The sequence below is a fragment of the Veillonella sp. ZSJB6 genome (assembly GCF_051549505.1).
Classification (GTDB): domain Bacteria; phylum Bacillota; class Negativicutes; order Veillonellales; family Veillonellaceae; genus Veillonella.
Genome location: NZ_JBPUGE010000004.1, coordinates 115,344 through 173,014, shown reverse-complemented (window position 1 = coordinate 173,014; position 57,671 = coordinate 115,344). Strand labels below are relative to the sequence as shown.

General features: G+C 37.6%; 53 protein-coding genes and 1 pseudogene (2 of these 54 cut by a window edge). 3 read left to right on the top strand and 51 right to left on the bottom strand.

The window, feature by feature from the left end; all coding sequences use genetic code 11:
- The 16 genes from ACSV5T_RS06870 to ACSV5T_RS06795 all read right to left on the bottom strand — a co-directional run.
- Positions 1-748: the 5' portion of an aminopeptidase gene (locus tag ACSV5T_RS06870; RefSeq protein ID WP_438320617.1), read on the bottom strand. 644 nt of this gene lie to the left of the window's left edge; the window shows 748 of its 1,392 coding nt (coding positions 1-748); its start codon is at positions 746-748; the stop codon falls past the left edge of the window.
- Positions 749-818: 70 nt separating this feature from the next.
- On the bottom strand, positions 819-1,802 hold the full coding sequence (locus ACSV5T_RS06865) for an exonuclease domain-containing protein (RefSeq protein WP_438320615.1): 984 nt from the start codon (positions 1,800-1,802) through the stop codon (positions 819-821).
- 4 nt (positions 1,803-1,806) lie between these two features.
- On the bottom strand, positions 1,807-2,847 hold the full coding sequence (locus ACSV5T_RS06860) for a glycosyltransferase family 9 protein (RefSeq protein WP_438320614.1): 1,041 nt from the start codon (positions 2,845-2,847) through the stop codon (positions 1,807-1,809).
- Complete coding sequence (locus ACSV5T_RS06855) at positions 2,847-3,866, bottom strand: glycosyltransferase family 9 protein (RefSeq protein ID WP_438320612.1); 1,020 nt, start codon at positions 3,864-3,866, stop codon at positions 2,847-2,849. The genes ACSV5T_RS06860 and ACSV5T_RS06855 overlap by 1 nt, the downstream gene beginning before the upstream one ends.
- 96 nt (positions 3,867-3,962) lie before the next feature.
- Positions 3,963-4,457: a D-glycero-alpha-D-manno-heptose-1,7-bisphosphate 7-phosphatase gene (locus tag ACSV5T_RS06850; RefSeq protein ID WP_295825036.1), complete on the bottom strand. Its 495-nt coding sequence runs from the start codon at positions 4,455-4,457 to the stop codon at positions 3,963-3,965.
- Positions 4,457-5,422, bottom strand: a complete 966-nt coding sequence (rfaD, locus tag ACSV5T_RS06845) for an ADP-glyceromanno-heptose 6-epimerase (RefSeq protein ID WP_295825039.1) — start codon at positions 5,420-5,422, stop codon at positions 4,457-4,459. The genes ACSV5T_RS06850 and rfaD overlap by 1 nt, the downstream gene beginning before the upstream one ends.
- On the bottom strand, positions 5,419-6,897 hold the full coding sequence (gene rfaE1 / locus ACSV5T_RS06840) for a D-glycero-beta-D-manno-heptose-7-phosphate kinase (RefSeq protein WP_438320611.1): 1,479 nt from the start codon (positions 6,895-6,897) through the stop codon (positions 5,419-5,421). The genes rfaD and rfaE1 overlap by 4 nt, the downstream gene beginning before the upstream one ends.
- 96 nt (positions 6,898-6,993) lie before the next feature.
- The gene (gene gmhA / locus ACSV5T_RS06835) at positions 6,994-7,563 is read right to left on the bottom strand and encodes a D-sedoheptulose 7-phosphate isomerase (protein WP_060924703.1); all 570 of its coding nucleotides are present in this window, start codon (positions 7,561-7,563) and stop codon (positions 6,994-6,996) included.
- Entirely contained in the window at positions 7,563-8,489 is a 927-nt protein-coding gene (locus ACSV5T_RS06830) for a dipeptidase (protein WP_438320609.1), read from the bottom strand. The genes gmhA and ACSV5T_RS06830 overlap by 1 nt, the downstream gene beginning before the upstream one ends.
- Before the next feature lie 25 nt (positions 8,490-8,514).
- Complete coding sequence (gene nrdR, locus ACSV5T_RS06825) at positions 8,515-8,991, bottom strand: transcriptional regulator NrdR (protein ID WP_105081086.1); 477 nt, start codon at positions 8,989-8,991, stop codon at positions 8,515-8,517.
- 198 nt (positions 8,992-9,189) lie between these two features.
- Positions 9,190-12,636, bottom strand: a complete 3,447-nt coding sequence (locus ACSV5T_RS06820; RefSeq protein ID WP_156719731.1) for a pyruvate carboxylase — start codon at positions 12,634-12,636, stop codon at positions 9,190-9,192.
- 285 nt (positions 12,637-12,921) lie between these two features.
- A complete protein-coding gene (locus tag ACSV5T_RS06815; RefSeq protein ID WP_438320608.1) occupies positions 12,922-14,268 on the bottom strand; it encodes a M18 family aminopeptidase in 1,347 nt (448 codons plus the stop codon).
- Positions 14,269-14,500: 232 nt separating this feature from the next.
- Positions 14,501-15,901, bottom strand: a complete 1,401-nt coding sequence (locus ACSV5T_RS06810) for an anion permease (protein WP_105094253.1) — start codon at positions 15,899-15,901, stop codon at positions 14,501-14,503.
- A gap of 247 nt (positions 15,902-16,148) precedes the next feature.
- Complete coding sequence (locus ACSV5T_RS06805) at positions 16,149-16,982, bottom strand: Mrp/NBP35 family ATP-binding protein (RefSeq protein WP_156719728.1); 834 nt, start codon at positions 16,980-16,982, stop codon at positions 16,149-16,151.
- 123 nt (positions 16,983-17,105) lie between these two features.
- On the bottom strand, positions 17,106-18,299 hold the full coding sequence (locus tag ACSV5T_RS06800; protein WP_438320606.1) for a PLP-dependent aminotransferase family protein: 1,194 nt from the start codon (positions 18,297-18,299) through the stop codon (positions 17,106-17,108).
- 56 nt (positions 18,300-18,355) lie between these two features.
- Positions 18,356-19,093 (bottom strand): TVP38/TMEM64 family protein, encoded by a 738-nt coding sequence (locus tag ACSV5T_RS06795; protein WP_005386912.1) that lies wholly within the window; start codon positions 19,091-19,093, stop codon positions 18,356-18,358.
- Positions 19,094-19,269: 176 nt separating this feature from the next.
- Between ACSV5T_RS06795 and ACSV5T_RS06790 the strand changes: the two genes are divergently transcribed.
- Positions 19,270-19,662, top strand: a complete 393-nt coding sequence (locus tag ACSV5T_RS06790) for a thioesterase family protein (protein ID WP_438320605.1) — start codon at positions 19,270-19,272, stop codon at positions 19,660-19,662.
- Between the two features lie 152 nt (positions 19,663-19,814).
- Here the strand turns inward: ACSV5T_RS06790 and ACSV5T_RS06785 are convergent, their stop codons facing one another.
- Complete coding sequence (locus ACSV5T_RS06785; protein WP_438320604.1) at positions 19,815-20,837, bottom strand: branched-chain amino acid aminotransferase; 1,023 nt, start codon at positions 20,835-20,837, stop codon at positions 19,815-19,817.
- Positions 20,838-21,012: 175 nt separating this feature from the next.
- Here ACSV5T_RS06785 and ACSV5T_RS06780 point away from each other — a divergent pair, with 175 nt between their 5' ends.
- The gene (locus ACSV5T_RS06780; RefSeq protein ID WP_438320602.1) at positions 21,013-21,675 is read left to right on the top strand and encodes a fumarylacetoacetate hydrolase family protein; all 663 of its coding nucleotides are present in this window, start codon (positions 21,013-21,015) and stop codon (positions 21,673-21,675) included.
- 206 nt (positions 21,676-21,881) lie between these two features.
- Here the strand turns inward: ACSV5T_RS06780 and ACSV5T_RS06775 are convergent, their stop codons facing one another.
- The 22 genes and pseudogenes from ACSV5T_RS06775 to ACSV5T_RS06670 all read right to left on the bottom strand — a co-directional run bounded on the left by ACSV5T_RS06775 (position 21,882) and on the right by ACSV5T_RS06670 (position 38,928).
- The gene (locus tag ACSV5T_RS06775) at positions 21,882-22,379 is read right to left on the bottom strand and encodes a methylated-DNA--[protein]-cysteine S-methyltransferase (protein WP_438320600.1); all 498 of its coding nucleotides are present in this window, start codon (positions 22,377-22,379) and stop codon (positions 21,882-21,884) included.
- 17 nt (positions 22,380-22,396) lie between these two features.
- Positions 22,397-23,248: an SIR2 family NAD-dependent protein deacylase gene (locus ACSV5T_RS06770; RefSeq protein ID WP_438320599.1), complete on the bottom strand. Its 852-nt coding sequence runs from the start codon at positions 23,246-23,248 to the stop codon at positions 22,397-22,399.
- Positions 23,220-24,002, bottom strand: a complete 783-nt coding sequence (locus ACSV5T_RS06765) for a protein-ADP-ribose hydrolase (RefSeq protein WP_438320598.1) — start codon at positions 24,000-24,002, stop codon at positions 23,220-23,222. Before ACSV5T_RS06765 ends, ACSV5T_RS06770 begins: the two co-directional genes overlap by 29 nt.
- 133 nt (positions 24,003-24,135) lie before the next feature.
- Positions 24,136-24,903 carry an antibiotic biosynthesis monooxygenase gene (locus ACSV5T_RS06760; RefSeq protein ID WP_438320597.1) on the bottom strand — a complete coding sequence of 256 codons (768 nt, stop codon included), beginning with the start codon at positions 24,901-24,903 and terminating at the stop codon, positions 24,136-24,138.
- Between the two features lie 21 nt (positions 24,904-24,924).
- A complete protein-coding gene (locus ACSV5T_RS06755; RefSeq protein ID WP_129822932.1) occupies positions 24,925-25,410 on the bottom strand; it encodes a prolyl-tRNA synthetase associated domain-containing protein in 486 nt (161 codons plus the stop codon).
- A gap of 87 nt (positions 25,411-25,497) precedes the next feature.
- Entirely contained in the window at positions 25,498-26,520 is a 1,023-nt protein-coding gene (locus tag ACSV5T_RS06750; protein WP_438320595.1) for a DMP19 family protein, read from the bottom strand.
- A gap of 126 nt (positions 26,521-26,646) precedes the next feature.
- Positions 26,647-27,225, bottom strand: coding sequence for a hypothetical protein (locus tag ACSV5T_RS06745; RefSeq protein WP_438320594.1), 579 nt, complete (start codon positions 27,223-27,225; stop codon positions 26,647-26,649).
- 208 nt (positions 27,226-27,433) lie between these two features.
- Positions 27,434-28,948, bottom strand: coding sequence for an SMI1/KNR4 family protein (locus ACSV5T_RS06740; protein WP_438320593.1), 1,515 nt, complete (start codon positions 28,946-28,948; stop codon positions 27,434-27,436).
- 43 nt (positions 28,949-28,991) lie between these two features.
- Positions 28,992-29,450 carry a glycosyl transferase family 4 gene (locus tag ACSV5T_RS06735; RefSeq protein WP_438320592.1) on the bottom strand — a complete coding sequence of 153 codons (459 nt, stop codon included), beginning with the start codon at positions 29,448-29,450 and terminating at the stop codon, positions 28,992-28,994.
- 47 nt (positions 29,451-29,497) lie between these two features.
- A complete protein-coding gene (locus ACSV5T_RS06730; RefSeq protein WP_438320591.1) occupies positions 29,498-29,857 on the bottom strand; it encodes a hypothetical protein in 360 nt (119 codons plus the stop codon).
- Positions 29,850-30,269 (bottom strand): bacteriocin, encoded by a 420-nt coding sequence (locus ACSV5T_RS06725; RefSeq protein ID WP_105097872.1) that lies wholly within the window; start codon positions 30,267-30,269, stop codon positions 29,850-29,852. Before ACSV5T_RS06725 ends, ACSV5T_RS06730 begins: the two co-directional genes overlap by 8 nt.
- A gap of 28 nt (positions 30,270-30,297) precedes the next feature.
- Positions 30,298-31,359, bottom strand: coding sequence for an ankyrin repeat domain-containing protein (locus ACSV5T_RS06720; protein ID WP_438320590.1), 1,062 nt, complete (start codon positions 31,357-31,359; stop codon positions 30,298-30,300).
- Positions 31,360-31,496: 137 nt separating this feature from the next.
- Positions 31,497-31,976 (bottom strand): pyridoxamine 5'-phosphate oxidase family protein, encoded by a 480-nt coding sequence (locus ACSV5T_RS06715; protein ID WP_438320589.1) that lies wholly within the window; start codon positions 31,974-31,976, stop codon positions 31,497-31,499.
- A gap of 15 nt (positions 31,977-31,991) precedes the next feature.
- A complete protein-coding gene (locus ACSV5T_RS06710) occupies positions 31,992-32,630 on the bottom strand; it encodes a hypothetical protein (RefSeq protein WP_438320588.1) in 639 nt (212 codons plus the stop codon).
- Between the two features lie 163 nt (positions 32,631-32,793).
- Entirely contained in the window at positions 32,794-33,099 is a 306-nt protein-coding gene (locus ACSV5T_RS06705; protein WP_438320586.1) for a hypothetical protein, read from the bottom strand.
- A gap of 80 nt (positions 33,100-33,179) precedes the next feature.
- Positions 33,180-33,467 carry a hypothetical protein gene (locus tag ACSV5T_RS06700; protein WP_295794006.1) on the bottom strand — a complete coding sequence of 96 codons (288 nt, stop codon included), beginning with the start codon at positions 33,465-33,467 and terminating at the stop codon, positions 33,180-33,182.
- Between the two features lie 179 nt (positions 33,468-33,646).
- A complete protein-coding gene (locus ACSV5T_RS06695; RefSeq protein ID WP_295794007.1) occupies positions 33,647-33,997 on the bottom strand; it encodes a hypothetical protein in 351 nt (116 codons plus the stop codon).
- 347 nt (positions 33,998-34,344) lie between these two features.
- Positions 34,345-34,815 (bottom strand): SMI1/KNR4 family protein, encoded by a 471-nt coding sequence (locus ACSV5T_RS06690; protein ID WP_438320584.1) that lies wholly within the window; start codon positions 34,813-34,815, stop codon positions 34,345-34,347.
- A gap of 125 nt (positions 34,816-34,940) precedes the next feature.
- Positions 34,941-35,489: a methyltransferase domain-containing protein gene (locus ACSV5T_RS06685; protein ID WP_438320582.1), complete on the bottom strand. Its 549-nt coding sequence runs from the start codon at positions 35,487-35,489 to the stop codon at positions 34,941-34,943.
- A 488-nt stretch (positions 35,490-35,977) separates the two neighbouring features.
- Positions 35,978-37,456, bottom strand: a pseudogene (rlmD, locus tag ACSV5T_RS06680) (23S rRNA (uracil(1939)-C(5))-methyltransferase RlmD); the annotation flags it as partial.
- On the bottom strand, positions 37,456-38,124 hold the full coding sequence (locus tag ACSV5T_RS06675; protein ID WP_438320581.1) for a TerC family protein: 669 nt from the start codon (positions 38,122-38,124) through the stop codon (positions 37,456-37,458). The pseudogene rlmD and the gene ACSV5T_RS06675, both read right to left, overlap by 1 nt.
- A 144-nt stretch (positions 38,125-38,268) precedes the next feature.
- Positions 38,269-38,928 (bottom strand): TerC family protein, encoded by a 660-nt coding sequence (locus ACSV5T_RS06670; RefSeq protein ID WP_295824607.1) that lies wholly within the window; start codon positions 38,926-38,928, stop codon positions 38,269-38,271.
- A 278-nt stretch (positions 38,929-39,206) separates the two neighbouring features.
- Here ACSV5T_RS06670 and ACSV5T_RS06665 point away from each other — a divergent pair, with 278 nt between their 5' ends.
- Entirely contained in the window at positions 39,207-40,544 is a 1,338-nt protein-coding gene (locus ACSV5T_RS06665) for an MATE family efflux transporter (protein WP_438320580.1), read from the top strand.
- A 54-nt stretch (positions 40,545-40,598) separates the two neighbouring features.
- Here ACSV5T_RS06665 and uvrC read toward each other — a convergent pair whose 3' ends face one another.
- The 12 genes from uvrC to fabG all read right to left on the bottom strand — a co-directional run.
- Positions 40,599-42,425 carry an excinuclease ABC subunit UvrC gene (gene uvrC, locus ACSV5T_RS06660; protein ID WP_438320579.1) on the bottom strand — a complete coding sequence of 609 codons (1,827 nt, stop codon included), beginning with the start codon at positions 42,423-42,425 and terminating at the stop codon, positions 40,599-40,601.
- 149 nt (positions 42,426-42,574) lie between these two features.
- Positions 42,575-45,427, bottom strand: coding sequence for an excinuclease ABC subunit UvrA (gene uvrA / locus ACSV5T_RS06655; RefSeq protein WP_438320578.1), 2,853 nt, complete (start codon positions 45,425-45,427; stop codon positions 42,575-42,577).
- 147 nt (positions 45,428-45,574) lie between these two features.
- Positions 45,575-47,749, bottom strand: coding sequence for an excinuclease ABC subunit UvrB (gene uvrB / locus ACSV5T_RS06650; protein ID WP_438320577.1), 2,175 nt, complete (start codon positions 47,747-47,749; stop codon positions 45,575-45,577).
- A complete protein-coding gene (locus ACSV5T_RS06645) occupies positions 47,749-48,132 on the bottom strand; it encodes a hypothetical protein (protein WP_105085452.1) in 384 nt (127 codons plus the stop codon). The genes uvrB and ACSV5T_RS06645 overlap by 1 nt, the downstream gene beginning before the upstream one ends.
- Positions 48,122-49,057: a signal recognition particle-docking protein FtsY gene (ftsY, locus tag ACSV5T_RS06640; RefSeq protein ID WP_024066706.1), complete on the bottom strand. Its 936-nt coding sequence runs from the start codon at positions 49,055-49,057 to the stop codon at positions 48,122-48,124. The genes ACSV5T_RS06645 and ftsY overlap by 11 nt, the downstream gene beginning before the upstream one ends.
- The gene (gene smc / locus ACSV5T_RS06635; protein ID WP_438320575.1) at positions 49,057-52,611 is read right to left on the bottom strand and encodes a chromosome segregation protein SMC; all 3,555 of its coding nucleotides are present in this window, start codon (positions 52,609-52,611) and stop codon (positions 49,057-49,059) included. Before smc ends, ftsY begins: the two co-directional genes overlap by 1 nt.
- 45 nt (positions 52,612-52,656) lie before the next feature.
- Positions 52,657-53,799, bottom strand: coding sequence for an elongator complex protein 3 (locus tag ACSV5T_RS06630; protein ID WP_438320574.1), 1,143 nt, complete (start codon positions 53,797-53,799; stop codon positions 52,657-52,659).
- A gap of 196 nt (positions 53,800-53,995) precedes the next feature.
- Positions 53,996-54,733, bottom strand: coding sequence for a ribonuclease III (rnc, locus tag ACSV5T_RS06625; RefSeq protein WP_438320572.1), 738 nt, complete (start codon positions 54,731-54,733; stop codon positions 53,996-53,998).
- Entirely contained in the window at positions 54,733-55,977 is a 1,245-nt protein-coding gene (fabF, locus tag ACSV5T_RS06620; protein ID WP_295805447.1) for a beta-ketoacyl-ACP synthase II, read from the bottom strand. The genes rnc and fabF overlap by 1 nt, the downstream gene beginning before the upstream one ends.
- 36 nt (positions 55,978-56,013) lie before the next feature.
- Entirely contained in the window at positions 56,014-56,970 is a 957-nt protein-coding gene (locus ACSV5T_RS06615) for an NAD(P)H-dependent flavin oxidoreductase (RefSeq protein WP_005386972.1), read from the bottom strand.
- Between the two features lie 77 nt (positions 56,971-57,047).
- Positions 57,048-57,278 carry an acyl carrier protein gene (locus tag ACSV5T_RS06610; RefSeq protein WP_004693441.1) on the bottom strand — a complete coding sequence of 77 codons (231 nt, stop codon included), beginning with the start codon at positions 57,276-57,278 and terminating at the stop codon, positions 57,048-57,050.
- A 51-nt stretch (positions 57,279-57,329) separates the two neighbouring features.
- On the bottom strand, positions 57,330-57,671 hold the end of the coding sequence (gene fabG, locus ACSV5T_RS06605) for a 3-oxoacyl-[acyl-carrier-protein] reductase (protein ID WP_005386974.1). Its footprint extends 402 nt past the window's final position; only the last 342 of its 744 coding nucleotides appear in the window; its start codon lies beyond the right edge, outside the window; it ends in the stop codon at positions 57,330-57,332.

Sequence of the window (57,671 nt, the reverse complement as noted above, 5' to 3'; positions counted from 1 at the left end):
AACGGTCAAAGCCCATATCACGAGCCTTGCCTGCTGGTACGATCTCGAGTTCTGCAGATAATAAATCACGTTCTACAAAGCCATATTCTTTTTCAAGAAGGTTATTAATAAATTTAGTAACCCCTTCTTTTTCTTCATCTTTTACAGGACGGCTACCAATAAGTAAATCGAGGGCCTCCCCTTCAATTACCTTCGCTGCATTCTTTTGCATTTGTTCTTGTCCCAAATGAGGTAACAAATCTGTAATGCAGAATACAGGATCATTTTCCTTATCGCCAATATTAATGTTGATACGTGTACCATCTGTTTTAACTACTACGCCATGAATAGCGAGAGGCATGGCAACCCAATGGTATTTCTTAATGCCCCCATAATAATGGGTATCCCAAAATACTAAATTACTATCTTCATATTGTGGGTTTTGCTTTACATCGATACGTGGAGAGTCAATATGAGCACCTAAAATATTCATACCAAATTCAATATCATCGGTACCAATGTTAAACAAAGCAATGGATTTATCCATATGTGTGTAATAAATCTTGTCACCTGCTTTAATTGGTGTATTGGATTTAATAATATCTTTTAAGTTTACATATCCTTTAGCTTCTGCAAATTCAACAGCTTGTACAACGCATTCACGTTCTGTTTTACCATTATCTAAAAATTGACGATATGTATCACTTAAGGCATATACCTTTTCCATTGTGGCATCATTATAATTATGCCAAGCATATTTACGTTCCATAATCTATCCTTTCTATAAGCTCACAGTTTAACCGTTACGGCTCTATCATTGTGAACCTGTATTAACATCATTATTTTTGGCGGTCCTTTTCAAGTTCCGCCTTGCGAAATTCTAAATATTTTCGCTCTTTTTCTCGATTGATTTCAGACTTCTGAGTATATAGAGAACGAATTTCGTCCGTACAATGGGTTAATACCTTTGTAACGTAGAATTTTGTACTACCGGACTTAATCGTATATTTTCCAACTTTAAGTTGCACTGCAAAATCGCCGTGTTTCGGACAAACGCCGATGGCGAGATGCTTGTCCCCTTGTAATCGTTCAGGCCTAGTCATTTCTAACCGTGTCTGACAATATGGACAAAACGATAATCGAACCCGTCTATCATGAACGATACGTTTCTTCTCAGGGAAGTTTTCATACATAAAAAATGTCAAAATCGGTGGATATAAGAAAGGATTACTGCTTTCCTTTCGAATTTGATCATAATGTAAAATACCTTGTGGTATATCTAATTTTTGACATATATGTGCCGTAAACACAGCATCATGTAACGCATTATGAGCTGATAAATGCTCGGTAGATATATTAAGATCCTCCATGGCATGCGCTACAGAATACTGTTGACTTGTACCATATCGTTGATAGGAGTAAATCATCTGTGCATCAACCCATTGATCATAAGATAGAGCTTTCATCCTATGAAGCATCAGGTTTTCACGCAATATGAGAATGTCATCAGAACCCCAAGATAACAGCATATACTCATCACCACACCAGTTTTGAAAGTACTGCATAGCAGTCTTAAATGGTACACCATGATCGAGCTCTCGAGATGTAATACCAGTTAATTCACGGACATGTTTATGCATCCGTGGCAGGTATTGTGGTTTGATGAACATTGTAAAATGATCTACAATGTCCATCTTTTCATTCAGTTTTACCGCTCCGATTTGAATGATTTCCCCTGTTAACGGCATTTTTGTGCGCTTCATAAAGCTAATATCATTGCTATAGGGCTGATTCCACTCTAAATCAAATACAATATAGTTCATATGTTTATTTCGATTCTGAAAGCAACGTTTCCGCTGCTTTAATGACCTGTTCTTCAAAAATTACGGACAAACCTTTGTAATTTCCTTCTTTAATAATCTTCTTCATGCTTTTACCAACCTCATAGGAGTCCATCGTTTCAAGAACGATAGCATGAGCTTGGTACGGACCATAAAAGAATGGGTTTGATGGACCGTAAAGCGCCACAATTGGCACCTTTTGGCTGATGGCCACATGCATAGGACCAGAGTCATTTGTAATCAATAGATTACAGCGGCTCATTGCCGCCGCCAACGGTCCTAACTGGAATTTTCCGGTAGCCACAATCGGTTTCGTTTCCATTTGTTCTACTACAGGTTGCACCATTTCGAGATCCATAGGGCCGCCAAAGAATACTGTTTTATACCCTAAATGACCGAAATAATCAGCTACATGGGCAAATCGTTCAGCAGGCCAGCGTTTCTCAGGAACAGCACTACCAATATTAAAACCGATGAGCGTATCACTATCTGTTAAACCATGACTAGCATAGAACTCCTGAGCCTCACGGCGCCATGCCTCACAAGTTTCAATATGTAAACCAGAGTTAGAAATATCCGTTACACCTAATTGTTCTAGTACATTGATGTACATATCTGCAGCGTGGCGAGTTTTACGGTCTAGACGGGTATACTTTGTCATAAACGGTCTAAATAAAAAATGACTCATACCAGTCGTAATGGGCGCATGAATCTTCCAGGCTAAATAGGAAGTACGTTCATTAGGATGTAAATTGATAACGATATCAGGTTTACCCTTTGCATTAATCTCTCGAGCTATCTCATTGAGCCCAGAAATACTATTATGACGCCCCTTTTTATCTACAACGATAAGTTCATCAATATTTGGATTATATTGCATCACTTGTTGCAGTTTTTCATCTATTACATATGTAATATGACTATGTGGAGCCGCTTTACGTAGCACCTCTAAGAATGGAGTCGTTAAAATAACATCACCTAAGTGCATAAGAAAGGTGACCACAATGCGTTTATAATCGAGTTCCATTACAGTTCCTTTCCAAGTACTTGTTCATATACTGACCATACTGCATCTACTGGAATTTGAGCCATACAATCCGGATCATCTACGAGCGGCTGCTCAGGCGTAGCCTTTGATGTGGGTGAAATAATCAGATGTACATGACTGCCTCCGTATGGACCAGTTCGTTTCGGAGATGTGGTTCCAAATAGTGCAATCAAAGGGCGCTTAAGAGCATTTGCAATATGCAAAGGCCCCGTATCAGCACTGATAAAAATTTCACAATGTCGAATCAATTCAATCAATTCTGGCATAGATGTAGATCCTACTAAATTGACAAGATTCTTATTTTTTACATAGTTTTCTATGAAAGCTCCTTTTTCTGCATCATCAGGAGCCCCGGCAATAATAACTTTTTTACCAGACTCACATAAACGGATACATAGCTCTCCAAAGTTAAGGAGAGGCCATTCCTTAATAATCCAGCGAGCACCAGGTACAACAACTATATAATCTTCGTCAACGCCATGACAGGCTAACTTCTCTTTTACGGACTTCTCAGCATCTACGTAGGCAGGCATAGGAAATTCTATACTATCTACGTCACCACCGAGGGCTCGAACAGTATCTAAATAGCGTTCAATGACATGGTCGTATTTATGCTCACCTACTAGTGCTTTATTGACTAAATTACTACCTTCCCGAAGCTCCCAATAACCATATTTATCAGGAGCCCCAGATAGTAAAGATACAATGGCGCTCTTCGCAATACATTGTAAGTCCAATGTCATATCAAAGTGACGACTATGTAACTCCTTACGTAATTGCCATAGATAGGCAGGTTTTTTAAGTTGTTTCTTGTCGATAATGATGACATCATCCACCCATGGTGTACCAGGCAGAAGGCTAGCAAATTGCTCATGAATAGCCCAGGTAATATGCGCATTAGGCCAATTTTTACGCACTGCATACAAGGTAGGTAATGCATGAATCACATCACCTAAGGAACTCATCTTAATGATGAGTATGTTCTTGTAGTCTTTCATATAGCCTCCCAAGATACAACACCACAACTAAACAACCTTATATCACCTTAAACTAGACTCAAGTTAAAGGTAAAACAATGTAATGGTAATAATTAACTAAATAATAGTCTTAATAAAATCCAATAGATTTGTACCAGTGAATAAATAACCTCTTACGCCAGCTGCTTCTGCTGCATCAACGTCGCGCTGACTATCGCCAATAAGGAAACTACTTTTAGGGTCTACATCATAATCCTTAATAGCTTGATTAATCATGCCAGGCTTTGGCTTTCTACATTCACAATCGACAGCATAAAAAGGCACAGAGCCTTCTTTATGGTGAGGGCAATAATAAAAATGTAAAATTGGTGCCCCACTGCGATCTAATTCATGAGCCATGTGATCATGTAAAATTTGAACATCAGATTCCTTATAATAACCTCTAGCGACACCACTTTGATTGGTCACTACAATGAGATCATAACCCTTACTATACGCATAAGCCAGAGCTTCTTTAGCACCATCTACCCACTCTAAATCACTGATTTTATATAGATAGCTAACATCTTTATTGATAACACCATCGCGATCTAAAAATAATACCTTGCGCATTAACGTAAATACCCTTCGTTATTATCGAGTAATTCACAATATTCCTTAACAGCATCTTCCATTTTATGGAACCCTTTATCATAACCAGCAGCCAATAATTTAGTAGTATCAGCCTCTGTAAAGCTTTGGTATTTACCTTTTAATACCTCTGGGAATGGAATGTATTCAATTTTACCTTTGCCGTTGTAGTCAATAACAGCTTGCATAAATTGGTTAAAGCTATGCGCATTACCTGTACCGCAGTTGAAAGTACCAGAAATTTCAGGATGTTCCCAGAAATAGAAGTTTACATTAACTACGTCTTTAACATAGATAAAGTCACGTGTTTGACCACCATCTTCATAGCCATCTGTACCTTCAAATAGATTGATAATACCAGTTTCTTTATTTTTATAGAACATTTGGCGAACTAAGGAAGCCATTTTATCTTTATGAGCCTCATTAGGACCATATACGTTAAAGTAACGTAAGCCTACTACTTGAGCTGTATATTCACCTTCATATTTACGTACATAGCGATCGAATAACAATTTGGAGTACGCATATGGGTTAAGTGCTTCTTCAGCTTCTGGTTTTTCTACGAAACCATTTTTACCATTACCATAAGTAGATGCAGAGGATGCATAGATGAATGGAATACGACGGTCTTGGCAATAGTGGAATAGATTTTTAGAACCTTCATAGTTATTCTTCATCATATATTTGCCATTATATTCCATTGTGTCCGCACAAGCACCTTCATGGAATACAACTTCGATAGGACCTACATCGAATGTACCATCAGCAATAGCACAATCAAAATCATCACAATCGATATAATCCAAGAATTCTAAATTTTGAATATTTCGGATTTTACGACCATCTGTAAGATCATCAACAATAAGAATATCTGTACGACCGCGGTCATTTAACGCTTTCACAATATTACTGCCGATGAAACCAGCACCGCCTGTTACGATAATCATAATTTACCCTCCTTAGCCATAGTAGCTATTTTCCCTACAATATCGGATGTAGAGTAACCTTCTTTAAATGAAAGCACCTCTACATGATCTACGGACTCACGTCCAATAATATCTTCTATCTTATAATCGCCGCCCTTAACTAGCGTATTAGGACGCAAATAAGCTAATAGTTCAGCTGGTGTATCCTCTTCGAATAAAACCACACCATCGATACAACGCAACGCACTTAATAATGCTGCGCGATCTTCTTCACTTACGATGGGACGTGTTTCGCCCTTTAGACGTCTAACAGAAGCATCGGAATTCAAACCAATAATTAGATGATCACCTAACTGAGCCGCCTCTTGTAAGTACGTAATATGTCCACGATGAAGAATGTCAAAGCAACCATTTGTAAACACAACAGTTTCACCCTTGTTTTGCCATTGTGTAATAAGCTGCTTCATCTCTTCCTTTGTGTATAAAGGCTTCGATTGAACACTATGCTTATATGAATGCCATAAATCCAATAGTTCAGAACGATGAATTGGATATGTACCAACCTTGGATACGACAATGCCTGCTGCACCATTTGCAATATGTAATGCTAAACGCATAGATAGGCCACTGGCAAGGCATGTCATCATCATGGATACAACCGTATCACCTGCACCACTTACATCGAATACCTCTTGTTGTGTGGCAGGATTATGCCATGTACGGCCATCCTTTGCAATAACAGTGATCCCTTTTGCGGAACGAGTAGCCACAATGTACTCTAAATCAACATTAGCCAGTACTGACTTAGCTGCTTCAACAATAGTGGTATCATCATTTTCTAATTTACGACCTACACATTCACCGAGTTCTTTTACATTCGGTGTAATACAAGTTGCACCATTATATTTAGACCAGTCTGAACCTTTAGGATCAACAATGGTTTGTACGCCATACGCCTTAGCTAAACTAAAGATTTTTTTAAGCAATGTTGGTGTACAAACGCCTTTGCCATAGTCAGATACAACAATACCATCGATACCAGCCTTACAAAGATTTTCTAGCCAAGCAGACAGTCGTTTCTCTTCCTCACTTGTTAAATCTGTAATCGTTTCAAAATCAAGACGCATCATCTGTTGTCGATCGCCTAGAATACGCATTTTAGTAATGGTAGAACGATTATCACTCGTTAATAAACCTGTTGTATCAATCTTATCAGCCTTTAGCAATTGTTGTAATAAACGACCATGGTCATCATTACCAGCAATAGCACCAAGATATACTGTACAATCTAAATTTGATAAGTTTGACGCAACATTACCGGCACCACCAAGCACTTCTTTCATCTTTGCCACGCGGTTTACAGGAACCGGTGCTTCCGGAGAAATACGACTTACATCACCAAAAACATAACGATCTACCATCACATCACCTATAACGGCAATCTTTAGATTGGGTAGTTGTTTTGTCAAAAATTGATTAATGGTAGCATTTATCATAATCCACCTATTCCTTACCACAATATACATGTATAACGAGTTATCTAAAAAACAGGGTTTCAAACATGTATCTATTTATAAATATGACCGTAACGGTTAATAATCTTCTTCAATGATTTCGCACATTATATGACCTGCTAGAATGTGCATTTCTTGAATACGAGCTGTCACATTGCTTGGAATAGCTAATGTAATATCACATAATTCAGCTAGTTTTCCACCGCCTTCACCTGTGAAAGCTATGGTGTGCATGCCGATAGAACGGGCCATTTCTGCAGCTTTTACAACATTCTTGGAGTTCCCAGATGTAGAAATCCCAATGAGAACGTCACCTGTACGGCCTAAGCCCTCTACTTGACGTGCAAAAACAGATTCAAAATCATAGTCATTTGCAATAGCTGTTAATGCAGATGTATCAGTAGTCAATGCAATACCCGCTAGAGAGCGTCGTTCCTTTTTAAAGCGACAAATTAATTCTGCTGCTAAATGTTGAGAGTCCGCAGCAGAGCCACCATTACCACAGAACAAAATTTTATTGCCATTTTCTAAAGCCGCCTTACAGCGATAGGCAATCTCTTGAATGGTATCCATATGCTCCATTGTCTTACCAAAGACTTCCAAATGCTCCGTAAAACGATCTGCAATGATTGGATTTAAATCAGTCATTATAAAATCTCCTTTAACAGTCTATCTGCATTTTTCCAGAATAATTTTTCACATTGTTCCTCAGATAAACCAGCTTCTTTAAATGCATCGTATAATCGATACATTTCAGAAGTGTCTTTAATTTCTGTATCCGGCTTAATACCATCAAAATCGGTTCCTAATGCCACAACATCTTCCCCGCCCTTATTGATGAGATATAAGCCGTGTTTTACGATATCTTCAATCCGACTTATGGGTGATGTACCTAAAAAAGATTGAGCAAAATTAAGGCCTATAACGCCACCCTTATTGGCAATCAGCTTAATTAGATTATCCGGTAAGTTTCTTGTATGGGCTGTAACTTCGCGCGCATTCGAGTGAGATGCTATGAAAGGTACATCTAAAATATCTCCTAATTGCTCTGTACCTGCATCATTTAAATGAGAGCAATCAACGATAATTCCTAAATCTTGCATAGCCTCCACAAATTCAACACCTTTCGATGTTAATTTTTTATGCTGCTCACCACAATGGGGCTCACCCAATCCATTTGGATAATTCCAAGTAAGCGTAATAAGTCGAACCCCATCTTGATAAGCTTGTTTTAATTTATCTAAATCGCCGCCTAGTACGCCGCCCTCTTCAATAGACATGAGAGCTCCAATCTTGCCAGTCTCATATACAGACTCTACATCTTGATAAGAGAGCACATGTTGTATGTGCTCTCCATAGTGATGAATTTGTGATGTACATAAATTACGCATCGCTTCATAACGACCATAAGGGTCATTTGTATCACCAAGATTGATAAATAATGCAAAATCCTGCACCTTGCTGTGAGCCTTTTGTAATTTTTCTATATCGACTTTCCAAGTATTACGATACAAATCTCCATTACTAGGATAATCTATTAACTTCATAATCGTATCGCAGTGTAAATCTATCATAAAGCCTCACATATAGTATTAGTAATTAACTACGTTTTGGTTTTTTAGCATCTAGTTTTTTTAATGCTTTCAGTTCTTCCATAAAGCTATCAATATTATCAAACTTACGATATACGCTAGCAAAGCGAACGTATGCAACTTGGTCGATATCTTTTAATTGTTGCAATACAAGTTCACCTATACGATCCGTAGTTACCTCTTGGTTGATTTCATTACGAATATCGCGCTCTACATCATTCACTACTTGTTCCATCACAGACATTGGTACGGTACGTTTATCACAAGAGCGCAATAGACCATTTAATAATTTACCGCGATCAAATAATTCACGACGTCCGTTTTTCTTTAATACCATAAGTGGTACTTCTTCTATAATTTCATAGGTAGTAAAGCGACGGCCACAATTGATACATTCGCGGCGACGGCGAATACTATTACCTTCATCAGTCGTTCTAGAGTCTGTTACCTTCGTGTCTGTGTGTTGGCAATAAGGACATCTCATCTGTTACTACTCCTTTTTTAATAATCACTCTAAAATAGTGCATAATACGCCCATTTTCTCTACTATATATAGTACCATGAAAGCCTTTAAAATACAAAGAATCCCTAGGATTTCCTAGGGATTCTTCCATTATTCTAGAGCATTTTATGTTATGAAATACTTTAGAAATAATATTTTTAATTTTATGTACTATTCTAACTATCGTTTAGGAGCATCTTCAACGCGAAGCAAGCAGTCGCCAGATTCGATGCGGCTACCTTCACGAACTAGGATTTCTTCTACGATACCATCGATAGGAGCAGTAATTGTTGTTTCCATCTTCATCGCTTCTGTAACGATCAATGGCTCACCTTTAGCTACAGATTGACCATTTTTAACGAGAATCTTAACAACGGAACCAGACAATGTAGCACCAATTTCACCAGGGTTAGATTCATCCGCTTTACGACGAACAACGCCAGTAGTCTTAGCATGTTTATCATGAACTTTAATACCACGAGGTTGACCATTGAACTCGAACAATACGATACGGTTACCATCTTCATCTGGTTCAGATAAGCCGTTCATTTTGATGATAAGTGTTTTACCTTTTTCGATAGTTACTTGAATTTCTTCGCCCCGTTTCATACCGAAGAAGAATGTTGGAGTATCAAGTACAGATACATTACCAAAGTCTTTTTTAAATTTATTGTAATCTTGGTAAACCTTAGGGTACAAGCAATATGCACTGATATCTTCATCAGTTGTTTGAGCACCCATTTCACTCAATTCATTGCGAACATGTTCAAAGTCTGTTGGAGGCAATACTGCACCTGGACGAACTGTGATTGGTTTTGCACCTTTCAAGATAATTTTTTGTAACTCTTCAGGGAATCCTTGGTATGGAGTGCCAAGACGACCTTCAAAGAATTCAACTACGGATTGAGGGAAGTCTAATACATCGCCCTTTTCGTAAATATCTTTTTCAGTCAAGTTATTTTGTACCATGTACAATGTCATATCACCTACAACTTTAGAGGAAGGCGTTACTTTGATGATATCACCAAACATCATATTTACTTGGTGGTACATTTTCTTAATATCAGCCCAACGATCACCAAGGCCTACCATCTTAGCTTGTTGTTGCAAGTTGGAATATTGGCCACCTGGCATTTCATGTTGATATACTTCAGTGTTAGGATATGCTTCTGCTTTATCTACACCTTTGTAGTAAGGACGAATGCTGCCAAAGTAATGCGACATTTCTTCCATGTAATCAATGTTCATTTCAGGTTGACGTTCATGTCCACTCAATGCATAGTACATGGAGTTCATGCTAGGTTGAGATGTACCATTAGCAAATGCAGAGTATGCTAAGTCGATAACGTCTACACCAGCATCTACAGCGCGACCATAGGAATAGATAGCATTGCCAGAACCTTCATGTGTATGTAAATGAATCGGTACAGTAACAGCATCTTTTAAAGCAGATACAAGATTATAAGCAGCTTGAGGTTTCAATAAACCAGCCATATCTTTGATAGCAATAATATTAGCACCCGCTTTTTCAAGCTCTTTAGCCATATTTACATAGTAGTCTAAATTGTATTTAGGACGGTTGCTATCAAGAATATCTCCTGTATAGCACAATGCTACTTCAGCAATTTTGTTTTGTGCACGAACTTCATCAATAGCTACATGCATATTATCAAGGCTATTTAAGCTATCGAATACACGGAATACATCAATACCATTAGCAGCAGCACGTTGGATAAATTGACGAACTACATTATCTGGATAAGATGTGTAACCTACAGCATTAGCGCCACGAATAAGCATTTGAAGTAATGTATTAGGCACTTCGCGACGGAACATACGTAAGCGTTCCCATGGATCTTCATGTAAGAAACGATAGGATACGTCGAATGTAGCACCGCCCCAACATTCCAAGGAGAATAAGTTAGGAACACCTTTTGCAGCACGACCAGCTACGCGTGCCATATCAATGGTACGTAAACGTGTAGCAAATAAGGATTGGTGAGCATCACGCCATGTTGTATCTGTAAAGAATACTTGTTTTTGATCAGATAACCATTTACTGAAGCCTTCTGGTCCTAATTCATCAAATTTTTGTTTTGTACCAGCTGCTGGAGATACATCTAAATCAGATGGCATTTGAATTGGTTCAAAATCAGGTACCACTTGAGGACCTGCACCAGAGTAGCCATTGATTGTTACGTCAGCAATGTAACGTAATAATTTAGTACCACGATCGCGGTCTGGTTTTAATTCAAACAATTCTGGATGGTCTTCAATGAAGTTAACAGTGTAGTTACCGCTTTGGAATTCAGGATTTTCAAGAACGTTAATCAAGAAGTGAATATTAGTTTTAACGCCACGAATACGGAATTCTTTTAAACAACGAAGCATTTTACGAATAGTTTCTTCGTTGTTAGGACCGAATGCAGTCGCTTTTACAAGCAAGGAATCATAGTAAGGTGTTACTACGGCACCTGTGAAAGCATTACCAGAGTCTAAGCGGATACCAAAGCCACCGGAGCTACGATATGCCAAGATTTTACCTGTATCAGGCATGAAGTTATTTTTAGGGTCTTCTGTAGTGATACGACATTGGATTGCAGTACCTTTACAAGGAACTTCATCTTGTGCTGGAATACCTACTTCTGGGCTATGTAAGTCATAACCTTCAGCAATACGGATTTGAGAATGAACGATATCAATATCTGTAATCATTTCTGTTACAGTATGTTCTACTTGGATACGAGGGTTAACTTCGATGAAATAGAAGGAGCCATCAGCAGTTACCAAGAATTCTACAGTACCCGCATTAACGTAGCCAACATTTTTCATGATTTTAACGGCTGCATCACATACGGCTTTACGAGTTTCCAATGGCAATGCAAAAGCTGGAGCCATTTCAACAACCTTTTGGTGACGACGTTGTACAGAGCAATCACGTTCATGTAAATGAACTACATTACCATGTTCATCACCTAAGATTTGTACTTCAATATGTTTAGGTTCAACAATAAGTTTTTCTACATATACATCATCATCGCCAAAAGCAGCTTTTGCTTCAGATTTAGCGCGATCATATGCATCACGAAGATCTTCTTTACGATGAACCTCACGCATACCACGGCCGCCGCCGCCATTTACGGCTTTGATCATCAATGGGAAACCATGAGTATTTGCAAATTCTTCTAATTGTTCAAAATCACGCAATGCCCCATCAGAACCTGGAATCATTGGGATATCTGCCAATTTAGCTTGTGCACGAGCATTAACCTTATCGCCGAACATATTTAAATGTTCTACATGAGGTCCGATAAAGATGATACCTTCTTCACCGCAACGACGAGCGAACTCTTCGTTTTCAGACAAGAAACCATAACCTGGATGGATAGCATCAATATCATGTTCTTTTGCAATACGGATAATATCTTCAATATCAAGATATGCTTCAACAGGTTTTTTACCTTCCCCTACGAGATAGGCTTCGTCAGCTTGGTTACGGTGCAAGGATAATGTATCCTCTTTGGAGTAAATGGCTACAGTTTTAATGCCCATTTCATTACATGCACGGAACACGCGGATTGCGATCTCACCACGGTTGGCAACCAATACGGATTTAATTTTTCTCATGTATTGCCTCCTACTAGCTTCCACTAATGTGAACTATCAGCTTTCATTTTTATTAATATATGAATATTTCCTATACTTATAGTCAAAATAATATATTTGGATAGCTCATCATTTTTTATGATGAGCATTATATTCATAATTACATATCACTATTATACAATATTTTCCACATATTTAAAGGATTATATTAATTACGAAATCATAAAATACATTATCCGCTGTTCATGAGTAAAACTCATATGTCTTTTATCGATGTACATCGAACTATTTCTATATACTATATAATTAATCACCTAAGAAATGATTCATTAATCGGTTGAGTTGTTCTTGGTCATTGGCCCCCATCAACTCACGTGCAGAATGCATTGCCAACAATGGTAAGCCTACATCCATGGTTCTCATCGGCAACATAGCAGATGAAATAGATCCAACTGTAGACCCTCCTGGTATATCAGAACGATTTACATAAATTTGGTAGTTTGCTTCAGCTTCATCACACAAACCTTTAACAATGGCAATGGCTCTTGCATCACCTGCATAAGATTGGCTACATGCTATTTTTAGGGCTACCCCTTTATTAAGTGTAGGAATATTAGTGATATCATTTTTCTCAGGATAATTTGGATGTAAACCATGGGCTACATCAGAGGAAACCATAAATCCTTTTGAAATGAAACTTTCCATTTCTTGATTGGAATATCCTAATGCATCATATACACGTTTAATAAGGTTTGGTAAAAGCATACCTGCTCCACCCTGTTTTGTGCGACTCCCTACCTCTTCATTATCAAAGAGAATAGCACAGCGTACACCATTAGCATTATGTTTACGAGCTTGAATAATCCCGGAAAGTACACCAAAGCAAGATGTTAAATTATCTAAACGCGGTGCACTAATAAAATCGCCTTCTGTGCCCAAGACACAGCCTTGTTCTGTTGGATATAATGTCATTTCATAGGACAAAATTTCAGATGGCTCACAATTGACTTCATCAGCTAAGAACATAGTCCAATCATCATATTGAGTATCAGACTCTGGGAATAAACTTGGATTATTACTATCATGTAAAGATTTTATTGATTGTTCCTTATCCTTACGATCCATCATTAATATAGGAAGCATTTCCTTTTGGCGATTTAATTTAACGCCATCATTAACGGTGCGATTCATATGTATAGCTAAGTTTGGAACGATTGCAATAGGACGTTTTGTATCAACCAATACAGAATCAACATCAAAGGCATTATCACCTTTTAATACTACGGTACCAGCCGCTCCTAGAGGACGATCAAGCCATGTATTTTCAATGAGACCACCATACATTTCTACATTCAGTTTTGTGTACCCTTTTACAGAGGTAATAGGATTAGGTTTAACACGGATCGCAGGAAAATCCGTATGCGCCGAAGCAATACGTAATGTATCTTCAGGTTTTTTCCCTATATGAAAGGCAAACAATGTAGTACCAAATACATTAACAACATAAGAACCAGAGTCTAATTGCCACTCATCATCTAAATTAAGTTCTGTAAATCCTGAGTCCAATAACATTTGCAAGCTTGTATCAACCGTATGGTATGGAGATGTGCAAGCACCAATATATTTCAATAACTGTTCATTATCAAATTTCATAGTTTCCTCCTATGTAAAATAATGATGCAATTCTTTTATTCACTAGGAATAGTTCATATATGTATAATATTACAACATATACATTAATAATATATTAACTACACTTATTTTATCACAAAAAAGCCGTCCCAAACGGGACGGCTTTCCGTATATTTTGTAACTACATATCAAAACAACTCTAAAATCTAAAGTTTTATGTATTACAAGTATATTATTTTATCGTTTTCAGTTCTTACCACATACCGATTGCTTTCATCCATACGGAACCAAGTCCCATAAAGATAATCAAGTTGATTACGGATGCGAAGAAACCAAGTTTCCACCATGTATTTTGAGGAACATAACCAGTATTGAAGATTACTGGAGATGGACCTGCTGCATAGTGAGTCAAAGACATACACAAGTTAGATGTGAATGCAATCATCAACAGTGTCAACATTGGTGGTGCACCTGCAGAGATAGCAATTGCAGAAAATGCTACGAACATTGCAGAAATATGTGCAGTCAAAGATGCGAATACATAGTGGGAATATGTATTAATAAGTACAGCTATAACGAAGGCAATAATCCAAGATCCTTCTGGAATATAACCGCCTACAAGTACTGTTGCCCATTTAATAAAGCCCAATTTGGACAAGAAACCGGCAAAGCCCATCAATGTACCCATCCAAACTAATGTATCCCAAGCACCTTTTTCACTTTTAACATCGTCCCATACAAGAACACTTGTAGCAAGCAAAATAGAAATACCTAAGAATGCAACAGTTGTAGCATCAATTTTAGTAAATTGAGAAGTAGCCCATAAAACTAAAGCCAAAACAAATACGCCTAGCATAACCCATTCTTGGAAGGACATTTTACCAAGGCCTTTTAACTCTTCTTTAATCATTTGTTGTGCTTCGCGAGCATCTGTAATTTCAGGTGGATATACTTTGTAAATAAAGTACGGCATAATGATCAATGCAATAATACCTGGCACGATGGCAGCCATAGCCCAATCACCCCATGTGATACCAATACCGAAAGATTGAAGCGCCAATGCTGCAACCAATGTGTTACCAGCCATGGATGTTTGGAACATAGCAGATGTAATTGTATTAACTTGATAAATAGATTGCATCAAGAAGGAACCAATTTTACGAGGACCATCTTGAGGTTCAGAACCGAACGCTTTTGCCAAGCTTGTAGTAATTGGCATGATAACACCACCTACACGAGCTGTATTAGATGGAGTTGCTGGAGCCAAAATTAAATCAGATAATGCTAATGCATAAGCCAAACGTAAGGAGCTACTACCAAAAGCAGCAATCAAATTATACGCAATACGTTTCCCCAAACCAGTTTTAATAAAGCCACGAGAGAATAAGAACGCACCTACGATTAACCAAATAGCAGAGTTAGCAAAACCAGAGATAGCTTCGCCGATTTTCAAAGTACCAGTCAAAGCCGCCACAGTAATTACAATGATAGATACGCCACCAATCGGTAATGGCTGAGTAATAAAGCCTACGATAGTAGCAACAAAGATGGCGAATAAATGCCAAGATTGAGGTGTTAAACCCTCAGGCGTTGGAATAAACCATAGGCCTATACCAAAGACCGCTGGAATAATCCAATTTAACAGTTTTTTCATACACATACCTCCTACATAGGAAAAAACTAAAATATATAACTGCTGAAATACCAAGGCATCGCAAGGTGACTATAACACACACACTAAGCCTCCTATCTTACGGTGTCTTCAGTATATATCAGTAGTATGTGAAGTTAGAAATATATTTATATCTTCTTATGATAAATATAATATATTACAACATAAAAAGAAATGAGAAAAAGCTGTGCATCACTAGGTATGCACAGCTTTCATCATCATATAAATCCTATTCAGGTAGAGATACGTTCTCTAAGTTTGTTTTTTCGATAGACTCAATATCACCTTGGTCGCAAAGATTTGCAATAGTTGGATCAATTGGCAAACGATTCAACAATAATAGACCGTATTTTTGAAGGATTTCTTCAATGTGGCTTTCACCAAAGATTTGGTAATCCTTACCGTTATCTGGGCAATGGAAGTAAGAGTAGTTTTCCACTACACCAATAATAGGCACTTGCATTAAATCAGCCATCTTAACTGCTTTTTCAACAATCATGGATACCAAGTCTTGAGGAGATGTAACAATGATGATACCATCCAATTTTAAAGATTGATATACAGTAATTGCTACGTCACCTGTTCCTGGCGGCATATCAACGAATAAATAATCGATGTCTTTCCAAATAACATCACTATAGAATTGTTTTACCACATTACCCAAAATAGGACCACGCCATAAAACAGGATCTGTATCGTTTTCCAAAAGGAGGTTAACAGACATAACGTCAATCCCGCCTTTAGATTTTACAGGATACATACCAATTTCGTCAGCATATGCTTTTTCCTTGATGCCAAACATTTTAGGAATTGAAGGACCTGTAATATCTGCATCGAGAATACCAACTTTGTAACCTTTACGCGCCATAGTAATAGCCATTAAGCTTGTAACGGAGGATTTACCTACGCCACCTTTACCAGATACTACGCCGATTACATGTTTAACAGAACTAAGCTCGTGTAATGGAGCTGTAAGATCTTGAGGTTGTTGAGGAGCGCCGCCACCGCAACCAGAGGATTGAGATGGGCATCCGCCACAATCACTGCTGCTACCGCAACCCATAGTAAACACCTACTTTCTTTGAGGAACTACCTCACATCTATATGTAAAACTTTTTTTCTATATGGTAGATACAATGTATCTACTGTTACATTGTATCATGTCATATCAAACTTTATCAATATATTACTCACCACAGAATTCTTTAGTTAAAGCTCCAAGAATTTCCATGCCTTTTGTAATTTCTTCTACTGTTGGTACTGTATAGCTCAAACGGAATGCATGACCTTCTCCGGCTCCATCTGCAGCAAAGGCACCACACTTAATAATCCCTATATTACGATTCATGCAGGTTTCGAAGAATTCATCACAATCTACATTCTCAGGCATCGTCATCCATGCGAACATACCACCAGTAGGCTGTGTTAACTTAACCTTAGAGCTTGCATACTTGTTAAAAGCATTTAACAAGGCATCACATTTTGTTTTATAAACTTTACGTACATTTTCTAAGTGCGCATCATAGTCAATAGTATCAAGAACTTTAGCTACTACCTTTTGCGTAACTAATGGCATTTGACCAGCTGTATTATTCTTTAGAGCCTGGATAGCTTCGATTACCTTTGCTGGGCCAAATAGGAAACCTACGCGTAAGCCTGCAGATAATGTCTTGGAATACGAACCTGCATATAGAACACGATCTTCTGTATCAAAAGATTTAAATGTTGGAATGTATTCACCAGCAAAACGAATTTCACCGTATGGATCATCTTCATAGATGAATAAATCATATTTAGAGGCAATAGCGTAAATTTCTTTACGGCGTTCCAATGGCATTGTAATACCTGTAGGATTTTGGAAATTCGGAATGAGATAAATATATTTACCCTTACCAGACTGAGCGGCTTTTTCTAATTCACTAGGAATCATGCCGTACTCATCAGTCTTAATGCCTAATGCTTTACCGCCCATGTTGCGTACAGAATTGATGGCACTTGTGAAAGTAAATTCATCCATATATACTTCGTCACCAGGTTCCAATACAGTAATTGGTACAAGACCTAATAGTTGACCTGCACCATTAGAAATAATAAGGCCTTGGCCTTCTGGATTCATCTTATGTGCTTTTACAAGACGATCTAATGTCAATTCCGCTAAACGTGCATCACCTTGCATTGGTCCATATTGTAAAAGACTCATTGGATTAGAGTGAACCACTTCATCAAAAGCCTTTTCGATGATTTCTACAGGAATCGCTTCTGGTGCTGGATTACCGATACCAAAACTAATAAAACCCTCTACACCTACACCACGTTCGAATACTTCACGAATAAAATTTGGACCTTTTAAGGTTACGCGTTCAGGAAGATAAAAGCTCATACTATCGCCTCTTTCATATATACTAAATTGAATAACATTTAATTAATTAGAGATTGTTAAGCATTAGGATCGTGCTCTTGTTCAGCATTTTTCTTATTGATGTAGTTCTTATATACTTTCCAAAGAATGAAGTATACAATACCTGCAACAACTACGATGATTCCTAATCGCCCCATATTCTCTTGAAAATTTACAATATCTGTACCGATAGCTACCTCAAGAGCTGTGGATGGGAATTTACCAATTAAATTTGCTAAGATATAATCTCTCGGTTTAATTTTACTAATGGCACCAAGTGCTGTGATAACACCAGATGGAAAATATGGTAAGGATCTGGCAAATAACATGACCACAAAACCATTTTTACCAGAAAAATCATCTACTTTCATCAATACTGTACTCTTAGCAATAAGCTTATCTGCTGTATCACGTAAAAAGTAACGCATAATATAAAAGCTAATGACTACGCCAATCGTTTCTGCAAGCCAAGAAATAATTATGCCTGGCCACATACCAAATACTAGGCCGTTTGCGGTAGATATAAAGATAGATGGTAGAAAACCAACAGCATTAACAAAAATATCAAGGAGCATACTAACAACCATGGCCATTGGGCCAAAGCCTTGAATATATTCTGCTATCTCATCCATAGATCCACTCGTCGCTAAATGCCACATGGTAGGATAAAATGTAGGATCTACTATATTGATGGCAATTAATAGAATGACAAAACCAATGCCTGCTATTAACTGTACCCAACCTTCACCAGAAGGCTTTAATTTTTTTGTACTCATATATACCTCGTTTTATAAAAAACTAGTTCCATTATATCACGGATTCTATAGAACTGTTATATAAGAACGCATATAGTTTATTTTTATAGATACGTATAATTAAATTAGCATAAAAATTATCGAAAGATGTATAATACTATTATAACGAGAATTTTCTTAATGAAAGAAGGTATATTATGGTATCAGCAGGTCAAACAGCTACGGCTACAGTAACAGTTACAGAATCCAATATCGCAAAAACAATGAAGTCCGGTTCTTTAGAGGTCTTTGCTACACCAGCTATGTGTGCATTAATGGAAGAAGCAGCACAAGCAGCAGTACAACCATATTTAGAAGACGGCGAAGGCACTGTAGGTATCGCTCTATCCATTACTCATGAGGCCCCTACTCCACTTGGTGCAACTGTAACTGCTAAAGCTATAGTTAGTGCTGTAGAAGGACGTAAAATCACCTTTGACATCGAAGCATCTGATGGTATTGGTATCATTGGTCGAGGAACTCATGAACGATTTGTTATTAATAACGAAAAATTCATGGCTAAAGTGGCTAGTAGAGCAAAATCTAACTAATGGTTTACTATTGTACCAATAGATTTATACTTAATAGATTTATTGCTAATATCTTACTTTATTAAAATACTAAAATAAAAACAAAAACGGCATCTATCAAACGATAGATGCCGTTTCTATTTACATGTTAAATTATATAATCTACTAAAAGACTAGCAAATTTTAACTACCCAGCCTTCAGGAGCTTCAATTTCACCATGTTGAATGCCAAGTAATGTGTCATATAATTTTTTAGTAATAGGACCCATATCATCCATACCAGCCGGTACATTAATAGTACCTTCTGGAGTATCGATTTGACCTACTGGAGAAATTACAGCTGCTGTACCACAAAGACCGATTTCAGCAAAGTCTTTTAATTCATCTTTATGAACAGGACGATGTTCTACAGCCATACCAAGGTAATGTTCTGCTACATACATCAAGGAACGACGTGTAATGGATGGCAAGATGCTATCAGATTTAGGTGTTACTAACTTACCATCTTTAGTAATGAAGATAAAGTTAGCACCACCAGTTTCTTCTACATGTGTACGAGTAGCCGCATCAAGGTACATATTTTCTGCATAACCTTTGTTATGAGCATCAGTAATAGCATATAAACTCATAGCATAATTTAAACCAGCTTTAATATGGCCAGTACCATGAGGAGCTGCACGATCAAAATCAGTGATACGAATTTTTATTGGTTTAGCGCCACCTTTAAAATAAGGACCTACTGGAGTTGTAAATACACGAAATTGATATTCATCAGCAGGTTTTACACCAATAACGGAATTTGTACCCATCATATATGGGCGAATATAAAGGCTTGCACCATGACCATAAGGAGGAACAAAGTCTTTGTTAGCTTTTACCACTTCTTTTACAGCTTCAATAAAACGGCCTTCAGGTAATGTAGGCATTACAAGGCGTTCACAAGATTGATTTAAACGTTCAGCGTTTAGATCAGGACGGAAACATACGATGTGACCATCTTTAGTGTAGTATGCTTTCAAGCCTTCGAATACAGTTTGCGCATATTGGAATACGCCTGCACATTCGTTAAGAGTGACGTTAGCATCTGTAATCAAGCCACCTTCGTCCCATTTACCATCTTTATAAGTAGTCAAATAACGGTAGTCGGTTTCTACATAACCAAAACCGAGATTATCCCAATCGATATTCTTGCTCATAACAATAACCTCCATTTATATTGATATACATTTAATCTTATCACTATCATCTTGTAATTTCAATAGATTCTATAGAGATGATGAATTATAGTGTCTTTTCAGTATAGCTTCTGCCTCATTTATATTATAATAATCTTTAGATACACATATCCCACCCTATTAGGAGGTTCCTATTATGAACAAAAATAAACACCCTTTAATTCCTAATCCTAAAAGTATCATTTGTATCGGGCTTAACTACGCTGATCATATTGCCGAAACTAGTCTAGCTACACATGATTTCCCAGAAATCTTTATGAAAACATCAAATGCTCTTGCAAATAATCATGATACCATTATCATCGAAGACGAAGCATTCCATTATGACTATGAAGGCGAGCTAGTTATCATCATTGGTAAATCTGGAAAAAATATATCTCCAGAACATGCGAAAGACCATATATTAGGTTATACAATTGGCAATGATGTTTCCGCCCGTAGCTTACAGTTTAGAGGCTCCCAATGGATTCTTGGCAAATCCCTTGATCACTTTGCCCCTATCGGTCCTACTATAGTGACTCCTGAGGATTTTGACTTTGAAAGTGCTACTATTACGACAACAGTAAATGGTGAACTACGTCAACAAGCCAAGCTAGAACAAATGATTTTTAAGCCTTATGACATTATCGCTTTTCTATCATCCTATATGACACTCCAAGAAGGTGACATTATCTTTACAGGTACACCTAGTGGAGTAGTATTAGGTAAAAATGAAAGTAAGTATTCTTGGTTAAAACCAGGAGATACTGTTACTGTTTCTATAAGCGGTATTGGTACTTTAGAAAGCAAATTTATTTAAAATAGGTACAATATTAAAGAATTCTATTTGCTCATATTCTAGTTATTACTATATTTATTTACATAACTATATCTAGTTACATTACAACTAAATATATCTAAATACAAAAAAGAGATTACCTTTATGTATATATGACTATACATAGGAGTAATCTCTTTTGTTATTATCTCATTTATTATTATCTATGTTTTATATTTACTATTACTTTATTTATGCTTTGCCTCTAAATCTAGCATATATTTTTTTCGTTCAATGCCCCCTGCATAGCCCATTAATTTACCGTTGCTACCAATAACACGGTGACATGGAATGATAATAGAAATAGGATTATGCCCTACTGCACCGCCTACAGCTTGAGCCGAGAATTTCTCTTTCCCCTGTTGCTGTGCAATCTGTTTACCTATATCTCCATATGTTGTCGTGTTGCCATAAGGTATGGTTTGTAATATAGACCATACAGACTTACGGAACTCTGTCCCTTCTAATTGGATAGGAGGTGTAATAAAAGGCTTTTTACCATTAAAATATTGGTCTAGCCACATAATTGTCACTTCAAATGGACCTGTTAGTTGCTCTATATACTCCGCATCACCATAAGTTGGTGCATGAACCTCATCAATAAAAAATAAATCTGTTAAGTATGATAATGTACCAAGCATAACCATAGTTCCTAATGGGCTTTCATAGGTGTATTTATAATTCATAGTACATTAACTCCTTCTTAAGATAACAAATCATTCATAACCTTTTGTATGTCATTATTAAATGATACAGTATTTTTATGAATTTCAAAAGGTATAGGTTGGTCTTCTATATTAATTGGTACATATAATGCGTCTATATTATCATGTGCTATCCGCATAAATGGGTATTTGATTATCATCGGCGTATTATAGCCAACACCAAGTTCTAGCATGATAAGCTTTTTATCTTTATATCGTTCTATAAAGTCTACATATCTGTTTTGTGCCGCATACCAACCTTCGTCTTGTACAAAGGTGCCATCAATACGTAAGTTCATTGTCATCAATTCACCACATCTAGGACAGTGAGGAATTAACTCGGTAGGAATTTTCATATCCTTTTGTTCCTTAACCATACGACGCACTTGTTCTTCATTATCATACGTTTTTTGATGACATGGATCGGAGCACTGCCATAATCCATAATCACCTTGCATATAATAGAGTCTATTTTTATCTACGCCCGCCAATTGCATTTGATGATCTACATTTGTGGTAATTACAAAGTAATTCTTATCTTGTAATAACTTCATCAGCTGTACATAAGGTTCTCCTACGGGAACATCATAGCAATTATAGTATATATGACGGCTCCACCACGCCCAGTACTCTTCCATACTTTCAAATGGATAAAACCCGCCAGAATACATATCTGTAATGCCATATTTTTTGTGAAAGTCCTCAAAATATTTATGGAAGCGTTCACCGCTATAGGTAAATCCAGCCGCAGTTGACATACCTGCCCCAATACCTACAAGTACCGCATCAGCGGTATTCAAAAAATCTTTTACACGTTCTATATTATCCCAATAATTTGTTGTAGATTTCATAATCTATATCCTTAAATACATTAAATACCACTTGTATTTTACTATTAGTTTCTTTTAAATAGGTACGCACCGTATCGATAGCAATTTGGGCCGCCAATTCATTAGGAAATCTAAACTCACCTGTAGAAATACAGCAAAATGCAATGGACTTCAAACTATAAGCATTAGCTAGCTCCAAGCAAGATCTATAGCATGATGCCAATTGTTCTTTATCTAACTCTGTAACAGTATCATAAACAATAGGCCCTACCGTATGGATAACATGACTGGCTGGTAAATTATAGGCATAAGTCTTACGAGCCACGCCTGTTTTCTCAGGCATATCCATATATTCTATCATCCGTGCACACTCCATACGCAGCTCAATACCAGCAAAAGTATGAATGGCATTATCGATACACTTATGATTAGGCGCAAAACAACCAAGTAATTGATTATTGGCAGCATTAACAATAGCATCTACAGATAATCGAGTAATATCTCCTTGCCACAAATAAATCTGAGGCGCCCTCTCCTCCATATCCTTAATCCTTACAATACCTTTTTCTAGAGTCAATGTATTTAAATATTCATCTTGTACTTTCATCCATTCAATAGGCATTGCACCAGCAGCACGAATATTACATAAAGCCCTAAAAAGTGTAAACTGTTCTGCTTCATCATTAGGAATTTCAATATGTTCGTCTTTATATTTCTCTGTATATTCTTCTACTAATCCTTTTACAAGATAAGATAAACGTTCTTGCTGTGTCATATGTAACTCCTTATAGTCTATCAAGACTTTTACTTATTATATAACAAAAAAACTGCTAGCACATACATATGCATATGCTAGCAGTAACTTTACTGTAATTATATTTGTAGTCGTAATTATATTATATCCAATACTAAGGTCTTACAAAAGCTTGACCACCATGGTTAACGAGGATATCCCCATCTAGTACTTTTGTAGAAACATTTTGTAGACTACCTTGGATTTGGCTCATCATAAAGCGATAACCAGGACTATTCAAATGTTTTGTTAAGGCTTCTTGGTCACTATAAATTTGGATCACATACCAATGATTCTTTGCGTTTCTTTCACGAAGCACATAACCTGCCTTATAACCCGCATCGTCTCGAACAGCACGTTCTATATCTAGTTGATATTGACGTTGTACTGTATCGATATCATTGCTATCAACATTAAACTCTGTCAATGTCACCACAGCTTTACCGTCATTTACGATAGATAAAGCATCTTTTTTTTCAAACAATAGCACAGACTGTACATCATACATTTTGCGATTTGTTAATTTAGAACCTACTTCATTAACAAAAGCTTGATACTGATCAGATTTACGATGCATTTCAATAGCCGCTAAATCTTTATAGATTTCTACCACATAAGACTCAGATGGATTCCCTTTCACATGAGCTACGTTCATAGATAATGTGTTAGGCTCTTTCTCCATAGAAGCAGTTAAGTTAGCTACGCCCGTACTATTATATGCACCTTGTAATTCCGCAGGTACTTGGAAGCGATACATACCTACACTAGGTGCTGTATCTAAACCTTCATCACGTTCCATAACAAGAGCCGCAAAGGATGTGCTTACGCTTAATACTGCAATAGCAGATGTGACAAGAATACGTTTTAATAATTTTCTATTCATACATGCTCCGATTCGACTAAATTACAATGTAATATATTCTACTATTGTACCATGTTCTTCAATTAATTTAACTAAGTCTTTTCCTTGTAGCCATACAGTAGCGTCATTTTGATTTGGATGGATACCGATTAGATTATCTTTATAATCCGCATCAATATAGTAATGTACCTTACGCTCTTTATCATGGAGCAAGCAGAATGGAGATACGTGACCTGGTTTAATCTTTAATATATCCCATAGCTCTTCTTCAGAACCAAAAGAAATCTTTTTCAGATTATGGTCCTTCCGAAACTGTTTTAGATCTACACGCTTAGAACCACGAACAGTAATCAGATAGTAGTGTTCCCGCTTGTGGTCTCGAATGAATAAATTTTTCGCATCCCACTCAGGATATGGCAGCTCTACATCAGGCTTGTCATCCATACTAAATAGCGGTGCGTGGTCCGTAACTTCAAAATCGATATGATGGTCACGTAAACAATCATATACGCCTTGTTTATCTAACATGTAATACCTCTAATATATAGTTTACGCTTGATGAAAGTAATATTTATAGTCATATTACTATTATATGACCTAATTAACCCACCAAGTCTATTCTCGAACTTTATAGGTACCATCAAATACAAATAATTCAGGATGTTCATGTACGAATGTGTCTTCATAGATTCCATCATATTCATATACTACATCATCTTTTTTATCGAGGAAATCAAACAACTCCTCTTCATTTTCCCAGTCTTTCAAAATGGTCCATCGTTCTTCCCTATCAAATGGAATGGACCCACCAAAATAATCAATTACAGATTGTAAATTATCTGCTAATGGAGCCATCTTGAAGAGGCGTAAGCCAGCAAGAGCATCCTCCCATACAATGCCTGTAGAGTTATAGAAGAACTGATGATGTCCACCATTATTAACCTCTGCGAAGTACCAAGATATAGCATTGAGATAACGTTGCTCTACAGTAAAAGGTTTTGCAGATTCTAAATAATCATCATATGAGCCATATATATTGATAGTCCAGTACATGGGCTCATTAATGGTCCACATATCGTCTGTAGCTTGTATCTCTTCAACAGTGATAGTACGATGACGAAGTACACCTTCTCTTTTCTTCTTTTTAGCAGCTACATACTCATTATAGGCAGCACATAAATCAGGATAATCAGCTTCACATTTTTCAAAGTCCATTTGCATATAGCACATATCCATGACTTCAAAACAATACGATTTTATATCATCTAGTTCCGATTCCGTAGCTAGCCGTACACCCTGATCTACTAACCTTAGCATCTGTTGCATAGTATCAGATGTGTACGCTTCATTATTATCTAAAACAATAGATCCATACGCATAGGCACAGCGGTAATACCACACCGCATCACGATGTGCTTCATCAATAGCCTCTAATACCTTAATTGCCTCTTTTTCATTACCATTATTGTTATAAGCTCTACCAAGCTCTCCTAGCAGAGGTATAGATAAATTTTCTATGCCCACACTAGTTAACACATCAATAATAGTTTTTACGTTTCCAGTATCATTAAGATCTTTAACTGTTTGTAACTGTTCAGCATTAGATAAAGATAAAAACTGTTCAACACTTAAAGACATACAACACACGTCCCCTCATAGCACAAATATGTATATGAAATCATCTTAAGATAATTATAACAAACAACACAAAACTATGGGTTACAGATTTTAAAATAATAGTTAATGACAAAAACAGCTATTTAACTAGCTACCGAGCCATACAACAAATACAGGAGTACCTTCATCATCATCGTCGATATCATCGCTATCGTCACCATCGAATTCGTGGTCATCATAAGCTAGATTTTCAAAGAATACATGATCACCGAGCTCTTTATTGGCCATTAAGTTATGTAGCTTGAAAAGAAGCTCTTCAGTAGTAAAGTACTGTCCATTATCTGCTTTAAGACGAGCATAGATTTCAACTTGCCACATACCGTCTTCTTTATCGTATTCTTCTAATTCATCATCTTCGTATAAGTATTCATTAGGGTGAAGCTGACTTTTACTTTCAATCCAAGCTTCATAGCTTACCAAAATTTCAGGCTCTACTAATGGCGGTAAATTATCACGATTAACGTTATGCTCTTCTAAGCATTCATAAAACGCCTTAAGAAACTCTTCTTTAGTATAAGTAGTTTTATTGAACACCCAAGGAATTCCCTTAAACTCATGATAGTAACCTTCATATATTTTATTACCATCTTTATCAACACCGAGATATTCAATTTCCTCAGTATTCTCATCCTTGTTAAACAGGTTTTTTATGGCATCAAAAATCATAGAATAGTCCTCCTTGTAGTCATTTAAATAATGCTTCGATTTTAAAATGTGTAAATTTTTTTTATATTTTACACGAAACCCATATAAAATAACGTAGCCCAAAGCACATAAGTACAATAATTTAATTTATTTTATTACTGTTATAAGTTTTCGTGTATAGTAAAAGCCCTTCGCTTATGCGAAGGGCTTAACTATTATTTTTTATTAACTAGCTACCACACACAATATAGAATACAGGTATACCATCTTCATTATCTATGAGACCGTAACCTTCACATTCATGGCCTTCGTATTCAATACCTTCAAAGAATACATGATCGCCTAATTCTTTATTAGCCATCAAATTATGCAATTTAAAGAGCAATTCTTCTCTATTAAAATATGTGCCATTATCCGCTACAAGATGAGCCATAATTTCTACCTGCCACATGCCATCTTCTTTATCTTCTTCCAGCAATTCTTCGTCTGTAACACATTCATTATCAAAAAGTTGGTCTTCACTTTCAATCCAAGCTTCATAGGTTACTAGAATTTCAGGTTCTTCTAATCTATCGTCGTCATCTGATTGATCATCATCTACATATTTCTTTACATTTTCATTGTATTCTTTTGAAAACGCTTCTCTGCTATATGTTTGCTTATTAAATACCCAATGTACTACATCATATGTAGGATAGTTATCCTCTTCGTCTTCATTAGCGTCTTCAATATGGTTATCTTCTGTAGTCTTTTTACTATTTTTATTATCAAAGACATTCTTAATGGTTTCAAATATCAAAGGATAATCCTCCTTGTACTCTTTTGGCTTGATTTGAGTTAATAAGTATTTAACAACTTCACAACACCAACCAAGTTGTTTATCTAACCCGGCTTCTTTCGTCATTTTTATGCCCGTTTCTATTAACTGTAGTGCCTTCTGTACATGTTCAGATTCGTAGCTTTCACCAATAGCTAACATCGCATGAGCATAGCCACAGCGATAATACCAAGACCAATCGCGATGTGTTTCATCAATACGATTAAATAAATCAATAGCCTCTGATGCACGGCCCTTATTGTTATACATACGTCCTAAGGTACTTAATAGTTTAGGAGACAAATTATCGATGCCCATATTAGTTAATAACTCCATAGCACGATTGATGTCTAAGTCCTCTTGTTCATTAAGGAGCTTAACCTTATCCGCATCACTTAATTCTTGAAACTCTTCATCCGTAATATCTTCTATACTGATATATAAGTTCTTAATAAAGTCACCAAAGTTATCTGCTAAGGGAGTCATGGAGTAATCACCTTCTTGATCTACTCGTAAAACCTTAGGCTCACCGGTAGGACCGCACTCACGATAATCGAGGAAAATCATGTCGTGACCACCGGAAATCGTATCAGCTACAACGACACCGATAGGGGGATATTTTACTTTTGAAATCCAAAACTCATTTCCCATCTCACCTAAAAGAGAGTATTTTTTATCTCTATCGATGCCATATATTCCTGTTATATATACACAATCGTCATCATCGTTAATAAAACAATTTTTCTTTACTACACCACCATTATGGTTTTTAAGTAGCTCAATATATGCAGCAGGCAATGTATAACCTAGATCTGCTTCAGCTGCTTTAATATCCTTATCAGTAACAGGTTTACCTATATAGGATTCAAATGCATAGTCAACATCGTTCCAAAATCCGGTCCAATCAAAGTCTTTTAGATTACCCATAATACTCTCTCCTAGTTTAAACCGATATAATCTAAATTTTTAATTACTCATTCATAGAATAAGTTTTGATTAAAGCTTTTATCTCACGTCGTATCAAAATAGTATCTACCATATAGGAAACAATGATATAAGGAGATGCATTTATAATCGCTATAGGCGCTAATATAATTGCCACCCATAATAGATCTAGAGGATATGCATACCACTTAATATCTATGGTATTTAAAATGGGTATAACATAATCTATCACGCTTAATTCCCATTGCATTAACGGATTTAAGTCCTCACTTGTTCCTACCAGCCAAGCGAAGATAACCCCAAATAGCAAAAAATATAATATGCCAACTGGAATTAATATCTTCGCTCGCTTTTTTAATAGATTACGACAAATCTCATCTTCTTCCTCTGGTGCTATATCATATAACATATTGCACTGAATCTGAATCCGTCTAAATCGATAGCGAATATACTTATACAAAATGTTATTCGGTGTATATAACATAATAGACTCCACACATAAGTCATACTAGCAAAATTATGAAAAATATATCATCCATCTATGGCAAAATAATGTAAATCTTTGAATTCATCATCCAAAAATGTAAAAGAAAAGATATGTGTATCATCAAAGGTTTGCTCGCAATAGGTTACAGCATCTCGTTCTGGTTCAATAATAGGCGTACCAATCCGTCTTTTCACTTCATCAATAGTTACATCACCATACCAATCTCGTATTTCGTTATAGATGAAAGTTACAATTGTATCTATATTTTTATGGTAATTAGCAGCTAATAGCTTTGCCGTATCTAAATTAGCATCTGTTGGTTTCTCATCCCAGCAAAACTGTATTCCTCCGTAGGATATGGTATATTGCCTTAACTGATCATCATATATTACAGGATTAGTCATCGTTTATACCCTTTACATAGCTTTCCATCTTTGGTCTTAAATCTAGTACAACTTCCCAATCATCTAATGATGGTACCTTATGATGTGCAATAAAATCTTTTATTATCTGTAATGCCTCTTGAGGGCCCAGCTCATTTTTACCGTATATTATCGCACCTTGCTCGCCATCATTAGTTACACTAAGCTCTATATGTAATAAATCCGTATCTTCATCACTACAAACTTGTACGAAATTATACATTTTATTATCTATGGGAATTGCCTTTGATGGTGAGATAACTACAAAATCTTGCTCTTGATCCTCAATAGCATAGAGATTTTGCTCAACCTCATTCAAAGTAATCCCTTCATACTTATAGTCACCTACATCAATTGACCAGTCTGTATAAGTTTTCTCAACTGCATCTGCCATATGTATCTCCTCAACTTTACAATATACATTAGAATAAGGTTTCTAATTGACCTGACATATCTGTCATGAACTCATCAAACTTACAAAGTTCTCGCAGCTCTTGATGCTCGGTATCATAACAACTAATCTTTTTAGACTTAGGATCCCATACAATTTGCCAATCGTTGTACTCGCCTAGAACTTTAGATAGTCGTAATAGTTTACGACGACCCACTTTAAATGGAACTGTATCAAGTAAAGGTAAAAACTCAACAGATATAAAATCAGAGTCTGGTAATTCAAAGTAGAGATTATCTTCCTCTAAAAATGATACTAACGCCTTTGGTAATTTAAAGGGTTTTAATTGATCCATTTTATTCTGTTTATCATGGAACTCTTCAGGCTCTAACGTTTTAAAATACTCCGCCATTTTCATATCGCCCTTTTCAATGGCAATGCTATAGGGACGCATGCCATCTTTTTCCGTGATGGTCACATCCGCACCATGTTCTACCAAGTATTTACACATCTGTAAATCTACGTACCGAGCAGCTACACATAATGGAGTTGGCTTAAAAGGATACACAGAATCAGGCTTGTTGTAATTAATATCTACACCATTATGGATAAAGAAATCTAGGACCTCATAATTGTTCTCTGTTATGGCATTTCTGAAAGCTTTACCGCCATATTTTTGTACTGTATGGCCTAAGTCATGAATAATTTGTAGATTCTCATATTTCTTGCCATATAAGGCAGCTTGAAAAGCATCTACATCAACAGAATTCAAGGCATGAATATTAGCACCATGATTCACAACATAATCTATTACCTTTTGATCAGCATACCGTACAGCTAATAAGAAACTTGGATTTTCTTCATAATTTAAATCTGCTCCATGTTCAACTAACCATTGAACACTAGGAAAACAGTTCATTACTAATGCTAATTCTAGTGGGGAATACTCACTGTACTTCCCCAATTGTATAGGTTTATGAATATCCCATCCCTCTGCTAATGCATTTTCTAAAGCTACGATATTGCCTTTTACGATATCTATTACTATTTCAGGTACAGATTCGAACGTACCCAAATCCTTTAACTCTATCATGTCTCTCTCCCAAGAACTATATTTTAAAATGATTATCACTAATTACATTATATTACATTACATTATATTACATTATATTACATTTATAAGTATGAGTGTATAGTAAAAGCCCTTCGCATGAGCGAAGGGCTTTCTTACTATTTCTCTTGTACTTGTTTGCCACTCATATGTTCAATAGTGATTTCAAACATCTGTGTTGCTCGTCCATTACGAGCAATTTGATCATCAGCTAACGCTTCATCAGGATAATATTTCATAGCAAATTCTTTTAATCGAGCTATAGATTCTGGACCGGCCTCTAATAAACGGCATCTACCAAATACTACTGCACTTTGCACATATGGGGCCCATGGTTCAGATTCATCAATACGCTCATCCCCATATACTGTAAAACATACCTTATCTGAAACTTTTAAAGCATCTACTTTATGACCAGCTTTGGCTCCATGGAAATAAATTTTCTGTGTTTCATTATCATAAAAATAATTAATAGGAATGGCATACGGGTATCCATTATCTCCATTCATGGCCAAAATACCACGACGCTTAGATGTTAATAATGCTTCTGTCGCAGTGCGATCGATTTCATTTATCTTTTTACGAATTGGTTTAAACATAATATGTCTCCTACTTTATTTACTAATCGTATTTACAAGATACATAAAAGTACCACTATTAGTATCATCAACTTTAGAGTATTCTTTCCAATGTATAGGATATATACCAGTTAATACTATAGGTGATTCCATTCCACGCATGGTTCCTTTTCCTGTATTATCGGACCAATTCATACATCCCGTTTTAATAGAACCATCATTAATAGAAAATTCAGCGTATGTACAATTTGCTTTTATGGGCGGTTTTAAATAAGACATCTCACTAGTTATCTTAATAGTATAACCTTCAATAAAGTTACTACTCTTATCTCTAAACTCCTCTATACGCATTATATCTTTTAAATAGTTATAACAACCTTGATCTTTAGCACCTTGCTCCTTCAACACATACACTTCTTCATTTATAGTTTTAATACATTTTCTTGTCGTATATTTAAGCTCAATAGGAATCCATTTACCATCTAATATAACAAGAATATCGAGATGTAAATTAGGATTAAATTCAGGGACAAACTCTAGTCTAATATCACAATTTGGATATTGTTCTTTAATCATCCAGGCTAAGCTAAACTGAAAATCTGCTTCTGAATGAAATATTGGTCTCCACCTACTCAATTGGTACATTATTTTATCAATATCTAAAATTAGTCCCACATCACATACCTCATTCAATACAATTTAACTACTTATACTAATTATATTATATTTATATATGATTATATTGTAAAAGCCCTTCGCAAAAGCAAAGGGCTAAAATCAATTAATTTATATCTTAACTTATCTTTATTGATTATGTTATTAAATACTGTTTTGATTTTTAAAGATTTCCCTCAACAACTATAACAGATGAATGTTGAAGTGCTTCCTTTATCCAAGCAATAAATGTGTTTAAAAACTCTTGCTCTTCTTTACTAAGGTTTATAAGATCAACTTCAATATTATGAATTATTTTAATCCAGTAATCTTTCTTAATCCAATTATCAAAGCATACATCAAATCTATCTCTTTCAGTATTATCTGATGCATCTATAATAGGATACACTTGATTAAAGTAAGAAACTAAGATATCAAAATCTGGACTATAAACCCGTAATGGATCTCTATAATAATGCCAATCCTTCATACTGGCTTGCTCTACGTGTAAATGTCAATACAAGAATGTACAAAATTGATGATATAAGAATGTACAATTATTTTAATACACTATTCAATTACCAGCTCTACATAATCCCCATCTTCCTTATTGTATACATGCTTATTTACGATTCCAAGTAGTTTCTGTATATCTTCCATATCTGAAGCCGAAAATTCCAAATAACAAGTCTCATCACTGGTATAATTCAAATCTTCATAAAAATCCTGAATCGCCACATAAAATTTTTCTAAAACATCTTCCAATGGATATTGGGAAATATTCCTCGGACTATCTCCTTCTCCTAATTCTGGTTCTTGAACAAATTTTAATGAAGTAACAAAGCAATCACTTTTCATAAAATCGTCATACGTTTTATAGATATGTTCTGCTACCTTTTCGTAATCAGCTTTGTTATATTTTTCATCTCAACCTCCTTAATGTGGTGTGAAAATTATCATTAGTCCCCTACAACTTCAAATTTACGTATCCACATAAATTTATATTTTGTACCATTTCAATATTATACAATTATTACTTATTCGTTTTTCTTATAGTAACTGGGATAAAGAGGGTGTTCAAATACACCATCATCAATCATTTTCTCAATCTTCGATGGCAAATCAACTTTATGTACTTTTTTATAAAGAGCTGTGCTTAAACATTCAAATCCTCCTCCCGAAGAAATATCACCTAAAAAATTTTGAATTGCTTCTATATCGGGATAATGATCAGGATTATGTAGATAACGCATATATTCCTCTAAAACTCGTCTAATGTATAGAAAGTCTTTCAGGCTCATTGTTATTTTTTCCTTATCAGAAATATTATTTAACCCATATTCAATTATGTCTTTTATATCTGCATATTTTCTCATATCTGAATTCAATACATCTTTTCTCCAAATAAACCGAGAGTTTCATTAAATTTCTAATGAAATTATCTCCATAAATTTTGATTTCTCTTTGCTTAAAAATAAATACCATTATATAATTCCATAAACTCTTTAGCAAACTTTGCGATAAGTTCATGATCAAGTGTAGTAGCTAAGATTTCTTCACTATCATTAGCTGTTGATGTCCAAGATTCGCTGTTACAGAAACGCTATCGCATAAAGCATTCGTAATTAAGGACTTCGGTCTATTCCCTTGTCATTAATATAACCGTCTCCTCAACAAATTCAAGTTAGCAAGTACACATTATATCAATAAGAACTTCACGAATGTCCATTATTGGCTATTTAATTTGGTTATCAAGCTCAATACCCTGTTCCGCTAAACCAAAAACTAACTCCTTAAAACTTTCTGCAATAATTTCTAAATCATCAACCGATGTCACATATACATCATGTGGCAAAACAACAATTTTGTCTGTTTCCTTTAAAATACAAACTAAACTTCCATCACCTAAACCGCCAATAGGAAAAACAGTATTATTTGATATGTTGCTTTCTTCGTCGTCGCTATAGTTTGCAATAAAAGCAGGGTATACACAACCTAATTCCTCTAAAGTGAAAATCCATGGATCAACAAAATGGCAGCCACCAAATTCCTTGAGTAAATATCGATATTCTGACGAAATTGGTTCGAATTTGTTTTCAAATTCAGATATGTCTTTTTCGGACTCCGGGTGATATTTGCTGTGCGTGTCAGCCATAACGCTATAAGCTTTTCTTAGTAATTTAATCTCTGCTTTTGTTAATTCCATATGCTTTCTCCAATCAATACGATGAATTATCTTTTGTTCACCTTATCCGCCTTTGAAAATCAGCCCAACAAACGGGAATTGGTTATCCTTTTCCGCAAGCTCCTTTTCCAATATTGCCCTCAACATTATGATAAAATATCCGGCACTTTTCCTGCGTAAATGCTTGCACAATTCCATTCAACTACTGAAAATCCATATTCTTTAATAAAATCTTCAAATTCCTTTTTATCCCATTCTTGATACATCTTAAATCCTAAAATAGACATCAAACTTTTTATCATTTTTCTTTGCTTTCCCTCTTTCCATAGAAAAGTGGGGGCGAACAAAGTCCCATTAGGTTTTAACACCCTATATATTTCTTTCATCGCCTCATCCGGTTTAGGCATAATATGAAGTGCATTAGCAATTAACACACAATCAAATTTTTCATACGAATAGGATAATGCTACTGCATCGGCTGTTTCAAATGTAAGTTTTTCGTATTCCCCACGCTTTTTAGCTTCCTGAATCATTTGCTCGAAGAAGTCTGTACCGATCCAACTTTTCGTATGCTTTGAAAGATTAAACGATAATTGTCCTGAGCCACAAGCAAGTTCAAGTACTTCCATGTCTTTATTCAAATGAGGACGAATGTATTCGCAAACTTTATCATATACTCCTTTGTCTTTTTTCATGAAAGGAGCATATAGCTTAGCAAATTTATCCCAAAATTTTTATTGCTTTTATCAATCATTTCAACGCTCCTTTAAATATAAAAATGATCCTATCAATCTTTATATTGAGCCTATTTTCTCATTGATACCTTGCAAGAAAGGAATAATAGCTGTTCCTATACCAAGTAGGAATGTCATAAATGCAGAAAGTCATATGCTGTCATTCTTTTCTATTCAATCATTTTGAAGTGTCTCAAGGCATCCATGATAGCTTCTTCTTTTTCAGGTGTACACTGTGGAATAATTTGTTTCTCCTTTTTAGACTTGTTGTAATGTTCTCGTAATTCTATTCCACATTTCCTTTTTATCTGTGTAATATATAATGTCGGAACTTTTAATTCAAATTTATTCCAAACATATTCTTTGATTTGAGCATATGTTGCCTTACTTTCAGCACTGGTCAAATCAAGCTCATCCAGCTCAATTTCAACTTCTATATGCTTATCGATATCGAGTTTGGACAAAAGTGCTACCGTCTCAACATGCGCTGTCATTGGAAACATATCCACTGGTTGTACTTCTTTTAGTTCATACCCGTAGTGTGTGAGAATTTCAATATCTCGTGCCATAGTTGCTGGGTTACAGGATACGTAGACAATGCGGTTAGGTTCCATACTAGCTGCAGATGTCAATACCTCTTCTTTACAACCTGCACGGATTGGATCGAATACGATGACGTCTGGACGTACGCCAGCCTTGTAAAGTTTTGGCATTTCTACGGCTGCATCAGCGACGATAAATTCTGTATTATCAAAGCCATTGCGTTTCGCATTTTCACGAGCGTTAATAATGGCTGGTTCTACGATTTCAATACCGATAACATGTTTTGCCTTATGGGCTAAAAATAGTGAAATAGTACCTGTACCACAGTACGCATCGATAACAGTTTCATCGCCTTTTAAATCTGCATAAGCTAATGCTTGGTCATACAGTACTGTAGTTTGTTCTGGATTCACTTGGAAGAAGGAATGTGGGGATAAGGTAAACTGTAGATCCTTAATATGGTCTGTAATCGTTCCATCGCCGTAGAGGATATGATTGTTAGGTCCTAATATAACATTAGTACGCTTACTATTTACATTATGAACAATAGTTTCTACTTGAGGGATTCGTTCTGTTAATTTTTCTACCCACTTTTCTTGGTGTGGTAAGTAGTCTGTAGCAGTTACAAGGATAATCATCCATCCAGATTGTCCAATACGACCGATTACATGGCGCAATATACCCTTTCCTGTATGTTCATCATAAGGTTCAATATCAAACTCTTTAGCGATTTGATAACATGCTTGAGCAATGATATTATTGCCTTCATCTTGTATAGGACAGTTTGTACCTTGCACGATATCGTGGGATTCCATCGCATAGAAGCCCATTTGAATATCGCCTTTAGTACCACCTACAGGCATTTGCATCTTATTGCGATATGCCCATGGTTCTTTAGGTCCCAATGCTGGCTTAACGAGATCTGGATTTTGATGACCTATGCGTTCGATAACGTCCTTCACCTTTTGTGTTTTTAGTGAAAGCTGTCCTTCATAGGTTATATGTTGCAGTTGGCAGCCTCCACAGAATCCATAAAGGTCACAATTAGGATCGATACGATTAGGAGCCATAGTAACAATATCTAAGAGTTTACCTGTAGCATACGTCTTTTTAACCATATTGATGGATACTTTTACAGTTTCCCCTGGCAAAGCAAAAGGAACAAAAACTGTAAAATCATCTACACGGCCTACCCCTTCACCACTGCTACCAATACCGTGAATGGTTACTAAAACTTCATCACCTAATTTAACAGGTGCATTTAGTATAGCCTGTTGTTTTTTAGACAATGCAGTAGTAACAGATTGACCTTGATTCGCACGATTACCACTTCTATGTTGTTGTTTAGATTTCTTCTTACGAGATGTACGATTTGTACCGTTCATTACGCGTCTCTTTTCTTCCAAATTTTAATCATACCAGTCACAATGAGTACGAAGAATACAGTACCAAATTTCACGAGTAATTCTTCACCTTGAATATATGGCATAAGAAGTGGATCTTCCACGATCATTTCACCAGCAACCCAACCGAGTAGCGCACCGCCGGCCCAAAGGATAGCAGGGAAGTTATTGATGATACGAGCAAATAATGTAGAGCAGAATACGATAATTGGAACAGTAATTAACATACCTGCAATAACAAGCTCTAAATGACCTCTAGCGGCTCCTACTACACCGATGACATTATCAATACTCATCATAGCGTCGGCTACAATAATCGTCCAAATAGCACCCATTAATGAATTCTTAGCTTCAATATGTGCATCTTCATCTCCACCTTTTAATAATTGAATGGCAATCCATACAAGTACAAAGCCACCACCTAAGTGGATAAGAGGAATTAAAGTAAGCGCCTCTACTAAAAGGGTAGCAAATAAAAGGCGCATTACAATGGCACCTACTGTACCCCAAATAACAGCTTTCTTTTGTAGTTCTGGAGCTAGCTTACCTGCTGCCATTCCAATAACTACAGCATTATCGCCCGCCAACAAAATATCAATTAAAATAATCTTACCAATGGTCACCCACGTGGCAACTTCTAAAAATTCCATTCTGTATATACCTCAATTCAAACGAGTAATTCAATAACTATCCCTTAACTATACCATAATTTTTCTATTTTCTCACCTAAAAAGAGCGCTATTAGTTTACAAAAAAAATCTCTCCCCTATGATTAAGAGAAGAGATTTATTCTATTATTTCTTGGTTTTTTTAGCTATCAAAGATGCCCCTACTACGAGGATTACTGCAGCTATTTTGATGAACAGTGCATATGGTTCCACCGTATGAGCAATCAATGTATCCTCTACTGCCATGCCGGCACCTACCCATCCAAGGATACCGCCGCCAACGTATAGGATAATTGGGAAACGTTCGATAACTTTCACAAATAAAGTACTGCCATAAATGATGATTGGTACAGTTATGAGCATACCAATGGCCACCATTGTCATATGGCCGCCTGCAGCACCAACTACACCGATAACATTATCGATGCCCATGATACCATCTGCAATGACAATTGTTGTAATAGCGGCACGCAAGTTATCCTTAGCTTCGATATTATGCTCACTTTCATCATCGGCAACGAGTTTATAACCGATCCATAAAAGAAGGATACCACCTACTAGACGAAGAGCCGGAATATTGTTCAACGCCTCTACAAACAGGAATGCCATAACAAGGCGTAAAATAATAGCCCCCGCTGTGCCCCAGAAGATTGCTTTCTTTTGCAAATGAGCCGGTAAATTACGAGCAGCCATACCAATTACAATGGCATTATCGCCAGCGAGTAAGATATCGATAATGATGATCTGAAGCATCGCCAATAAACCTTGAATAGATAAGATGTCCAATGTATCCTCCTTAGAATATAACTATAGTATATATATTATAATCGATATAGTTCAGTGGTGTAAAATTCAATTTACAAAATATATATTCATTTTTAGCATACTCCATTTATCGTAAGTGGAGAAATATAACTCTACAACTAGAGGTTTTATAATACATTAAAACCTTAGTCATAATATGCGAAATAATATACATTTAATTCCCAATTCCTAAGGAATTTATCTATTAAATTAGACTACTTTATGATATCGTATAATTATCATTACTAAGGGAGGTAAGTATGTATCAAACATATTCTATATTACAAAAGTTATGGTTGTTCATTAAACTATTTACTCCTATGTGCATAACGCAATTTTCCCTTATAGGTGGTACATTTATAGCCATCTTTTTAACGGGACAATATAGTACGATAGATTTAGCAGGGGTTGCTACGGGGTATAATTTATGGCTCCTATTCTATATCTTTGCACAAGGAACATTATTAGGTATTACACCGATTATTTCTCAGTTATTAGGGGCTAAGAAAACAGATGATATCGCAACCATCTTCTACCAAGGCCTTTATATAGGTACGGGCTTAGCATTCATCATTTTAATGATTGGACTCTTTGGCTTACGTCCACTACTGACAGCCCTCAATCTTGAACCGGCAGCAGCAGAGGTATGTATTAGTTATCTGAAAGCTTTCGCTATAGGTTTATTCCCTCTACTTTGGGTTAATACATTACGCAATACAGTCGACAGTCATGGATTAACACATTATTCTATGGCCATCGTATTTACAAGCTTTATTGTGAACGTATTCTTGAACTACTCGCTCATCTTTGGGCATTTCGGATTTCCTGAAATCGGTGGTGTCGGTGCTGGCTATGGTATAGCAGGTACTTGCTGGACTAACTTTATTCTCTTCAGCTTAGTATTACTATTACATCCGAAGTTAAAGGGATATCGTATCTTTAAAGACTTCAGTAAACCAAGTTTTCACTACATTCGCGAACAGCTACATATAGGTATTCCTATTGGCTTTTCCATCTTCTTAGAAGCTAGTATCTTTAGTATTGCTGGCCTATTGATGGTTCACTTTGGATCCGCCGTCGTAGCTGCTCATCAATCTGTTATTTCCTTTACCAATGTATTCTACTGTTTACCTCTTAGTATCGCTATGGCCTCTACCATTGCAGTTGCTTATGAACTTGGGGCAGGTCGTAAACAAGAGGCTATCCAGTACTCTTATATTTCTCGTCTCTTAGCCATTGTATTGGCTATCATGATTTGTACATTTACGTTTACTAATATGGACGCTATTGCAGATCTCTTTACAAATGATGATGAAGTATACAAGCTTATCTACAGCTTCCTTGGATACGGTGTATTCTTCTCTGCTATCGATGCCATTGGAACCCCTTTACAAGGTATATTGAGAGCCTATAAAGATGTAAAAGTAGTTCTTTATATCTCCCTCATATCCTATTGGGGCGTATGCTTCCCAACCGCCTATATTCTTGCTAATAATCCTAATTACGGACCATTTGGTGTATGGATTGGGTTACTCGCTAGCGTACTAACAGCAGGTGTATTGTTCACTTGGCGTACTTGGTACATTCAGCGTCAATAAAAATAAATAACATACGTATACAGTAAAAGAGCATCTTAAATAAGATGCTCTTTTTTATTTCAACATATCTTGTTTTTCTACCTTAGACATGCGGAAGAAATTATATAATGCTTCTGCCGTTTTATAGTTCATAGATTCCACCTTTGAAAGTTCATCAATGGATGCCTCTTTCATAGCCTCTAAACTATTAAAATGTGCCCACAAGGCTTTGCGACGTTTAGGACCAATTCCTTCAATATGATCTAAAATAGACTCTAAGTTACGTTTACCTCGCAATTTGCGATGGTAGGTAATGGCAAATCGATGGGCTTCATCACGTATTTGTTGAAGCAATTGAAGCTCTGGTGTGTGATGGCTTAAGATGATACTTTCAGATTGTCCTTCTACAAAAACCTCTTCAATGCGTTTAGCCAAAGAGATAACAGGCACATCTGTAACACCTACGGCACGTATTAACGGCAAAGCTGCATTGAGCTGTCCTTTACCACCATCGATAATAATCAGATCAGGCATAGGCCAATCTGTTTCATTACCATAGCGTCGTTCCATAATTTCAGCCATAGACTTAAAGTCATCAGGTTTACCTTGCGTAGTTTTCAATTTAAAACGACGATATTCCTTCTTCGCCGGCTTACCACCTTCAAAGACAACCATAGACGCAACAGTTTCAGCCCCTTGCGTATGAGAAATATCGAAACACTCCATGCGTTCTGGTAATCGCGGCAAGTCTAAGACTTCCGCTAATTTCTTAACGGCCCCACCAGTCTTATCGATTTGGTACTGCCATTGACGACGTCGTTCTTCAAGGAAGGTTTCTGCATTCTCATGAGCCATCTTGATCATGTCCATCTTATAGCCACGCTGAGGCACAGATACCTCTACATTCTGCCCTTTGAGCTGTGTAAACCATTCACTCAATAAGTCTCTATCAGAACTATCCATCGGTAATAATAATTCCTTCGGAATGAAGTTCGTATCCCCATAGTATTGCTTGATAAAGTCCGTCATAATCGTTTCTGGAGTATCTCCATCGTGTTGAACAAAATAATTCTCACGACCTAATAGTCGTCCACCACGGATGAATAATAGCTGTACACAGGCCATAGATGTATCAACAGCAATCCCTAATACATCTAAGTCGCCCCGTTGTGTAACCATACGTTGTTTTTCTTGTATTTTTTCAATGCTGCTCAACTGATCTCGATACCGTGCTGCATCTTCAAATCGTAAGTCTTCTGCAGCTAGTTCCATCTTCTCTTTGATTTCCTTCAACAATGGTATAGGCTTTCCTTCAAAGAGCTCTATGATTTCATCGATGTACTTCCGATAGTCTGGTATAGATATTTTGTTAAAGCACGGCGCCTCACAGTAGTGCATATGATATTGCAAGCATGGACGCACTACCTTCATAGACTTACATGTGCGCAGAGGGTAGTACTGGCGTATCAATTTCAATACTACATGGACCGATGTAACATCCGTGAAAGGACCAAAGTACTTAGCTCCATCACGTTCAAGACGACGCGTCATATATACGCGCGGGTAATCCTCTTGTACGGAAATTTTCACATACGGATAAGTCTTATCATCGCGAAGCCGAATGTTGTATTTAGGCTCATGCTCCTTGATAAGCGTATTCTCTAATATGAGAGCTTCCATCTCTGTCTTTGTTTGGATGATTTCTACATCGACGGCACGCTTCATCATAGCCGTAACCTTAGGTGCTCGGTTCGCATCATTACGCACATAAGACCGCACGCGATTACGTAAGTTAATAGCCTTACCTACATATATGATGCGGTTGTACTGATCACGCCATAAATACACACCCGGTGTAGTCGGCAAATGACTGACCTTCTCTAGTAATTCTTCAGATGGCATATGTCCTCCTTTCCTTATAGATTTCAAGGAAATAGAATATATTCTTATCTAAAATATATTCTTATCTAAAATATGTTCATGATAAATACTTAGAAAATATATTCTATTTCCATTATGTTTTTTATCGAAACTAAATTTAATCCTCTATTTTATTTCTTATTTTTCGCTGCTTTCATAAATTTCTTAGTCTGTTCTAATACAGGACCTAAGAATTTGCCCGTATAGCTTTCTTTCACCTTAACGATTTCCTCAGGTGTACCTGTAGCTACGATAGTGCCACCGCGATTACCGCCTTCAGGCCCAAGGTCTATGATATGGTCTGCCATCTTAATCACATCTAAATTATGCTCGATAACCACAACTGTATCGCCACCCTCTACGAGTTGTTGCAATACGTGTAATAACTTGCGAATATCCTCAGCGTGAAGACCTGTAGTCGGTTCATCTAGGATGTATAGTGTTTTACCTGTGCTGCGACGAGCTAATTCAGTAGCTAATTTAACGCGTTGTGCTTCACCACCAGATAAGGTTGTTGCGGCTTGACCTAAACGAATATAGCCTAAACCTACCTCTTGCAAAGTAACCATCTTACGATGAATTTTAGGGATGGCACCAAAGAATTCTACTGCATCGTCTACGGTCATATCTAATACATCGGCAATCGATTTGCCTTTGTATTTAACCTCTAAGGTTTCTCGGTTATAACGGGCACCCTTACAAACCTCACAAGGTACATACACATCTGGTAAGAAGTGCATTTCAATTTTGATGATACCGTCACCACGACAAGCTTCACAGCGTCCACCTTTTACGTTAAAACTAAAGCGACCTTGTTTATAACCGCGCATCTTTGCTTCCGGTGTTTGACTATAGAGCTCGCGGATCGCATCAAATACACCTGTATAGGTAGCAGGATTAGAGCGAGGCGTACGACCGATAGGGCTTTGGTCGATATTGATGATCTTATCGATATGTTCAAGACCACGAATCTCTTTATGATCCCCTACTTTGTGGTTAGAACGATATAATTGATTAGCTAAACCTTTGTAGAGAATTTCGTTGATTAAGGTAGACTTACCAGAGCCGCTAACGCCAGTAACAACATTGAATAAGCCAATAGGGAATTTTACATTTACATTTTGTAAGTTGTTTTCCTTAGCACCGCGAATTTCAATACAATTTTTACCTGGCTTACGACGTTCTTCAGGAAGGGCAATAAACTTGCGGCCACTCAAGTATTGACCAGTAATAGAGTCTTTTACCTTCATCACTTCCTCTACTGTACCGGCTGCAATAATTTGACCACCATGTTCACCTGCACCAGGACCAATATCTACAAGATAATCGGCAGCACGCATCGTATCTTCATCGTGTTCTACAACGAGCAAGGTATTACCTAAGTCCCGTAAGCCTTTCAAAGTATCGATGAGTCGATCATTATCTCGTTGATGTAGACCTATCGACGGTTCATCTAAGATGTACAATACACCTACCAAACCAGAGCCGATTTGCGTAGCTAGACGAATACGTTGCGCTTCACCACCAGACAAAGTGCCTGCACTACGGTTCATAGTAAGGTAATCAAGGCCAACATTGTTTAGGAACCCAAGACGAGCATTGATTTCTTTTAAAATCTGAGCACCTATCACTTGTTCCCGTTCAGTAAGGTGTAAGGTACCAAAGAAATCGAGTGCTTCTTTAATCGTTAACTGCGTTACCTCATTAATATTCTTATCCCCTACGGTAATGGCTAATACTTCAGGTTTAAGACGAGCTCCATGGCATGTAGTACAAGGCTTAATGGACATAAATTTTTCAAACTCTTCGCGCATAGAATCAGTAGAGGCTTCACTATGACGGCGTTTTACCATCGGCAAAATACCTTCGTACTCTGTAAAGAATTCTTTTACTTCACCGCGCATATTTTCATACGTGAAAGCCACCTTATCCGTCGTACCGTACATTACCTTTTTTTGCAAGGCTTTTGGCAGTTCATCATAGGTAGAATCTAACGAGTATCCATTGGCCTTCAATAGACCTTCTACTTGGCGCATAAACCATGCATTAGGGTTAGAGCTCAACGCTTGTACACATCCATCGGCAAAGCTAATAGATCCATCTGGAATAACGCGCTCTTCGTCTACTTCCATAGTGGAGCCAATCCCCAAGCAAGCTGGACAAGCACCAAATGGGCTGTTAAAGGAGAACATACGCGGTTCAATTTTCGGCAAGGAAATATGACAATCTGGACATGCAAAGTGTTGACTATACATGTGTTCAGGGCTGTCTACCTCTTGGATAACAACGATGCCTTCTGCCCATTTTGATGCGGTCTCCATAGAATCTGCTAAGCGAGATTCAATACCTTCTTTTACAACGAGACGGTCTACGACGATATCGATGGAATGTTTTTTATTTTTCTCTAATATAATATCTTCATCTAATGTACGTACAACACCATCTACACGGGCACGAACAAAGCCTTCTTTTCGAAGTTGTTCAAAGACAGATTTATGCTCCCCTTTTTTCCCTTGAATCATAGGGGCTAATACTAAAATCTTAGTACCTTCTGGGAAGCTCATTACGTCATCTGTCATTTGTTGTATTGTTTGTTGTGTAATAGGCTTACCACATTCTGGACAATGGGCATGACCTACACGAGCAAATAATAGACGCAAGTAATCGTAAATCTCCGTTACAGTACCAACTGTAGAACGAGGGTTACGGCTTGTAGTCTTTTGGTCGATAGAAATAGCTGGAGATAAGCCTTCAATATAGTCTACATCAGGTTTATCCATTTGTCCCAAGAATTGTCGCGCATAAGCAGATAAAGACTCTACATAGCGTCGTTGCCCTTCTGCATAAATCGTATCGAATGCCAAGGACGATTTGCCAGAACCACTGAGGCCTGTCAACACAATAAACTGGTCCCGTGGTAAGGATATATCTATATTTTTAAGGTTATGCTGACGCGCACCTTTTACTATCAATTGATCTTTCATTATGTTCCCTATTTAAAGAGATGATACCAAACGGCATCATCTCTCTTTTTACTAACATGAAATAATATATCTATATTATCGCACATATAGTCTATATAATCTATGTGTTTTATTACAATCTATATAATCTATGCGTTTTATTACAATCTATTTACTCTTTGGACTAGTCCGCTTTCTACCTTTAGAGGATGCCGGTTTTTTTAACTTGCTTTCACCTGCGCTATGCATATCAGACCATTGTTGACGTAATACGCCCAATTGATCACGTAGCTTAGCGGCCTTTTCAAATTCAAGCTGCTTTGCAGCGGCCTTCATTTGACGATCTAGTTCTTCAATTTTATTGAATAACTCTTCCGGAGTTATATCTGCCACCTTAGGCGTAGATATATCTTGTACATATGGTTCGTGTCCATGGTCCATTCCCGGTGTAGAGGATTTCTTTTTCCCCTTCTTCGGTGAAAGTCCCTTGCCATCAGTGTCCATATCTTCTTCGATTTTCGTTAATTCAATAAGCTCTTTAACGTCTTTAGAAACAGACTTAGGCGTAATATTATGTTCAATATTATAAGCCTCTTGAACGGCACGACGGCGATCGGTTTCATCGATAGCGCGCTGCATAGAGCCTGTTATGCGGTCTGCATACATGATAACGTGACCATTCACGTTACGAGCGGCACGACCGATAGTTTGAATCATAGCCGTATCGGAACGTAAGAAGCCTTCCTTATCTGCGTCTAATATAGCGACGAGAGAAACCTCTGGCATATCGAGGCCTTCACGAAGCAAGTTGATACCAACGAGTACATCGAATACACCAGCTCGTAAGTCCCGAATAATTTCAGCACGCTCGATGGTAACGATATCTGAGTGGAGGTATCGAACACGAACGCCCATTTCCTTCAAGAACTCTGTTAAATCCTCCGCCATTTTCTTTGTTAAGGTCGTAACGAGGACACGCTCATTCTTAGCAGCTCGCTTATGAATTTCACCGAGCAAGTCATCCATTTGTCCCTTAATAGGACGAATCTCAATGGATGGATCAAGTAGACCGGTAGGACGAATAATTTGCTCTGCAATATTCGTTTGTACTTCCATTTCGTATGGACCAGGCGTTGCTGATACATAGACGATTTGATTGATACGCTCCACGAATTCATCGAATTGAAGCGGTCTATTATCAAGTGCTGAAGGCAGACGGAAGCCATATTCGATAAGTGATTCTTTACGTGCACGGTCACCATTGTACATGGCACGCACTTGAGGTATCGTTACATGAGACTCGTCCACCATGATGAGGAAATCATCTGGGAAATAGTCTATCAATGTATATGGCGCCTCTCCAGCCTTACGTTCAGACATATGGCGGGAATAATTTTCGATGCCAGAGCAATAGCCCATTTCTTGCATCATTTCTATATCGTAACGGGTACGCTGTTCAAGACGTTGAGCCTCAAGTAAACGGTCAGCAGCCTTTAACTTAGCTAACTGTTCATCTAATTCGGCTTCAATACGCTCTACAGCAATACGCATCTTATCTTTCGTTGTTACATAGTGAGATGCTGGGTAGACTGCAACGTGTTTACGTTCAGCAATCACTTCACCTGTTAAAGCATCTACCTCCACGAGTCGATCGATTTCATCGCCGAAGAGTTCCACCCGAATGGCTCTTTCACTATACGCGGCAGGGAAAATCTCGATAGTATCCCCTTGTACACGGAAGGTACCGCGGATAAAGTTCATATCATTTCTCGTATATTGGATATCTACGAGTTTAGACAGAATTTCATCGCGAGATTTCGTCTGACCTAAGCGCAAGGACAGCACAAGTTCAGAGTAGTCCTCAGGGTCACCTAAGCCGTAAATACAGCTAACAGAGGCAACGATGATCACATCGCGACGCTCAAAGAGGCTCATCGTAGCGCTATGTCGTAATTTATCGATTTCATCATTGATAGACGCATCCTTCTCGATGTACGTATCACTTGAAGGAATATATGCTTCTGGTTGATAGAAATCGTAGTACGACACAAAGTATTCTACCGCATTATTAGGGAAGAAACTTTTAAACTCACTACATAATTGAGCAGCCAATGTTTTATTGTGTGCAATAATCAAGGTCGGTTTTTGTACGGCCTCGATAACCTTTGCCATCGTAAATGTCTTACCTGTGCCAGTAGCACCGAGCAAGACCTGAGCCCATTCACCGCGCTCAATACCTTCTGTTAGAGATTGTATGGCAGTTGGTTGGTCCCCAGTAGGCGTAAAGGGCGCCTCCACTTTAAATGGCTGGCCCCCTTCGTAATTATATGTATTATGTTTCATTACTGTTCATCCTGATGTTTACGGATAGCTTTGAGCTCTTCCTCAGATAGACGACGACCTGCATTTTCTGCTTGGTTCAACGTATCTTCACCTTCTAAGACTTCGATGAGCATAGCAATGGAGAAACGATCTAATGTAGGCGTAGTCTTTTGAATTTCATCAGCCATCATCCAATCTGATTCAGTATAGTTATTAATACGTTCTGTAATCTCTTCCCAGTTTGAAAGTAGCAATCTTGTAATAGGACGATATAATTCAATGCCAAAATACTCGATTAAGCTAACAATCTTTTCCATATTTTCTAGGCTAACATTACATTCATTTTTCTTATTTTCAGATTCTACATATTCAAGTAAGAATTCCCGGTTATATTTATTTGTCACCTTGAATCATTCCTTTATTAAATAGTGCATTAGCAAATTCTTTCGCATTAAATGGACGTAAGTCATCCATGCCTTCGCCAACGCCAATCCAGCGCACTGGTACACCTAGTTCCTCTTTAATAGAGATAACTACACCACCTTTTGCTGTACCATCAAGTTTAGTCACCACAATGCCGTTTACTGGCACTGCTTGACCAAATAATTTAGCTTGGCTTACAGCATTTTGACCTGTAGTACCGTCGAGAACGAGCAATGTTTGATGCGGAGCCCCTTCTACGTGGTTATTCGCTACGCGGCCCATCTTTTTAAGCTCTTCCATAAGATTAACTTTAGTGTGTAGACGACCTGCTGTATCGACGATAACGAGGTCTGCATTACGAGCTTTTGCTGCTTCCATTGCATCGTATACAACAGCTGCAGGATCAGCACCCTCTTTATGTTTAACGATAGGCACACCAACGCGATCTGCCCAAATGGATAATTGGTCAGCTGCAGCGGCACGGAATGTATCACCTGCAGCGATAATAACCTTTTTACCTTCTTTAGTATAGTAGTTAGCCAATTTAGCGATAGTTGTTGTTTTACCAACGCCGTTTACACCCACAACAAGTATAACCTCTGGATGGTGAAGTGTAATTTCATCTTCTTGGTCAACTAGCATTTCTGTGATGCGGTCTTCCATAAAAGGCATTACATCACCAGTATTGTTGATAATACCTTCTGTTACACCACGACGAATTTCCTTCATCAAATATTCTGTTGTTTTAGGACCAAGGTCACTAGTAAGCATAACTGCTTCTAAATCATCTAAGAAATCATCATCAATTTCTGCATAACCAATGATAACTGTCTCTACATTTTTTACAAAGGACTTACGAGTTTTTTCTAAGCCCTCTTTAATTTTATTAAAGAATCCGAATGCCATTATGCGAGATCCTCCTTCACATCTTCAAATGCTACTGTTAATAATCGCGATACGCCCCGTTCAACCATGGTTACCCCTTGTAATACTTCGGCAGCTTCCATTGTTTTTTTACGGTGTGATACTACGATAAATTGTGTTTCTTTATTTACCCGATTTAGGTAAGAGCTAAATCTTTCTACATTGGCTTCATCAAGGGCTGCGTCAACTTCGTCAAGCACACAGAATGGGGCCGGACGATAGTCGAGAAACGAGAATAATAAAGCAATAACTGTAAGAGCCCGTTCACCACCGGACAATAAAGTCAATTGTTGGCGTTTTTTTCCTGGTGGCTGAATGTAAAAGTCGATGCCACCGGTCAAGATATTATCTGGATCTGTCAGTACAATTTGGGCTGTACCACCACCAAATAATTGGCTAAATACCTCTTGGAATCTGCGGCCTACCACATCTAATACATCGTATAGCTGTGTACTCATAGCTTTATCCATTTCCGCAATAACCGCTTGCAATTGCTCCTTCGCCGTATCTAAATCCGCCAATTGTGTAGTTAAGAAATCATAGCGTTCTTTAGTTTCTTCATATTCCTCAACGGCATTTGGATTGACTGGACCAAGCTCGGCAATTTCAGCCATCAAACGAGCTTGTTCATCCTTCCAATCGCTGACAGAGCCTTCAATGCGAAGGGCTTGCGCATCTTCCAATGTGAAGCCCAACTCTTGTAACTCCTCTACAAAGCGTTCACAATCCATGCGATGACGAGTAATTTTACCTTCCATATCTACAAGACGACTTTGTACCACTTTGTAGCGTTGATTTAATCTGTCTTGCTCGCTAAGGATAGATTCCAATTCCTCACGACCTGTAGATGTCTTATCATAAGCCTCATCACGAAGAGTACGCAAACGTTCAACCTCTGCTGTAGCCGCAGCTAACTCCTGTTCTGCTAATACTTTAGCCTTCGGTAATTCCTCTTCACAGCGCTGTGTAGTGCTGATTAGCAAATTACGCAACGGCGTTAGACGATCTACAATGCTAGCAATAGATTGATTGCGTTGTTCCCGTTGAGTTTCACGTTCCTTAATGGTTTGTCGCAATGTATCACAAGTAAGGCGAGCTTCAGTGAAAGCCTCATACGCCTCTTGCTGTATCTTTTGCAATACAGTTAAACGCTCCATCAAGGCCCCTTGATTGCCCTCTACACCATGATTTTCTTGTAAGGAAGCAAGTGCTGTTTCTTGGTCTTTTAAATTAGCTGTTGTAGTTGATAAATCAATATCGATTTGTACTAAACGTTGCTCTTCTTCAGAAAGAACACGTTTCTTACGATCTATTTGATTTTGTATATTTTGTACCTTTGTTTCGCTCGCTACATAGAGTAAGTTCGTATGTTGATAGCTTTCATCAAGGGTAGCTCGTTCTTTTTCAGCCTCTTCAACCCGTTTTTCGAGATTTTCTAAACTGGCTGTTAAAGAACGGATTTGCTCGTCAATTTGTACAAGCTCCTGTTCAAGGCTAGCAGCCTCTTCCTTACGGCTCAATACGGAGGCACGCTTGCGCTTTGTAGCACCACCCGTTAAAGAACCACCTGGTTGGAATTGCTCCCCTGTAAGGGTTACAATGCGCAATTGTTGATTATATTTCTTCTGTAATCCAATAGCCTCATCCATAGAGGATACGACTAACGTACGGCCCAATAAATATTGGAAGATATGAGCGTACTTATTATCAAAGGAGATACAGTCAACGGCTGTACCTATGACACAACTTTCACGTAAGGCTGGCGTATCATAGGGTTTCCCTTTTACTGAATCCATCGGCAAGAAGGTTACACGGCCACCTTGGATAGATTTCAAATACTTAACACCTTCTGCAGCAGCACGAGCTGTAGTGGTCACAACATGGTTAACACTACCGCCTAATGCCGTTTCAATAGCTGTTGTATATTTGTCCTCAACCGTAAAGAGATCACCAACGGCGCCCGTAATCTGTTCACGCCAAGCGCCCTTACCATTAAGAATATTCTTAGTTCCTTCTAAGTAACCTTCATGCTGTTCTTCCCATTGCGCTAAGAGCTCTAAACGACCTTTTGCACGTTGTTCTTGGGTACGAAGTTTTTGTAACTCTTTGCGTTCCTCACGAGCTTGTATAACTGCTTCTTTGCCACCATCAACGAGAGCTTGGCGTTGTGCAGAAATAGCATTAAATTTTTGACCTAATTCTTCATATTCAGCACGTGCTGCTTGTAGTTCACTATCTACTTGCGCTATTTCAGCCATTAAAACATCACATTGCTTTGCAGATTCAACCTTACGAGCTTCTAAGCTACGAATACTAGCCTTTGCTGTTTCAATAGCACTCACAATTTCTAATTGATGTTGCTCAAATGCTTCTCGATTGGATTGTAAGGATTGGAACTTAGCTTGTTCTGCACCGACATCTTCAACAGCTTTATTATAATTAGCTTCTAGCTCTTCTAGCTTAGATTCTTTCTCTACTAGTTGAGCACTTTCATCTTGAATCAATTGATTTAAAATGCGTAATTGCTGCTCTTCTCCCTTTTGAGTAGCCTCGAGCTCGCTAATGCGCATAGACGTTTCATCTAATTCACGGTGAGCGGTCTTTAATTGTTCTTCTAAAAGACGTAAATGACCTGCTAAACGCTCTTCATCACGTTGCTTTTCCGTATACTGAGCTTCCCACAATTTAAGCTGTTCTTGCTCTTTAGTGGAAGATGATTGCAATGTATGACGACGAGCTTCTAATTTGGACAACTCCGTTTGAAGCTCAATTTCTTCATCCTTAAAAGCAATATTATCGTTTTCAAAACGCGTTAACAGACGATCTGATGTCTTGTAATTATGAAAGCCTAACGCCCCATCATAGTCGCGCTTTGTACGACTTAAGGTCATATATTTCTTAGTCTTTTCAGCCTTTTCAGATAAAGGTCCAAGTTGTTCTTCAATTGTAGCCATAACGTCGCGTACGCGTTCCATGTTGCGGTCTGTGCTAGCAATACGACGCAATGCATCTTCTTTATTGATTTTAAAACGAGAAATACCTGCTACATCTTCAAAGATCAAACGACGCTCTTCAGGCTTTGAATTCAAAATAGCATCAATGCGGTTCTGACCGATAATAGCCATTGAGTCTTTCCCCAGGCCTGTATCAGCTAATAAAAGATGAATATCCTTTAAACGACAAGAGCGTTTATTGATAAGGAACTCACTTTCACCAGTACGATAAATACGGCGTGTAATAGCCACCTCAGCCATATCTACATCTAATTGTTGGTCACTATTGTCAAATACAAGTGTAACCTCAGCTGCACTCATTGGTTTACGTTTTTCCGTACCAGAGAAAATAATGTCCTCTGCTTTTTGACCACGTAAGTTACGGACATTGGATTCCCCTAAAACCCATTTCATAGCATCCGTAATATTACTTTTACCACTTCCGTTAGGTCCAATAACGGCAGTCATTCCTGGCGAGAATTTTACAACCGTTTTATCTGCAAACGATTTAAAGCCCTTTAATTCTAACCGAAGTAATTGCATGACTGCCTCCTTTCTACTAACAACCCCGAATAATCATATCTTTTATTATAACATATATTGTAGGCCATCAATACAGCAACGAACAGTATTTCTCGTATTATCTTCACACCAATCTATGCTAAATTGAGGATATGTTTCTTGGAAATATAAAATATTGCGATTTTTAAGGCCTCGTACCTTTGATGTCAGGTTTCTAGGATAAGAAATCAGTATCTTATGTTTCGCTAACTTATTCGTATTATTCGCATGAGTTCTACATTCAACCTTATGGCTATAGTGATTAACTGATGGTGAAATATGATATGCATACTGGTTCTCTAAACAGCGTTCTGAAGAAAAGTGTTCATCAAAACATCTCTCAATACGCTGTTTATACTGTTCATTTATTACAAGCTCACCCATAGCTGGCTCATAAGGGCCAGCTACCAAACTATTACCCGAGTCGAGCTCTTCACTACTTTGTAATCCAGTGCGTATAACTTCAATATTATGTTCTTCAAACCATTCTTTTAAGAATGCACAATATGTAATAGCTTGCTCAGTACTTAATGGTTCGTATTCACCAGATCTATATTGATCTGCTAGTTCCGTATTTTCTATAACAAGAACAGGATAGATTCGTACAAAATCTGGTTTTAATTTAACTACAGCAATAGCGGTTTCTAGAATTGTTTCCCAAGTTTCACCCTTTAGGCCTGGTAAAAGTTGCACGCCCACTGTCATTCCTCGTTTTTTTAATCTTGCTACAGCCTCTACTACCTCTTCTGCAGTGTGACCGCGCTTAGCATCGACTAAAATATCATCATTCATAGACTGTACACCAAGCTCTACTGTTTTTACCGCATAAGACTGTAACAAAGTAATTGCTTCATCACCTACAGCATCAGGCCGTGTAGAGCAGCGTATACCATCAATTATACCGCTCTTAAGCATCTCAGAAGCTGGAGCTAGTAATTGATGTTGTAAATCTGTATGGATAGCTGTAAACGATCCACCATAAAAGGCGACCTCCCAATACTTGTCGTTTCGTTTACTACCTACATACTCTGTAATCGTATCTTTAATATAAGCCGGTGTTAAGTGACTAATACCAGATTGGCCTGTAATACGAGATTGATTACAAAATGTACATACATAAGGACACCCTACATGAGGTATAAAAAAAGGAATCATTCCAAATGGTTTCATAGTCACCCTCCCTTCTTATATAAAATCATATTAGTTAAAAATCTTATATGTTAATACATTAAAATCCATGTATTTAATGATTGTGATATGTAATTAATATATTAATATATAAGATTTTATATATGAAAATCGCTAAATAAATATATGTATTATTCTATATACCATTATACAGAAAAAAGCGCCATTAGGCGCTTTTCTATTTGGCCATTAACTGTTCTAATGTTAATTGAGCCGCATGTTGTTCTGCAATTTTTTTACTTTTACCAGAGCCTGCCTCATAAGTAACACCATCAATTTCTACAACCATATGAAAGGTTTTTGCATGGTCAGGGCCACTTTCACTGAGTAAGCGATAAACGATATGTTTATCACCATCTCGTTGTACATATTCTTGTAACAAAGTTTTATAGTCTTTGCCACGCTTACCTTCTAAGGCTTGTTTGATATACGTAATGAGATGCTTTAAAACGAAGTTCATCGCCGTTTGATAATCTGTAGAAATATAGATAGCGCCGATGAGAGACTCAAAGGTATCCGCTAAAATAGAATTACGATCATTACCACCAGAAGCTCGTTCGCCATGACCGAGCAATAAATATTGTCCTAGCTGCAAAGAACGACTTACAGATGCTAAAGAATCCTCACATACTGTAGCGGCCTTGATTTTCGTCAAATTACCTTCGGCCATGTCTGGATATGTCTTAAATAGGTATTCCCCAATAATAAGATCCAAAACAGCATCGCCTAAAAACTCTAATCGCTGATTGTGATTAATATGCTTTGATTTATGTTCATTCGCATAAGATGTATGTGTAAAAGCACAATCTAAAATGGATATATCTGACACAGGTATGTCTAAACGAGCAACAAGCCCATGAAGAGCTTCTTCACGAGCTTGTGTCATCTTACTCTTATGCGCTTCAACAGCTACCATTAGTCCTCATAACGGCGTACGCAAAGTGTACCGTTATGACCACCAAAACCGAAAGAGTTGGAAAGAGCACATTTAACTTGAAGATCACGTGCACCTTCGCGAACATAGTCTAGATCCAAACCTTCATCAGGATTGTCACAGTTGATTGTAGGATGAACTTTACCAGTCTCAATTGCCATCGCCATAACGATAGTTTCAATAGCACCAGCAGCACCTAACAAGTGACCTGTCATGGATTTTGTAGAGTTAACAGCGATGTTTTTAGCATGATCGCCGAATAATTCTTTAATAGCCAATGTTTCATTTTTGTCGTTAAGACCAGTAGATGTACCATGAGCATTGATGTAGTTAACGTCTTTAGGATCGATACCTGCATCTTTAATTGCCAATTCCATACATTTACGAGCTTGTACACCACCTGGAGCTGGTGCAGTAATGTGGTAAGCATCGCCATTAGTACCATAACCTACAACTTCAGCGTAGATATGAGCACCACGAGCTTTTGCATGTTCTAATTCTTCAAGAACAACGATACCAGAACCTTCACCCATTACGAAACCGTCGCGATCGCGGTCAAATGGACGAGATGCTTTTGTTGGTTCGTCATTGCGTGTAGACATAGCTTTCATAGCTGCGAAACCAGCTACAGCTGCTGGAGATACAGCTGCTTCAGTACCACCAGCAAACATGATATCAGCATCACCACGTTGGATTATACGGAAAGCATCGCCAATAGCATTTGTACCGGAAGTACAAGCTGTTACGTCTGTAATAACAGGACCTTTAAGGCCAAGACGGATGGATACACGTGCAGATGTCATATTTGCAATCATCATAGGAACTGCAAATGGACTTACACGGCCAGGACCTTTTTCGAATAATGTTTCATATACTTCATGGATAGAGTCGATACCACCAATACCAGTACCAACTACAGTACCACAACGATCTAAATCTTGTTTATCCAAATCAAGATCAGCATCTTCACAAGCAAGAACAGCAGCACCAATAGCCAATTCTACAGAACGGTCCATACGACGAGCTTCTTTCTTGTCTACGCCATAGTTTGTAACATCAAAATCTTTTACTTCACCAGCAATACGCGTTGCATATTCAGATGCATCAAAGCGTGTAATTGGCCCAATACCAGATTGACCTGCCAATAACGCATTGTAAAAGTTCTCTTTACCGATACCTACAGGAGTCACTGCCCCTAAGCCAGTAATTACTACACGTTTTTCCAATTATTCCACCTCTTATAGCTATACAGCCCTTTTAAATTAATCAATCTCTGCTACTTGCTGTTTGAGTTGAGCAAAGATATCTTTAACTGGCATAATCTTGTCGACTTTTCTCATATTATTGCCAGAGAACACCAAACCTGTTTCCACATCACCTTGTTGTGCACGAGAAAGAGCACGGATGATACAGAATTTATGGGAACAATGTTTTAAACAGTTATCACACACCGTTGGAGGTGCTACAGTACCGTCTAATACAGATTCAGCAAATTTATTTTTAATTGCTTGTCCAGGTAAACCTACAGGACTTTGAATTAATACAATATCCTCAGGATTAGTAGCCCGTACATACATTTTTTTCAATTCATCAGATGCATTACATTCGTCAGAAGCAGCAAAACGACTACCCATTTGAACGCCACTAGCACCTAATTTCAACATTTCTACAATGTCACGACCGTCAAGAACACCACCAGCACCAATAACTGGAATGTTTTTAACAGCAGCTACAACTTCTGGAACGATTTCTCGAGCGGAACGATCCGTACCCAAGTGGCCACCAGCCTCGCAGCCTTCTACGATGACTGCTGCTGCACCTAAACCTTCAGAAATGCGAGCTAATTTTGCGGACGAAACGATTGGTACAATTGGAGTACCAGATTCTTTGCCCATTGCGAACATATCTCTTGAAAAACCAGCACCTGCTACTACAAGATCAATGCCCTCTTCGATGGCAGTTTTTACTAAGCCAGCAAATTGTGTTGCTGCTACCATCGCATTTATACCAATAATACCCGTAGGTGATAATTTTCTAGCTAATTGTATTTCGTATCGTAATTCATCAAACGGCAAACCGGATGCTGCAATAAGGCCGATACCACCTTCATTTGCAACGGCTGCTGCCAAGCGAGCTGTAGACAATCTAATCGCCATACCACCTTGAATAATAGGTACTTTGGCCACTAGATTCCCAATGCGAAGTTCAGGGAGCTTCACTATCAAATCCTCCTGTAAATAAAACCGGTTGGGAGGCCACTCGGCCTCCCGTGCGGCTGAATTGTCAGCTTTACAGCTTATTTAGCAGAATCAATATATTCTACTGTATCCTTAACGGTTTTAATTTTTTCTGCAACATCGTCAGGGATTTCAACATTGAATTCTTCTTCGAATGCCATGATCAATTCAACGATATCTAAGGAGTCAGCGCCTAAGTCGTCGATGAATGTAGAATCAATGGTAACTTCAGCTTCATCAACGCCTAATTGTTCCACAACGATTGCTTTTACTTTATCGAAAGTGTTCATTGGTGGTTCACCTCCTTTCAAAGTGTATTTATATATAGTCTAATTTTGAAACTACATCACCATACCGCCATCTACATTGATGACTTGGCCTGTAATATAGTTAGCAAAATCGCTAGCAAGGAATGTTGCTACTGTTGCTACTTCTTCAGCATCAGCCATACGGCCCAATGGAATTTCAGCAACCATAGCTTCTTTAACTTTTTCTGGCAATACATCAGTCATATCTGTATTGATAAAGCCTGGTGCAATAGCATTAACAGTAATGCCACGGCTCGCTAATTCTTTAGCACAGGATTTAGTGAAACCAATTACGCCAGCTTTAGAAGCTGCATAGTTAGTTTGACCCGCATTACCCATAACACCTACAACAGATGTCATGTTGATAATACGACC

Coding starts and splice junctions, on each gene's coding strand:
- ACSV5T_RS06780 (WP_438320602.1), top strand. CDS start 21,013: ATGAACAAAAATAAACACCCTTTAATTCCTAATCCTAAAAGTATCATT.
- ACSV5T_RS06785 (WP_438320604.1), bottom strand. CDS start 20,837: ATGAGCAAGAATATCGATTGGGATAATCTCGGTTTTGGTTATGTAGAA.
- ACSV5T_RS06855 (WP_438320612.1), bottom strand. CDS start 3,866: ATGAAAGACTACAAGAACATACTCATCATTAAGATGAGTTCCTTAGGT.
- ACSV5T_RS06865 (WP_438320615.1), bottom strand. CDS start 1,802: ATGAACTATATTGTATTTGATTTAGAGTGGAATCAGCCCTATAGCAAT.
- ACSV5T_RS06800 (WP_438320606.1), bottom strand. CDS start 18,299: ATGAGCTTTTATCTTCCTGAACGCGTAACCTTAAAAGGTCCAAATTTT.
- ACSV5T_RS06685 (WP_438320582.1), bottom strand. CDS start 35,489: ATGAAAAAAGACAAAGGAGTATATGATAAAGTTTGCGAATACATTCGT.
- ACSV5T_RS06675 (WP_438320581.1), bottom strand. CDS start 38,124: ATGGAATTTTTAGAAGTTGCCACGTGGGTGACCATTGGTAAGATTATT.
- ACSV5T_RS06765 (WP_438320598.1), bottom strand. CDS start 24,002: ATGACACAGCAAGAACGTTTATCTTATCTTGTAAAAGGATTAGTAGAA.
- ACSV5T_RS06720 (WP_438320590.1), bottom strand. CDS start 31,359: ATGATAGAGTTAAAGGATTTGGGTACGTTCGAATCTGTACCTGAAATA.
- ACSV5T_RS06790 (WP_438320605.1), top strand. CDS start 19,270: ATGGTATCAGCAGGTCAAACAGCTACGGCTACAGTAACAGTTACAGAA.
- smc (WP_438320575.1), bottom strand. CDS start 52,611: ATGCAATTACTTCGGTTAGAATTAAAGGGCTTTAAATCGTTTGCAGAT.
- ACSV5T_RS06690 (WP_438320584.1), bottom strand. CDS start 34,815: ATGGAATTAACAAAAGCAGAGATTAAATTACTAAGAAAAGCTTATAGC.
- ACSV5T_RS06830 (WP_438320609.1), bottom strand. CDS start 8,489: ATGATAGATTTACACTGCGATACGATTATGAAGTTAATAGATTATCCT.
- uvrC (WP_438320579.1), bottom strand. CDS start 42,425: ATGCCATCTGAAGAATTACTAGAGAAGGTCAGTCATTTGCCGACTACA.
- ACSV5T_RS06700 (WP_295794006.1), bottom strand. CDS start 33,467: ATGAAAAGTGATTGCTTTGTTACTTCATTAAAATTTGTTCAAGAACCA.
- ACSV5T_RS06805 (WP_156719728.1), bottom strand. CDS start 16,982: ATGGGTTGCGGTAGCAGCAGTGATTGTGGCGGATGCCCATCTCAATCC.
- ACSV5T_RS06755 (WP_129822932.1), bottom strand. CDS start 25,410: ATGTTAGATAAACAAGGCGTATATGATTGTTTACGTGACCATCATATC.
- ACSV5T_RS06610 (WP_004693441.1), bottom strand. CDS start 57,278: ATGAACACTTTCGATAAAGTAAAAGCAATCGTTGTGGAACAATTAGGC.
- ACSV5T_RS06740 (WP_438320593.1), bottom strand. CDS start 28,948: ATGGGTAATCTAAAAGACTTTGATTGGACCGGATTTTGGAACGATGTT.
- ACSV5T_RS06760 (WP_438320597.1), bottom strand. CDS start 24,903: ATGAATAGAAAATTATTAAAACGTATTCTTGTCACATCTGCTATTGCA.
- ACSV5T_RS06770 (WP_438320599.1), bottom strand. CDS start 23,248: ATGAAATCTACAACAAATTATTGGGATAATATAGAACGTGTAAAAGAT.
- ACSV5T_RS06725 (WP_105097872.1), bottom strand. CDS start 30,269: ATGGCAGATGCAGTTGAGAAAACTTATACAGACTGGTCAATTGATGTA.
- ACSV5T_RS06665 (WP_438320580.1), top strand. CDS start 39,207: ATGTATCAAACATATTCTATATTACAAAAGTTATGGTTGTTCATTAAA.
- ACSV5T_RS06810 (WP_105094253.1), bottom strand. CDS start 15,901: ATGAAAAAACTGTTAAATTGGATTATTCCAGCGGTCTTTGGTATAGGC.
- ACSV5T_RS06730 (WP_438320591.1), bottom strand. CDS start 29,857: ATGACTAATCCTGTAATATATGATGATCAGTTAAGGCAATATACCATA.
- ACSV5T_RS06735 (WP_438320592.1), bottom strand. CDS start 29,450: ATGTTATATACACCGAATAACATTTTGTATAAGTATATTCGCTATCGA.
- ftsY (WP_024066706.1), bottom strand. CDS start 49,057: ATGGCATTCGGATTCTTTAATAAAATTAAAGAGGGCTTAGAAAAAACT.
- ACSV5T_RS06820 (WP_156719731.1), bottom strand. CDS start 12,636: ATGAGAAAAATTAAATCCGTATTGGTTGCCAACCGTGGTGAGATCGCA.
- ACSV5T_RS06775 (WP_438320600.1), bottom strand. CDS start 22,379: ATGAATTATAAATACACCTATGAAAGCCCATTAGGAACTATGGTTATG.
- rfaD (WP_295825039.1), bottom strand. CDS start 5,422: ATGATTATCGTAACAGGCGGTGCTGGTTTCATCGGCAGTAATATTGTG.
- rnc (WP_438320572.1), bottom strand. CDS start 54,733: ATGGTAGCTGTTGAAGCGCATAAGAGTAAGATGACACAAGCTCGTGAA.
- ACSV5T_RS06815 (WP_438320608.1), bottom strand. CDS start 14,268: ATGAAATTTGATAATGAACAGTTATTGAAATATATTGGTGCTTGCACA.
- ACSV5T_RS06705 (WP_438320586.1), bottom strand. CDS start 33,099: ATGAAGGATTGGCATTATTATAGAGATCCATTACGGGTTTATAGTCCA.
- ACSV5T_RS06850 (WP_295825036.1), bottom strand. CDS start 4,457: ATGCGCAAGGTATTATTTTTAGATCGCGATGGTGTTATCAATAAAGAT.
- nrdR (WP_105081086.1), bottom strand. CDS start 8,991: ATGAGATGTCCTTATTGCCAACACACAGACACGAAGGTAACAGACTCT.
- ACSV5T_RS06715 (WP_438320589.1), bottom strand. CDS start 31,976: ATGTTTAAACCAATTCGTAAAAAGATAAATGAAATCGATCGCACTGCG.
- rfaE1 (WP_438320611.1), bottom strand. CDS start 6,897: ATGATAAATGCTACCATTAATCAATTTTTGACAAAACAACTACCCAAT.
- uvrB (WP_438320577.1), bottom strand. CDS start 47,749: ATGAAACATAATACATATAATTACGAAGGGGGCCAGCCATTTAAAGTG.
- ACSV5T_RS06745 (WP_438320594.1), bottom strand. CDS start 27,225: ATGATTTTTGATGCCATAAAAAACCTGTTTAACAAGGATGAGAATACT.
- ACSV5T_RS06860 (WP_438320614.1), bottom strand. CDS start 2,847: ATGGAACTCGATTATAAACGCATTGTGGTCACCTTTCTTATGCACTTA.
- gmhA (WP_060924703.1), bottom strand. CDS start 7,563: ATGACTGATTTAAATCCAATCATTGCAGATCGTTTTACGGAGCATTTG.
- ACSV5T_RS06795 (WP_005386912.1), bottom strand. CDS start 19,093: ATGAGTACAAAAAAATTAAAGCCTTCTGGTGAAGGTTGGGTACAGTTA.
- ACSV5T_RS06750 (WP_438320595.1), bottom strand. CDS start 26,520: ATGTCTTTAAGTGTTGAACAGTTTTTATCTTTATCTAATGCTGAACAG.
- uvrA (WP_438320578.1), bottom strand. CDS start 45,427: ATGAAAGATCAATTGATAGTAAAAGGTGCGCGTCAGCATAACCTTAAA.
- ACSV5T_RS06630 (WP_438320574.1), bottom strand. CDS start 53,799: ATGAAACCATTTGGAATGATTCCTTTTTTTATACCTCATGTAGGGTGT.